The 55,366-nt window shown below is 60.4% G+C and carries 58 protein-coding genes, 4 tRNA genes and 1 pseudogene (1 of these 63 only partly in view); 21 read left to right on the forward strand and 42 right to left on the reverse strand.

Annotated features, from left to right (window positions below; all coding sequences use genetic code 11):
* From ACMUVN_RS07430 to ACMUVN_RS07470, 9 genes are all read right to left on the reverse strand, one after another.
* A protein-coding gene (locus tag ACMUVN_RS07430; RefSeq protein ID WP_063475514.1) for a GNAT family N-acetyltransferase crosses the window boundary here: on the reverse strand, nt 1–128 show its beginning. It extends 454 nt beyond the left edge of the window; 128 of the gene's 582 nt are visible here — the first part of the coding sequence; its start codon is at nt 126–128; its stop codon lies beyond the left edge, outside the window.
* Nucleotides 129–130: 2 nt separating this feature from the next.
* A complete protein-coding gene (locus ACMUVN_RS07435) occupies nt 131–772 on the reverse strand; it encodes an SGNH/GDSL hydrolase family protein (RefSeq protein WP_047614987.1) in 642 nt (213 codons plus the stop codon).
* Between the two features lie 19 nt (nt 773–791).
* Entirely contained in the window at nt 792–2,153 is a 1,362-nt protein-coding gene (locus tag ACMUVN_RS07440; protein WP_127431750.1) for a pyruvate dehydrogenase complex dihydrolipoamide acetyltransferase, read from the reverse strand.
* A gap of 15 nt (nt 2,154–2,168) precedes the next feature.
* The gene (locus ACMUVN_RS07445) at nt 2,169–3,554 is read right to left on the reverse strand and encodes a pyruvate dehydrogenase complex E1 component subunit beta (RefSeq protein ID WP_063475513.1); all 1,386 of its coding nucleotides are present in this window, start codon (nt 3,552–3,554) and stop codon (nt 2,169–2,171) included.
* 16 nt (nt 3,555–3,570) lie between these two features.
* A complete protein-coding gene (gene pdhA / locus ACMUVN_RS07450) occupies nt 3,571–4,617 on the reverse strand; it encodes a pyruvate dehydrogenase (acetyl-transferring) E1 component subunit alpha (RefSeq protein WP_047614983.1) in 1,047 nt (348 codons plus the stop codon).
* A gap of 145 nt (nt 4,618–4,762) precedes the next feature.
* Nucleotides 4,763–5,083: an FtsB family cell division protein gene (locus ACMUVN_RS07455; protein ID WP_047614982.1), complete on the reverse strand. Its 321-nt coding sequence runs from the start codon at nt 5,081–5,083 to the stop codon at nt 4,763–4,765.
* Between the two features lie 136 nt (nt 5,084–5,219).
* Complete coding sequence (eno, locus tag ACMUVN_RS07460; RefSeq protein ID WP_047615742.1) at nt 5,220–6,494, reverse strand: phosphopyruvate hydratase; 1,275 nt, start codon at nt 6,492–6,494, stop codon at nt 5,220–5,222.
* A gap of 222 nt (nt 6,495–6,716) precedes the next feature.
* Nucleotides 6,717–7,562, reverse strand: a complete 846-nt coding sequence (kdsA, locus tag ACMUVN_RS07465) for a 3-deoxy-8-phosphooctulonate synthase (RefSeq protein ID WP_063475512.1) — start codon at nt 7,560–7,562, stop codon at nt 6,717–6,719.
* Nucleotides 7,559–8,455, reverse strand: coding sequence for a VOC family protein (locus ACMUVN_RS07470; protein WP_414814973.1), 897 nt, complete (start codon nt 8,453–8,455; stop codon nt 7,559–7,561). Before ACMUVN_RS07470 ends, kdsA begins: the two co-directional genes overlap by 4 nt.
* Before the next feature lie 197 nt (nt 8,456–8,652).
* Here ACMUVN_RS07470 and lexA point away from each other — a divergent pair, with 197 nt between their 5' ends.
* Nucleotides 8,653–9,372, forward strand: coding sequence for a transcriptional repressor LexA (gene lexA, locus ACMUVN_RS07475; protein ID WP_003539306.1), 720 nt, complete (start codon nt 8,653–8,655; stop codon nt 9,370–9,372).
* On the opposite strand, the gene ACMUVN_RS07480 is transcribed toward lexA, so the two are convergent.
* Nucleotides 9,353–11,785, reverse strand: a complete 2,433-nt coding sequence (locus tag ACMUVN_RS07480; RefSeq protein WP_414814974.1) for a ComEC/Rec2 family competence protein — start codon at nt 11,783–11,785, stop codon at nt 9,353–9,355. The two genes, lexA and ACMUVN_RS07480, sit on opposite strands and share 20 nt — an antisense overlap.
* Before the next feature lie 290 nt (nt 11,786–12,075).
* Between ACMUVN_RS07480 and gltA the strand changes: the two genes are divergently transcribed.
* On the forward strand, nt 12,076–13,365 hold the full coding sequence (gene gltA / locus ACMUVN_RS07485) for a citrate synthase (RefSeq protein WP_047614976.1): 1,290 nt from the start codon (nt 12,076–12,078) through the stop codon (nt 13,363–13,365).
* A 28-nt stretch (nt 13,366–13,393) separates the two neighbouring features.
* Here the strand turns inward: gltA and lpxB are convergent, their stop codons facing one another.
* From lpxB to ACMUVN_RS07555, 14 genes are all read right to left on the reverse strand, one after another.
* Nucleotides 13,394–14,563: a lipid-A-disaccharide synthase gene (lpxB, locus tag ACMUVN_RS07490; protein WP_414814975.1), complete on the reverse strand. Its 1,170-nt coding sequence runs from the start codon at nt 14,561–14,563 to the stop codon at nt 13,394–13,396.
* Entirely contained in the window at nt 14,560–15,441 is an 882-nt protein-coding gene (locus ACMUVN_RS07495) for an LpxI family protein (protein ID WP_063475508.1), read from the reverse strand. The genes lpxB and ACMUVN_RS07495 overlap by 4 nt, the downstream gene beginning before the upstream one ends.
* A gap of 3 nt (nt 15,442–15,444) precedes the next feature.
* Nucleotides 15,445–16,263, reverse strand: a complete 819-nt coding sequence (gene lpxA / locus ACMUVN_RS07500) for an acyl-ACP--UDP-N-acetylglucosamine O-acyltransferase (protein ID WP_047614971.1) — start codon at nt 16,261–16,263, stop codon at nt 15,445–15,447.
* Complete coding sequence (fabZ, locus tag ACMUVN_RS07505; protein ID WP_047614969.1) at nt 16,260–16,727, reverse strand: 3-hydroxyacyl-ACP dehydratase FabZ; 468 nt, start codon at nt 16,725–16,727, stop codon at nt 16,260–16,262. Before fabZ ends, lpxA begins: the two co-directional genes overlap by 4 nt.
* On the reverse strand, nt 16,720–17,784 hold the full coding sequence (gene lpxD, locus ACMUVN_RS07510; RefSeq protein ID WP_414814976.1) for a UDP-3-O-(3-hydroxymyristoyl)glucosamine N-acyltransferase: 1,065 nt from the start codon (nt 17,782–17,784) through the stop codon (nt 16,720–16,722). Before lpxD ends, fabZ begins: the two co-directional genes overlap by 8 nt.
* Before the next feature lie 50 nt (nt 17,785–17,834).
* Nucleotides 17,835–20,168, reverse strand: coding sequence for an outer membrane protein assembly factor BamA (gene bamA, locus ACMUVN_RS07515; protein WP_047614966.1), 2,334 nt, complete (start codon nt 20,166–20,168; stop codon nt 17,835–17,837).
* 197 nt (nt 20,169–20,365) lie between these two features.
* Nucleotides 20,366–21,499 carry an RIP metalloprotease RseP gene (rseP, locus tag ACMUVN_RS07520; RefSeq protein ID WP_047614964.1) on the reverse strand — a complete coding sequence of 378 codons (1,134 nt, stop codon included), beginning with the start codon at nt 21,497–21,499 and terminating at the stop codon, nt 20,366–20,368.
* 28 nt (nt 21,500–21,527) lie between these two features.
* Nucleotides 21,528–22,358 (reverse strand): phosphatidate cytidylyltransferase, encoded by an 831-nt coding sequence (locus tag ACMUVN_RS07525; RefSeq protein WP_097623115.1) that lies wholly within the window; start codon nt 22,356–22,358, stop codon nt 21,528–21,530.
* Nucleotides 22,358–23,101 carry an isoprenyl transferase gene (locus ACMUVN_RS07530; RefSeq protein ID WP_028757646.1) on the reverse strand — a complete coding sequence of 248 codons (744 nt, stop codon included), beginning with the start codon at nt 23,099–23,101 and terminating at the stop codon, nt 22,358–22,360. The genes ACMUVN_RS07525 and ACMUVN_RS07530 overlap by 1 nt, the downstream gene beginning before the upstream one ends.
* A gap of 37 nt (nt 23,102–23,138) precedes the next feature.
* Nucleotides 23,139–23,699, reverse strand: a complete 561-nt coding sequence (gene frr, locus ACMUVN_RS07535) for a ribosome recycling factor (RefSeq protein ID WP_028757647.1) — start codon at nt 23,697–23,699, stop codon at nt 23,139–23,141.
* A 268-nt stretch (nt 23,700–23,967) separates the two neighbouring features.
* Nucleotides 23,968–24,690, reverse strand: coding sequence for a UMP kinase (pyrH, locus tag ACMUVN_RS07540; RefSeq protein ID WP_047614960.1), 723 nt, complete (start codon nt 24,688–24,690; stop codon nt 23,968–23,970).
* A gap of 95 nt (nt 24,691–24,785) precedes the next feature.
* Nucleotides 24,786–25,712: a translation elongation factor Ts gene (gene tsf / locus ACMUVN_RS07545; protein ID WP_047614958.1), complete on the reverse strand. Its 927-nt coding sequence runs from the start codon at nt 25,710–25,712 to the stop codon at nt 24,786–24,788.
* 241 nt (nt 25,713–25,953) lie between these two features.
* A complete protein-coding gene (gene rpsB / locus ACMUVN_RS07550; protein WP_003573382.1) occupies nt 25,954–26,721 on the reverse strand; it encodes a 30S ribosomal protein S2 in 768 nt (255 codons plus the stop codon).
* Between the two features lie 410 nt (nt 26,722–27,131).
* Nucleotides 27,132–27,968 carry a cell envelope integrity EipB family protein gene (locus tag ACMUVN_RS07555; protein WP_047614955.1) on the reverse strand — a complete coding sequence of 279 codons (837 nt, stop codon included), beginning with the start codon at nt 27,966–27,968 and terminating at the stop codon, nt 27,132–27,134.
* 136 nt (nt 27,969–28,104) lie between these two features.
* Here ACMUVN_RS07555 and ACMUVN_RS07560 point away from each other — a divergent pair, with 136 nt between their 5' ends.
* The 4 genes from ACMUVN_RS07560 (at nt 28,105) to ACMUVN_RS07575 (ending at nt 31,250) form a co-directional block, all read left to right on the forward strand.
* On the forward strand, nt 28,105–28,575 hold the full coding sequence (locus tag ACMUVN_RS07560) for a RidA family protein (protein ID WP_047614954.1): 471 nt from the start codon (nt 28,105–28,107) through the stop codon (nt 28,573–28,575).
* Nucleotides 28,572–29,294, forward strand: a complete 723-nt coding sequence (locus tag ACMUVN_RS07565) for a glycerophosphodiester phosphodiesterase (protein WP_047614952.1) — start codon at nt 28,572–28,574, stop codon at nt 29,292–29,294. The genes ACMUVN_RS07560 and ACMUVN_RS07565 overlap by 4 nt, the downstream gene beginning before the upstream one ends.
* Before the next feature lie 180 nt (nt 29,295–29,474).
* Entirely contained in the window at nt 29,475–30,665 is a 1,191-nt protein-coding gene (locus ACMUVN_RS07570) for a GNAT family N-acetyltransferase (RefSeq protein ID WP_047614950.1), read from the forward strand.
* Between the two features lie 153 nt (nt 30,666–30,818).
* A complete protein-coding gene (locus ACMUVN_RS07575) occupies nt 30,819–31,250 on the forward strand; it encodes an HIT family protein (protein ID WP_168332841.1) in 432 nt (143 codons plus the stop codon).
* A 79-nt stretch (nt 31,251–31,329) separates the two neighbouring features.
* Here ACMUVN_RS07575 and clpA read toward each other — a convergent pair whose 3' ends face one another.
* The 6 genes from clpA to ACMUVN_RS07605 all read right to left on the reverse strand — a co-directional run bounded on the left by clpA (nt 31,330) and on the right by ACMUVN_RS07605 (nt 37,297).
* Nucleotides 31,330–33,822: an ATP-dependent Clp protease ATP-binding subunit ClpA gene (clpA, locus tag ACMUVN_RS07580; protein WP_097594576.1), complete on the reverse strand. Its 2,493-nt coding sequence runs from the start codon at nt 33,820–33,822 to the stop codon at nt 31,330–31,332.
* 10 nt (nt 33,823–33,832) lie between these two features.
* A complete protein-coding gene (gene clpS, locus ACMUVN_RS07585) occupies nt 33,833–34,183 on the reverse strand; it encodes an ATP-dependent Clp protease adapter ClpS (RefSeq protein ID WP_063475503.1) in 351 nt (116 codons plus the stop codon).
* A 379-nt stretch (nt 34,184–34,562) separates the two neighbouring features.
* Nucleotides 34,563–34,934, reverse strand: coding sequence for a phasin family protein (locus ACMUVN_RS07590; protein WP_047614944.1), 372 nt, complete (start codon nt 34,932–34,934; stop codon nt 34,563–34,565).
* 272 nt (nt 34,935–35,206) lie between these two features.
* Nucleotides 35,207–35,410, reverse strand: a complete 204-nt coding sequence (locus tag ACMUVN_RS07595; protein ID WP_010021897.1) for a DUF3126 family protein — start codon at nt 35,408–35,410, stop codon at nt 35,207–35,209.
* A gap of 139 nt (nt 35,411–35,549) precedes the next feature.
* A complete protein-coding gene (cysE, locus tag ACMUVN_RS07600; protein WP_047614921.1) occupies nt 35,550–36,383 on the reverse strand; it encodes a serine O-acetyltransferase in 834 nt (277 codons plus the stop codon).
* 128 nt (nt 36,384–36,511) lie between these two features.
* Nucleotides 36,512–37,297 carry an alpha/beta fold hydrolase gene (locus ACMUVN_RS07605; RefSeq protein ID WP_414814977.1) on the reverse strand — a complete coding sequence of 262 codons (786 nt, stop codon included), beginning with the start codon at nt 37,295–37,297 and terminating at the stop codon, nt 36,512–36,514.
* Between the two features lie 170 nt (nt 37,298–37,467).
* Between ACMUVN_RS07605 and ACMUVN_RS07610 the strand changes: the two genes are divergently transcribed.
* Together ACMUVN_RS07610 and ACMUVN_RS07615 are read left to right on the forward strand one after the other, a co-directional pair.
* Nucleotides 37,468–37,713 carry a zinc-finger domain-containing protein gene (locus ACMUVN_RS07610; RefSeq protein WP_003539274.1) on the forward strand — a complete coding sequence of 82 codons (246 nt, stop codon included), beginning with the start codon at nt 37,468–37,470 and terminating at the stop codon, nt 37,711–37,713.
* Between the two features lie 27 nt (nt 37,714–37,740).
* Nucleotides 37,741–38,895: an FAD-dependent monooxygenase gene (locus ACMUVN_RS07615; protein ID WP_063475502.1), complete on the forward strand. Its 1,155-nt coding sequence runs from the start codon at nt 37,741–37,743 to the stop codon at nt 38,893–38,895.
* A 36-nt stretch (nt 38,896–38,931) separates the two neighbouring features.
* Here the strand turns inward: ACMUVN_RS07615 and ACMUVN_RS07620 are convergent, their stop codons facing one another.
* Nucleotides 38,932–40,122, reverse strand: a complete 1,191-nt coding sequence (locus ACMUVN_RS07620) for a cystathionine beta-lyase (protein ID WP_063475501.1) — start codon at nt 40,120–40,122, stop codon at nt 38,932–38,934.
* A gap of 360 nt (nt 40,123–40,482) precedes the next feature.
* Here ACMUVN_RS07620 and ACMUVN_RS07625 point away from each other — a divergent pair, with 360 nt between their 5' ends.
* The 4 genes from ACMUVN_RS07625 to ACMUVN_RS07640 all read left to right on the forward strand — a co-directional run bounded on the left by ACMUVN_RS07625 (nt 40,483) and on the right by ACMUVN_RS07640 (nt 44,778).
* Complete coding sequence (locus ACMUVN_RS07625; protein ID WP_047614893.1) at nt 40,483–41,508, forward strand: amino acid ABC transporter substrate-binding protein; 1,026 nt, start codon at nt 40,483–40,485, stop codon at nt 41,506–41,508.
* A 102-nt stretch (nt 41,509–41,610) separates the two neighbouring features.
* On the forward strand, nt 41,611–42,813 hold the full coding sequence (locus ACMUVN_RS07630) for an amino acid ABC transporter permease (protein ID WP_047614891.1): 1,203 nt from the start codon (nt 41,611–41,613) through the stop codon (nt 42,811–42,813).
* 1 nt (nt 42,814) lies between these two features.
* The gene (locus ACMUVN_RS07635; protein ID WP_047614889.1) at nt 42,815–43,969 is read left to right on the forward strand and encodes an amino acid ABC transporter permease; all 1,155 of its coding nucleotides are present in this window, start codon (nt 42,815–42,817) and stop codon (nt 43,967–43,969) included.
* A 35-nt stretch (nt 43,970–44,004) separates the two neighbouring features.
* Entirely contained in the window at nt 44,005–44,778 is a 774-nt protein-coding gene (locus tag ACMUVN_RS07640; RefSeq protein WP_063475500.1) for an amino acid ABC transporter ATP-binding protein, read from the forward strand.
* A 64-nt stretch (nt 44,779–44,842) separates the two neighbouring features.
* On the opposite strand, the gene ACMUVN_RS07645 is transcribed toward ACMUVN_RS07640, so the two are convergent.
* Entirely contained in the window at nt 44,843–45,514 is a 672-nt protein-coding gene (locus ACMUVN_RS07645; RefSeq protein ID WP_063475660.1) for a hypothetical protein, read from the reverse strand.
* A 293-nt stretch (nt 45,515–45,807) separates the two neighbouring features.
* Complete coding sequence (locus ACMUVN_RS07650) at nt 45,808–46,047, reverse strand: hypothetical protein (protein WP_125853751.1); 240 nt, start codon at nt 46,045–46,047, stop codon at nt 45,808–45,810.
* On the opposite strand from ACMUVN_RS07650, the gene ACMUVN_RS07655 reads away from it, so the two are divergent.
* Both ACMUVN_RS07655 and ACMUVN_RS07660 read left to right on the forward strand, forming a co-directional pair.
* Nucleotides 46,021–46,449 carry a DUF3597 domain-containing protein gene (locus tag ACMUVN_RS07655; RefSeq protein WP_063475498.1) on the forward strand — a complete coding sequence of 143 codons (429 nt, stop codon included), beginning with the start codon at nt 46,021–46,023 and terminating at the stop codon, nt 46,447–46,449. The genes ACMUVN_RS07650 and ACMUVN_RS07655 overlap by 27 nt on opposite strands.
* Nucleotides 46,450–46,613: 164 nt before the next feature.
* Nucleotides 46,614–46,925: a hypothetical protein gene (locus tag ACMUVN_RS07660; RefSeq protein WP_082849734.1), complete on the forward strand. Its 312-nt coding sequence runs from the start codon at nt 46,614–46,616 to the stop codon at nt 46,923–46,925.
* Nucleotides 46,926–47,020: 95 nt separating this feature from the next.
* Here ACMUVN_RS07660 and ACMUVN_RS07665 read toward each other — a convergent pair whose 3' ends face one another.
* From ACMUVN_RS07665 to ACMUVN_RS07675, 3 genes are all read right to left on the reverse strand, one after another.
* Nucleotides 47,021–47,200 (reverse strand): hypothetical protein, encoded by a 180-nt coding sequence (locus ACMUVN_RS07665; protein ID WP_063475497.1) that lies wholly within the window; start codon nt 47,198–47,200, stop codon nt 47,021–47,023.
* A gap of 75 nt (nt 47,201–47,275) precedes the next feature.
* Nucleotides 47,276–47,485: a cold-shock protein gene (locus ACMUVN_RS07670; RefSeq protein WP_047614884.1), complete on the reverse strand. Its 210-nt coding sequence runs from the start codon at nt 47,483–47,485 to the stop codon at nt 47,276–47,278.
* Nucleotides 47,486–47,730: 245 nt separating this feature from the next.
* Nucleotides 47,731–48,339 (reverse strand): DUF2026 family protein, encoded by a 609-nt coding sequence (locus tag ACMUVN_RS07675; RefSeq protein ID WP_047614883.1) that lies wholly within the window; start codon nt 48,337–48,339, stop codon nt 47,731–47,733.
* A gap of 397 nt (nt 48,340–48,736) precedes the next feature.
* On the opposite strand from ACMUVN_RS07675, the gene ACMUVN_RS07680 reads away from it, so the two are divergent.
* Entirely contained in the window at nt 48,737–49,078 is a 342-nt protein-coding gene (locus ACMUVN_RS07680) for an NIPSNAP family protein (protein WP_047614882.1), read from the forward strand.
* 68 nt (nt 49,079–49,146) lie between these two features.
* On the opposite strand, the gene ACMUVN_RS07685 is transcribed toward ACMUVN_RS07680, so the two are convergent.
* Nucleotides 49,147–49,704 (reverse strand): dihydrofolate reductase family protein, encoded by a 558-nt coding sequence (locus tag ACMUVN_RS07685; RefSeq protein WP_174824522.1) that lies wholly within the window; start codon nt 49,702–49,704, stop codon nt 49,147–49,149.
* Nucleotides 49,705–49,896: 192 nt separating this feature from the next.
* Nucleotides 49,897–50,003 (reverse strand): annotated as a pseudogene (locus tag ACMUVN_RS07690) (CopG family transcriptional regulator); the annotation flags it as partial.
* Between the two features lie 157 nt (nt 50,004–50,160).
* On the opposite strand from ACMUVN_RS07690, the gene ACMUVN_RS07695 reads away from it, so the two are divergent.
* Nucleotides 50,161–50,676 carry a tyrosine-type recombinase/integrase gene (locus ACMUVN_RS07695; RefSeq protein WP_414815013.1) on the forward strand — a complete coding sequence of 172 codons (516 nt, stop codon included), beginning with the start codon at nt 50,161–50,163 and terminating at the stop codon, nt 50,674–50,676.
* Here ACMUVN_RS07695 and ACMUVN_RS07700 read toward each other — a convergent pair.
* Nucleotides 50,677–50,753: transfer RNA gene (locus ACMUVN_RS07700), tRNA-Arg, on the reverse strand.
* A 57-nt stretch (nt 50,754–50,810) separates the two neighbouring features.
* The gene (locus tag ACMUVN_RS07705) at nt 50,811–51,116 is read right to left on the reverse strand and encodes an ETC complex I subunit (RefSeq protein ID WP_063475492.1); all 306 of its coding nucleotides are present in this window, start codon (nt 51,114–51,116) and stop codon (nt 50,811–50,813) included.
* 672 nt (nt 51,117–51,788) lie between these two features.
* On the opposite strand from ACMUVN_RS07705, the gene ACMUVN_RS07710 reads away from it, so the two are divergent.
* Nucleotides 51,789–51,865 (forward strand) — tRNA-Pro (locus ACMUVN_RS07710).
* A 59-nt stretch (nt 51,866–51,924) separates the two neighbouring features.
* Here the strand turns inward: ACMUVN_RS07710 and ACMUVN_RS07715 are convergent.
* Nucleotides 51,925–52,413: a DUF192 domain-containing protein gene (locus ACMUVN_RS07715; RefSeq protein ID WP_063475491.1), complete on the reverse strand. Its 489-nt coding sequence runs from the start codon at nt 52,411–52,413 to the stop codon at nt 51,925–51,927.
* A gap of 1 nt (nt 52,414) precedes the next feature.
* Complete coding sequence (locus ACMUVN_RS07720; RefSeq protein WP_012757289.1) at nt 52,415–52,993, reverse strand: cold-shock protein; 579 nt, start codon at nt 52,991–52,993, stop codon at nt 52,415–52,417.
* A gap of 195 nt (nt 52,994–53,188) precedes the next feature.
* Here ACMUVN_RS07720 and gloA point away from each other — a divergent pair, with 195 nt between their 5' ends.
* From gloA to ACMUVN_RS07740, 4 genes are all read left to right on the forward strand, one after another.
* Nucleotides 53,189–53,629: a lactoylglutathione lyase gene (gloA, locus tag ACMUVN_RS07725; RefSeq protein WP_063475490.1), complete on the forward strand. Its 441-nt coding sequence runs from the start codon at nt 53,189–53,191 to the stop codon at nt 53,627–53,629.
* A gap of 166 nt (nt 53,630–53,795) precedes the next feature.
* The gene (locus ACMUVN_RS07730) at nt 53,796–54,863 is read left to right on the forward strand and encodes a YcbK family protein (RefSeq protein WP_047615721.1); all 1,068 of its coding nucleotides are present in this window, start codon (nt 53,796–53,798) and stop codon (nt 54,861–54,863) included.
* 198 nt (nt 54,864–55,061) lie between these two features.
* Nucleotides 55,062–55,136: transfer RNA gene (locus ACMUVN_RS07735), tRNA-Glu, on the forward strand.
* Nucleotides 55,137–55,210: 74 nt separating this feature from the next.
* A tRNA-Glu gene (locus ACMUVN_RS07740) sits at nt 55,211–55,285 on the forward strand.
* The last annotated feature ends 81 nt before the right edge of the window (nt 55,286–55,366 follow it).

Here is a 55,366-nt window from a genome sequence, read left to right on the forward strand (position 1 = left end):
CTCATGCCGGTCGCCACATCGGCGAACCAGAGCCAGGAGGCAAAACCGCGCGAGGCGATATCCGCCAGAATCGCCAGCTCCGAAGCATCCCGCCGTGAGGCCTGCCGGAGGGCGATGAAGGAGGTCATGGTCAGATCCCCAGCATCATCCGCACGATCGATTCCAGCCCGCGTCCGAGCGCACGCGTATTGTCCGCATCAAGGTGAATGCCATCGATCGGCGTGGTCTTGGCGACGGAGTTGCCGTCGAAGAAGCCGCAGCCGAGTTCGTCGGCAAGATCACGATAAAGCGTTGCGAGCTTGGCCGATTCCTCGATGCCGCCGGGAAAGGATGCGGCGAAGGGCACATTGCCCGTCGCGCAGATCGCCGGCGGCGCCACGATCAAGATCTCCGGCCCATCGAATTCGAAGGGCCAGGCATGATTGCGGATGAGCCGCACGAGACGGCTGATGCCCTGGCAGGCGGCAAAGGCGGACCCCGCCACGACCGGCTTCATGTCGTTGGTGCCGAGCAGAAGGATGACGAGGTCGAGCGGTGCATGCGTCTGCAGGATCGTCGGCAGGATGCGCGCACCGTTGCGGTCACAATCGGCGAGGTGGTCGTCGAAAGCGGTCGTGCGCCCATTCAGGCCTTCGGCGATGACGCGCGCCTCGCTGCCGAGCGCTGCCTGAAGCACGCTCGGCCAGCGATTCTTGTACTCATGACGGCCGATCGTCTCGGCGTCATAACCCCAGGTCAGCGAGTCACCATAGCAAAGAACGGTCTTGGTCATTTCCGCCTCCGCGCTGCTATCAGACAAGCATGCCCATCGGGTTTTCGATGTAGCCCTTGAAGGCCTGGAGCAGCTCGGCGCCGAGTGCACCATCGACGCAGCGATGGTCGGTCGACAGCGTGACCGACATCACGGTGGCGATCGCCATTTCGCCCTTCCTGACGACGACCCGCTGTTCGCCTGCGCCGACCGCGAGGATCGTCGCATGCGGCGGGTTGACGACGGCTGCGAAGTTCTTCACGCCCATCATGCCCATGTTCGAGACCGAGCTGGTGCCGCCCTGATATTCCTCAGGCTTCAGCTTGCGGTCCTTGGCCCGCTTGCCGAGATCGCGCATCTCGTTGGAGATCGTCGACAGGGTCTTTTCCTCGGCCTTGCGGATGATCGGCGTGATCAGGCCGCCGGGGATCGAGACGGCGACGCCGACATCGGCATGCTTGTGCTTGACCATGTTGCTGTCGGTCCAGGAGACATTGGCATCCGGAACGTCGCGCAGCGCCAGCGCCATGGCCTTGATGACCATGTCGTTGACCGAGAGCTTGTAGGCCGGAGCATTGTCCTTGCGCGGCGCCGCATCGTTCAGCTGGGCGCGCAGCGCCAGCAGCGCATCGAGCTCGCAATCGACGCTGACGTAGAAATGCGGGATCGTCTGCTTGGATTCGACCAGGCGCCTGGCAATCGTCTTGCGCATGCCGTCATGCGGCACGAGCTCGTAGGAGCCAGGTTCGAAGAGCTTGAGCACGGCTTCCTCAGAGGCGCCCTTCGGTGCGGCAGCGGCCGGAGCCGGCGCAGCAGCCTGCGGGGCGGCAGCGGGTGCAGGCGCAGCAGCAGCCTTGGCGCCACCGCCGGCAACAGCCGCCTCAATGTCGCTCTTGACGACGCGGCCATGCGGGCCGGAGCCTGCGACTGCCGAAAGATCGATGCCGGCTTCCTTGGCCAGACGGCGGGCGAGCGGCGAAGAGAAGGTGCGGTTGCCATCAGCCGAAACCGAAGCGGGTGCAGCGGCAGGTGCCGGTGCTGCAGCCGGAGCGGTTTGGGCCGGAGCCGGTGCAGCCTCGGCCTTCGGCGCAGGCGCGGCTTCAGCCTTGGGCGCCGGAGCGGCAGAACCCGCACCGTTTGCGGCAGCGGCGACATCCTCGCCATCGGCGGCGAGAACCGCAATCAGCGCGTTGACCTTGACGCCTTCGGTGCCGGCGGCAACGACGAGCTTGGCGACCGTGCCTTCATCGACGGCTTCGACTTCCATCGTCGCCTTGTCGGTCTCGATCTCGGCGATCACATCGCCTGATTTGACCTTGTCGCCTTCCTTGACCAGCCATTTGGAAAGATTGCCTTCCTCCATGGTCGGAGAGAGGGCGGGCATCGTGATATTGATCGGCATCGAGCTGCCCTCCCCTTATTTGTAGCAAACAGCCTTCACCGCATCGACGACTTCGCCGACGTTCGGAAGTGCGAGCTTTTCGAGATTGGCGGCGTAGGGCATCGGAACGTCCTTGCCCGCAATCGTCAGGATCGGCGCATCGAGATAATCGAAGGCCTGCTGCATGACGCGGGTGGCGATTTCGGTGCCGACCGACGATTGCGGATAACCTTCCTCGACGGTGACCAGACGGCCGGTCTTCTTCACCGATTCGATAACGGTCGGCAGGTCCATCGGGCGAATGGTGCGAAGGTCGATCAGTTCGACGTCGATGCCGATCTTTTCGAGTTCGGCCGCCGCCTTGGTCGCATAAGTCATGCCGATGCCGAAGGAGACCACCGTGACGTCCTTGCCCGGGCGATGGATGCGGGCCTTGCCGATCGGCAGGACGAAATTGTCGAGCTTCGGCACATCGAAGTGCTGACCGTAGAGAATTTCGTTCTCGAGGAAGATCACCGGATTGGGATCGCGGATCGCAGCCTTCAGCAGGCCCTTGGCGTCGGATGCCGTGTAAGGCATGACGACCTTCAGGCCGGGGATTGCGGAGTACCAGGCAGCATAGTCCTGGCTGTGCTGGGCGCCGACGCGAGCTGCGGCACCGTTCGGGCCGCGGAAGACGATCGGAGCGCCCATCTGGCCGCCGGACATATAGAGCGTCTTGGCGGCGGAGTTGATGATGTGGTCGATCGCCTGCATGGCGAAGTTGAAGGTCATGAATTCGACGATCGGGCGAAGCCCAGCCATGGCAGCGCCGACGCCGACGCCGGCAAAGCCGTGCTCGGTGATCGGCGTATCGATGACGCGGCGGGGGCCGAATTCCTGCAGCAGGCCCTGCGTGACCTTGTAGGCGCCCTGATATTCGGCAACTTCTTCGCCCATGACGAAGACGTCTTCATTGGCGCGCATTTCCTCGGCCATGGCGTCGCGGAGCGCTTCGCGCACGGTCGTCGACACCATTTCGGTGCCGGCAGGAATTTCGGGGTCATTCGGAACGACGGCCTTCGGCTCGGCCGGAAGCGGCGCGGAGGCCGAACCGGTTTCGGTCGGCTTCTCTTCCTGGGCAACGGCAGGCGCGGCTGCTGCGGCCGGCTTGGCGGCGGAGAGATCGGCGGCGGATTCGCCATCCTGCAGCAGCACGGCGATCTTGGTGTTGACCTTGACACCTTCGGTGCCGGCATCGACGAGCAGCTTACCGATGACACCTTCATCGACGGCTTCGACTTCCATCGTCGCCTTGTCGGTTTCGATTTCGGCGATCACGTCGCCCGAGGTGACCTTGTCACCTTCCTGCTTCAGCCATTTGGACAGCGTGCCTTCTTCCATCGTCGGAGAGAGGGCGGGCATGAGGATATCGATAGGCATGGGTTCCCTCCCCCGATTAGAGCAGAATGTCGGTGTAGAGCTCGGATGCATCCGGCTCCGGATCGGCCTGGGCGAAGTCGGCGCTGTCGGCGACGATGTCGCGGACATCCTTGTCGATCGCCTTCAGATCGTCTTCGGAGGCCCAGCCCTTTTCGATGAGGCGCGCCTTGACCTGTTCGATCGGGTCATGCTCGGAGCGCATCTTCTGCACTTCGTCCTTGGAGCGATACTTCGCCGGATCGGACATGGAGTGACCGCGATAACGATAGGTCAGCATTTCGAGAATGATCGGGCCCTTGCCGGAGCGGCAATGTTCGAGCGCCTCGTCGGCCGCCGCCTTGACGGCGCGAACGTCCATGCCATCGACCTGAATGCCGGGGATGCCGAAGCCGGAGCCGCGCAGCGAATAGTTCGACTGCGCCGTGGCGCGGGCGGTCGAGGTGCCCATGGCGTAACGGTTGTTCTCGACGATATAGACGATCGGCAGTTTCCAGAGAGCCGCCATGTTGAAGCTCTCGTAAACCTGGCCCTGGTTGGCAGCGCCGTCGCCGAAATAGGCGATCGAGACATTGCCGTTGCCGCGGTAGCTGTTTGCGAAAGCCAGACCGGTTCCGAGCGAGACCTGGGCGCCGACGATGCCGTGACCGCCGTAGAAATGCTTCTCTTTCGAGAACATGTGCATCGAGCCGCCCTTCCCGTGGGAATAGCCGCTGCGGCGCCCGGTCAGTTCCGCCATGACGCCACGCGCTTCCATGCCGGTCGCCAGCATATGGCCGTGGTCGCGATAGGCGGTGATGACCTGGTCGCCTTCCTTCTGCGCCATCTGCATGCCGACGACGACAGCTTCCTGACCGATGTAGAGGTGGCAAAAGCCGCCGATGAAGCCCATGCCGTAAAGCTGACCGGCCTTCTCCTCGAAGCGGCGGATGAGCAGCATTTCGCGATAGGCCTTGAGCTCCTCATCGCGATCGAAGTCGGCTACCGGGCCTCCATTCGATGCTTTGGCTGCGGGTTTTGCTGCAGTTTTGCGGCTGGAAACGGTCGCGGTCTTTCGCGGCGCCATTCAACCCTCCCTATGGGTTTGTCGGTTCTTGGTGGCGCGTACCATAGGGAAGAAATATGACCACAGCAATGCCATAATTGCATGGCTCGTATTCGGCGCTAAATCGTTGATAAAACGCCTGAAATTCCAATTAACCTGTTTCCGGTTAATTGGAATAATGGTTGAATATGACGATCTCGTCCGCGCGCGACACATTGAGCTGATAGCGCGCTTTTTCGTCCAGCATGTCCTTGTCGAGCGAGCCGTCACTGAGCAGCGCGACCTGATTTTCCAGATGTTCGCGCTTCGTCTTCAAGACTGCAAGCTCTTTTTCACGCGCGACACGCTGGTGCTCGAACGCTTCCGTCGCGCGCAGGCCGTAATCGCCGTGAATGCAGTGATAACCGAAATAGGAAAGGAAGGCGACCGTCATGGCCGGAATGACGAAGCGGCCGAGCTTTCTCTTCTTATGATGCTTTGTCCACATACACGCATGCTCTTGAACGCATTACCAATTCGCTCAATCTACAGCGCAGAGATTAACCGTTCGTTGACTCTAAAAAAGAGCAACAAAAAACCCGCGCCGGAGAGGCGCGGGTCGAACCGTTGAAAATCAGATGCGATCAGCCGCGAATGATCGAGCGGCCGGCATACTGGGCCTGAGGACCGAGGCCTTCTTCGATACGGATCAGCTGGTTGTACTTGGCAAGACGGTCGGAACGCGACAGCGAGCCGGTCTTGATCTGACCGCAGTTGGTGGCGACCGCGAGATCGGCGATGGTCGAATCTTCCGTTTCGCCGGAGCGGTGAGACATGACGGCGGTATAGGCTGCCTTGTGCGCCGTGTTGACGGCGTCGAGGGTTTCGGTCAGCGAGCCGATCTGGTTGACCTTGACGAGGATCGAGTTGGCGACACCCATGCGGATGCCATCGCGAAGGCGGGCAGAGTTGGTGACGAAGAGATCGTCGCCGACGAGCTGGGTTTTCTTGCCGGTCAGGTCGGTCAGCGTCTTCCAGCCATCCCAGTCGTCCTCAGCCATGCCGTCCTCGATCGAGATGATCGGGTACTTGGCGGCGAGTTCGGCCAGATATTCGGCCATGGCGCCCGATTCGAGCGTGCGGCCTTCCCCTTCGAGAACATATTTGCCGTCCTTGAAGAATTCCGTCGAGGCGCAATCGAGGCCGAGGTAGATGTCCTCGCCCGGCTTGTAGCCGGCTTTTTCGACCGACTTGACGATGAAGTCGAGGGCTTCGGAAGCGCTCTTCAGGCCCGGTGCGAAACCGCCTTCGTCGCCGACATTGGTGTTGTGGCCCTGTGCGGCAAGTTCCTTGCGGAGCGTATGGAAGACTTCCGAACCCATGCGCACGGCTTCGGCGATCGTATCGGCGCCGACCGGCAGGATCATGAATTCCTGGAAATCGATCGGGTTGTCGGCATGGGCGCCGCCGTTGATGATGTTCATCATCGGCACCGGCAGCAGGCTGGCGGAAGCGCCGCCGACATAACGGTAGAGCGGCAGGCCGGAGGCCTGGGCGGCAGCCTTGGCGACGGCGAGCGACACGCCGAGGATGGCGTTGGCGCCGAGGCGCGACTTGTTCGGCGTGCCGTCCAGCTCGATCATGATGTTGTCGATCTGGATCTGGTTTTCGGCGTCGATGCCGCCGATCGCATCGAAGATCTCGGTGTTGGCGGCGTCGACCGCCTTCTGGACGCCCTTGCCGAGGTAGCGCTTGCCGCCGTCGCGCAGTTCGACCGCCTCATGCGCGCCCGTCGAGGCGCCCGAGGGAACAGCCGCACGGCCCATGCTGCCGTCTTCGAGATAGACATCGACTTCGACGGTGGGATTGCCACGGCTATCGAGAATCTCGCGGGCGATGATATCGGTGATTGCAGTCATGGGTTCTTCCTGCTCAGTGGGTGATAAGTCGTTCGAAACCTGTCTTAATCGAAGGCGAGCAAATTACAATGCCGCAATTGCCAGCCTTCGAACCAGCGTTCCGATGTGGGCGAAAGCGCGTCGCGATCTCTAACATTCGCTTGGTCCGCGCCTTGCTCTTTGGTTTTGCGCGACATGCTTATAGCGCGATCGTGTCAGACTGTTGAACGTCAAGCTGGGTAATCAGGCCTTGGCGACCGCATCGAAGGCAAGCAGCTTTTCGAGGAGCCGCGGCATGTCCTTGAGATAGACCATGTTCGGTCCGTCGGAAGGCGCATTGTCGGGGTCCTGATGGGTTTCGAGGAAGACGCCGGCAATGCCGGTCGCCACCGCTGCGCGCGCCAGCGTTTCCACGAATTCCCGCTGGCCGCCCGAGGAATCGCCCTGCCCGCCCGGCTGCGCCACGGAATGGGTCGCGTCGAAAACAACGGGAGCACCCATCGACGCCATGATCGGCAGCGAACGCATGTCGGAAACCAGCGTGTTGTAGCCAAAGGAGGCGCCGCGCTCGCACAGCAGCACGTTCGGATTGCCGCTGGCGTTGAGCTTCTTCAGGACGTTTTTCATATCCCAGGGAGCGAGGAACTGGCCCTTCTTGACATTGACGACGCGGCCGGTCTTGGCGGCGGCGATGAGAAGATCGGTCTGGCGGCAAAGGAAGGCCGGGATCTGCAGGACATCGACGGTCTTTGCCACCTCGGCGCATTGTTCGGCGGTATGAACGTCGGTCAGGACGGGAAAGCCGAATTCCTTCTTGAGGTCGGCAAAGATCTCCATGCCCTTTTCAATGCCGATGCCGCGTTCGGCCGAAAGCGAAGTGCGGTTCGCCTTGTCGAAGGAGCTCTTGTATACGAGGCCGATGCCGAGCTTTCCGCAAAGCTCCTTCAGCGTGCCGGCCACCATGAAGGCGTGGTCGCGGCTCTCCATCTGGCAAGGGCCGGCAATCAGCGACAGGCGGCCGGTGTTGGAAAAGGTGACCTGGCCCTGGCCCTCGCCGATCTTGACTTGGGAATTCGTATCTGTGCTCATCGTGTTTCCTCGAAGGCGAAAAGCGTGCCCTGCCCGGGCGCGGGCTTCACCAGAATGCGATTGTTCTTGCGCGTATATGTCACCCCGTTAGCAGCCAAATGCGCTTCTGTCACGGCAAGATCGGCGACAGCGAAGAGAATCGCCCGGCCGCGCAGGCCGCGGTCGGCGGATGGGACGGCGACCTCGAAATAGGCCTCCAAACCCTCCGGCGTCATCAGGCTGATTTTCACATTCGACGCCGCGATCTTGACGCCGAAACCGGTGTTCTCGACTGCCGATTGCGCGCTGGCAAGACTGACGAAGGCGGCGAAGGCAGCCGCATCGGGCGCGCAAAACACCACCTCGGCAATGCCGGTGACGCCATTGGCATGCGCCTCCAGCGCGCCGCGGTCGGCCGGCAGCGGATTGACGCGCTCGACGGTGAAGAGAAAGAGATCGGGCGCGCGCAGGTCGCCGGCAAAGGCCAGCCTGAAGCCGGCAATGCTCTCAGAACCATCCGGCATCGTCATCGGCCGGCTGAACGCCAGCATCTCGCCGGCGCTCGCTCCGTCGCCGACGAAATTCCGATGATCGATATCGGCATCCTCGCTGCCGAAGGCCACCGCCGAAAGCCCTTCCTCGCCGCAGCGGAATCGGAAGGCGCGGTTGCGGGCGGTGAAGACATTGCCTTGCCGCGCCGATGCTTCACTTTCCCTAACGCTCGCAATCCCGAGCGGCTCCAGATAGGTCTTATCGGCAAAAAAGACGCAGGCATTCTCCGTTCCGAAGGGATGACGCGCATCGGCGGCAACGGTAAAGCCCAGCTTGCCGAGCCTCTCGCGCGCCAGATCGATATTGACGACCGGCAGCACGACATGATCCAGCGGGCGTGGTTTGGCGGAATGCTCGTTCATGGTATCCCCTCTCCTCACACGGCAGAGATGTGCGACAGTGCCGCGCAAGGCAAGACTTGTCGGCCAATCCGGCGAATGAAAATAAAAATCTCAACGAGTTGGCGCCAAGTTTTACGGAAATTTAGCTACTTGCGGAACACATATGGAACATATAGTGTCTGTTCTGGATTTGTTTCAATCACGAGGTCACAACGTCGATGCTCACGCGCAAACAACAGGAGCTTCTCCTCTTCATTCATGAGCGCATGAAGGAATCCGGCGTTCCGCCGTCTTTCGACGAAATGAAGGACGCCCTGGATCTCGCTTCGAAGTCCGGGATTCACCGGCTGATTACTGCGCTCGAGGAGCGTGGCTTCATTCGCCGCCTACCGAACCGGGCCCGCGCACTCGAGGTCATCAAGCTTCCGGAGGCCTATAGCCCCAGCATCCAGCCCCGGCGCGGCTTTTCGCCGAGCGTCATTGAGGGCAGCCTGGGCAAGCCCCAGCCGGTCGCCACTCCCGCTCCTGCAAAACCCGTCGCCGACAATGGCAACTCAGTCTCCGTGCCGGTCATGGGCCGGATCGCCGCCGGCGTTCCGATCTCGGCAATCCAGAACAACACCCACGACATCGTCGTTCCGGCCGATATGCTCGGCTCCGGTGAACACTACGCGCTGGAGGTCAAGGGTGATTCGATGATCGACGCCGGCATTTTCGACGGCGACACCGTGATCATCCGCAATGGCAGCACCGCAAGCCCTGGCGACATCGTCGTTGCTCTCGTCGACGACGAAGAAGCGACGCTCAAACGCTTCCGCCGCAAGGGCGCCTCGATCGCGCTGGAAGCGGCCAACCCGGCTTACGAGACCCGGATCTTCGGGCCAGACCGCGTCAAGGTGCAGGGCAAACTCGTCGGCCTTATTCGCCGCTATCACTGACACCCTGCAGGCCGGTTTCGACAAAGCTGTTGCTGCGCCAGTCATAGGCGCGATGGCGGATCCATGGCCGCCACAGATCATCGAATGCGGTTGTGACCTCCATGCCGGCCTCGGCGAAGCGCAGCTCGACGGAACCGGTCCGGCGCAACGTCTCGCCGGTGAAGAGCGTCGCGCCTGAGCGGCAGCTGTTGAAACGCAGGCGGACCGACGTTACCACGATATCGGCCGCATCGCAGGCCGGAGCGAGATAGGCGGCATTGTCGATGACGGCGACCACATGACCGTTGCCAAGCCTTGATATGCACCAGGCCTTCTTGACACAGGAAAAGCGGTTTGCGTCACCGCCGGCTGCGGCCGCCCGCATCGCCGCCCTCGCTTCGTTCTGCTGATCGCGGGAAAGCTTGACGCGGCGGTCCTCTCCCGCTGGCGGGACAGCAGGACCATCCAGCATCTTCGGCGGGTCATGCGCCGGCAGGACGAGCGCGCGCTGCCATTGGTCGAAGATGAAATCCGGCGGGTTTTCACGGTTGGAGGCCATTGCCGCCGCCTCGACGACCGCGACGAGACTGCCATCTTCCGAAATCACCAGATCCGGCGGCCGGGGAACCGGCAGAACCAGCAGGATGAGCGTTGCGACTGATATGATCGACGTGCCCATATGGCGCAGCCGAGTGCGGAGTAGCGTCAGCAGCAGGAAGCCTGCCACGGCGACCGCGAAATACCAGGCGGGCAAGCGGCCGATGCCGATGTCGCCACCCCAGCCGGACACGGTCTTGGCGACGGCGATCACCAGATCGAGGCCGAATCCGACAATCTTCCAAGGCAAAACGTCCAGACCGAAAGGCATGAGCAGCATCGCCAGCAACCCGGCCGGCATGATGATGAAGGAGATGATCGGCATCGTCGCGAGGTTTGCCGGCAGGCCGTAGGCGGTCAGGCGATGAAAATGCTCGATCGAAAACAGTGCGGTGGAGAAACCGCCGATCAGCGAGGTCAGGAAGACACCGCCGAAGAACCCCGCAACCGCGACGAAAGGCCTGACGATCGGCAGCTTCAGGAAGGCATTCTCGCGGACGCGCCGATCCTTCCACAGCTGATAGCCCGACACGAGCGCCAAGGTTGCGGCAAAGGACATCTGGAAGCTCGGACCCAGGACCTCGGACGGCGAAATGGCGAGGATGACGAGCGCGGAGAGAGCGACATTGCGCAGGCTGATCGACGGCCGGTCGAAGAAGACGGCAATCAGCATGATCGCCATCATGATGAAGGCGCGCTCGGCCGAGACCGCGAAGCCGGAGATCAGGAAATAGGCCGTGACGGCGATGAGCGCGCCGGCGGCGGCGATCTTCTTCGTCGGATAGGCCTGGGCGACGCCGGGAAAGAGGCTGAGCAGCATCCGGAAGCCGACGAAGAAGATGCCGGCCGACAGCGCCATGTTGAGTCCTGAGATGGCGATGATATGCGCCAGACCGGACTGGCGCAGCGCCTCCGTGGTCGCATTCGAGATGGCGCGCCGTTCGTCCGTCACCAGAGCAGCGGCAAAAGCGCCGGTGTCGCCGGGCAGAATCGATCGGATGCGGTCGCCGATGCCGCTGCGCAGCCGGTAAAGCCATTCGAGCAGGGTTTCCGCCGTCGATCTGGCAGCCTGCGGGCCTGCCTGCAAATCGACTTTCGTCGGCGCGCCGTAGAAGAAACCATTGGCGCCGATGCCATCGAAATAGGCCCCGAAGGAGAAGTCGTTGAGCTGTGGAAGTGCTGGGCCTGACGGCGGTGTCAGCCGAGCCCTGCCGGTGATGATGTCACCGATCTCGAAAGGCGCGTCGGCGCCGCGGGCGATCGCGGTTATCCGTTCCGGCGGCCGCTTCACCTGCGGCACCTCGGTGCCGGTGACGGCCAGAATGTAGCGCCACCGGCCGCGACCATCGCCTTCGCGCCGTTCGACACGGCCGGTCACCGTCGTCGTCACGGCGGAGTCGAGGATCACGGTCGAAGCCCGCCAGCTTTCGAACTCCGCCGAGACCATGCCACCGGCCACAAGTGCAAGCGCCAGCAGGACGGTCCGCAATGCCGCCCGCATACGGCTGGCGATCAGAACCGCGGTCGTCAGCACCAACAGGCAGAGCAGCGGTGCAATGACCGGAAAATCCGATGCTCCAAGAAACCAGAAGGCTGATCCGGCGCCGAGGAAGACCGGCGAGAATAGCAGCAGGCGGCCATGATCCGCCTCCTCGCCCAGCATGCGCCTGCCGGCACGCAGCGATTGCGAGGCCAAAGCCGGCAGGCGATGGCGCAACGGTGTCGCCGACTGCGTCCTTGCCGGCCGCGACACCACGGCAGGGGGAGAAAAACCGGAGGTATCGGCAAGGCCGGCGCCTGCTTCCGGCCGCAATTCGACTGTCGTCAATTCCTGCATGCGCCGCCCAAGCTCAACCGCCAAGGCGGCCAGAATGCAACCTCCCATCAAATCCGGCAAGAATAATCGATTGAAATATGAGGGAAAATCGCGAGTGCCAAAAGGCCAGTCGAATCATCAGCTTCCGATATGCACGCGGCTCATCGCTGCAGTGCCTAAAAGGTGATACCGCAATGCACAAAATGCCGTCACGGTAACTTGGCATTAGCTTCGCGATCATATAGCTATCGGTGAGGACGCTTAACCCCTATGGCGCTTTTAAGGCGCCACCGCCATTTCGGAGGATCAGCATGACGGATCAAAGCGCTACAATAAAAATCGGTGACAAATCTGTCGACCTTGCCGTCAAGAGCGGCACGATCGGCCCGAGCGTCATCGATATCGGTGCCCTCTACAAGAACACGGCTTCCTTCACGTACGATCCGGGTTTTACCTCGACCGCATCCTGTGAATCGAAAATCACCTACATCGACGGCGACGAAGGTGTTCTGCTGCATCGCGGCTATCCGATCGAGCAGCTCGCCGAGCATGGCGACTTCCTGGAAGTCTGCTACCTGCTTCTCTACGGCGAACTGCCGACCACCGCGCAGAAGAAGGATTTCGATTATCGCGTCACGCACCACACCATGGTGCATGAGCAGATGAGCCGCTTCTTCACCGGCTTCCGCCGCGATGCGCATCCGATGGCCGTCATGTGCGGCTGCGTCGGCGCGCTGTCGGCCTTCTATCACGACTCCACAGACATCACCGATCCGCACCAGCGCATGGTCGCCAGCCTGCGTATGATCGCCAAGATGCCGACGCTCGCCGCCATGGCCTACAAATACCATATCGGCCAGCCCTTCGTTTATCCGAAGAACGACCTCGACTATGCGTCGAACTTCCTGCGCATGTGCTTTGCCGTGCCTTGCGAGGAATATGTGGTCAATCCGGTGCTTGCTCGCGCCATGGACCGCATCTTCATCCTGCATGCCGATCACGAGCAGAACGCTTCGACCTCGACCGTCCGTCTCGCCGGTTCGTCGGGCGCCAACCCGTTCGCCTGCATCGCGGCCGGCATCGCCTGCCTCTGGGGGCCCGCACATGGCGGCGCCAACGAAGCAGCGCTCAACATGCTGAACGAAATCGGCACAGTCGACCACATCCCGGAATATATCGCCCGCGCCAAGGACAAGAACGACCCGTTCCGCCTGATGGGCTTCGGCCACCGCGTCTACAAGAACTATGATCCGCGCGCCAAGATCATGCAGAAGACGACGCATGAAGTGCTGGGCGAACTCGGCATCAAGGACGACCCGTTGCTCGAAGTGGCGATGGAGCTGGAGCGCATCGCGCTCACCGACGAATATTTCATCGAGAAGAAGCTCTATCCGAATATCGACTTCTATTCCGGCATCACTCTGAAGGCGCTGGGCTTCCCCACGACCATGTTCACCGTGCTCTTCGCGCTCGCCCGCACGGTCGGCTGGATCGCACAGTGGAACGAGATGATCGAGGATCCGGAACAGCGCATCGGCCGTCCGCGCCAGCTCTATGTCGGCGAACCCAAGCGCGACTATATCCCGGTTTCGAAGCGCTGATCGCTTCAAAGCCTAAAAGAAAACCCGGTCAGAAACGGCCGGGTTTTTTCTTTTTCAGGACATCGAGAAGGATCTTGGCGGCATGCTCGCCGGGCGGCTTTTCGGTCTGCATGCGCTGCCAGATAAGGTCATAGCCTTCCTTCATCGCCTTCAGCTGGTAGGTGTCGGCCGACAGCCTTTCCATCCAGCGGGCGAGACTGGCGCCGCGAACGATATCGTTGAGATATTCCGGCACGACCGCGTAATCGGCGATCAGGTTTGGCAGCGCGCCTGTCCAGGTCTTGATGCTTGATGTCAGCAACCGCATGATCCAGTCGACCTTGTAGGCGGAGACGACGGGCACATCGGCAAGCGCCAGCTCAAGAATGACAGTTCCGGACGCCGCCATGGCTGCATCGGCTTCGGAGAAGGCTTTCCATTTCGCTTCCGCGCCGACGACGATCTCCGGTTTTACCGCCCACCCCGCCGTCATTTCGCGGACAAGCGCCTCCTTGTGCGTCACCGTCGGCAGAATGAAGCGCATCGGCCCATTGCGGGCAACAAGCTCCTTCGCTGCGGCCTCGAAATAGGGCACGAGATTCTTGATCTCGGATGAACGCGAACCGGGAAGAAGAAGGATCGGGCCGTTGCCGGGCTGCCTGCCGGCGCGCAGCCGCCGCGCCTCGAGCAATGCCGGATCGGCAATCAGGCGATGGCCGACATAAGTCGTCTCCGGGCCGCCGAGCGTGCGCATCACTTCCGGCTCGAAGGGCAGGACGGCGAGCACATGATCGACATAGCCGAGCATGCGCGTGGCGCGATATTCCTTCCAGGCCCAAACGCTCGGACAGACATAATTGACAACAGGCAGATCGGGCAGCGCGGTGCGGACGCGCTTTGCAACGCGATGGGTGAAATCCGGGCTGTCGATGATGAGAAGAATGTCCGGCCTTGCGGCGATGATTTCAGCCGTCGTCCGGCGGATCAGGGTATAGAGTTTTGGCAGCCGGCTCAGCACCTGGGTGATGCCCATGATCGACAACTCGGAGAAATCGAACAGCGATCTCAGGCCTTCTGCTTGCAGCGCCTCGCCGCCGACGCCGACCAGTTCCACCGGTCCGCTATGAATCCGTTTCAGGGCGGCGATGAGATCGGCGCCGAGCAGATCCCCCGACACCTCACCGGCAATGACGGCGATCTTCAGCGGCGCCCCGTTCATACAAGCCCCCATGCCGGCAGGCCGCGATCGATGCCGCAGACGAAAAGCCCGGCCTCGTCGGCGGCCTTGATGACGGCGGCGCGATCGAGCACCAGTGAACGGCCGGCCTCAACGGCGACACCGGCAAGGCCGGCTTTCCTCGCGTTCAGCACCGTGGATACGCCGATCGCCGGCAGATCGGCGCGGATATCCTGCTGCGGCTTGCAGAGCTTGACGAGTGCGCCGCGGCGGCGTGGCGAGATGCGTCCGGCGGCTCTGAGACCCGTCACGCGGTCCAGCATCTCATCCGTGCCTTCAAGACCCTCCAGCGCGACGACACGCCCGCCGATGCTGACGGCGCCCTGCCCGACATCGAGCCGGCCGAGCATTTCGGCGGCTTCGCCAGCACGGCTGATATCACGCCGGTCGTCCTCGCCGGGCGCCACAGCACCAAGCGGGCCGACGGAGGCAAGCAGGTCGGGGGCGATTTCATGGGCGCCAACGACGCGGCGGCCGTTTCCCTCGATCAGGCGGATCACCATCTGCAGAACCGTATCGTCGCCGCCGGACAGCAAGGTGCGGATGGCGGCCGGCACTTTCATCAGGATGCGCAGCGTCGGGCGCACCTCGCGCCATTCCGGGCGGCGGCGCACACTGCCCGACATCACGACACGGCCAATGCCATACCGGTTGAGCAACCCATCGAGGGCGGCGAAATCGCCGATACCGATGACAGCGTGGTCATAGCCTTCCCAACGCCGGTCGCTTTCGTCCTTCAGCGCGACGATGACCGGATTTTCGCCGGCGGCGCGCGCGGCTTCGGCGACATAGGAAGGCAGAAGACCGCCGCCGGCGATAATCGCCAGCCGGCCCGCAGCGGTTTCGCCGGAAAATGTCACGGGCTAGCCCTTCTGCCCCCGGGTCGGCGAGGACAAGGCGCGGTCGCTATCGGCGGCGATGAAGTCGAGAATGTGGACCACCTGCTCGCAATCGGCATATTCGTCGCGGATGGCGGCGGCGTTTTCGCGGACGGAGCCCGTTCCTTCAAAGATCGCCTTGTAGGCGCGACGCACCCGGTGAATGACGGCGCGGTCGATGCCGGCGCGCGTCATGCCGACGACGTTGAGGCCGCTCAGCAGCCCGGGATTGCCGTTCAGCATGCCGTAGGGAATGACGTCGTAACTGACCGCCGAGAGCCCGCCGACGAAGGCCTGACGGCCGACACGGGTGAACTGGTGAACGGCAGAACCGCCGCCCAGAATGACACGATCCTCGATGACGACGTGGCCGGCGAGCATTACGTTGTTCGACATGATCACGTGATTGCCGACGCGGCAGTCATGCGCAACGTGGGAATTGGCGAGGAAGAGGTTGTTGTCGCCGACGATCGTCTGGCCACCGAAGTCGGAGGTGCCGGTATTCATCGTCACGCCTTCGCGGATCGTGCAGTTGGCGCCGACCGTCAGCGTCGTCTCCTCACCGCCGTGATGCACGCTCTGCGGATCGCCGCCGATGACGGCCATCGGGAAGATGCGCGTGCCCTTGCCGATCACGGTGCGGCCGGTAACGACCGCATGCGACAAAAGCTCGACATTCGCATGCAGGACGACGTGCGACCCGACATGGCAGAAGGGACCGATCTTGACGCCCTCACCGATAACGGCACCGTCTTCGACGGCGGCCATCGGATGAATAAGGGCGCTTTCGGCGATATTGCTCATGCCTGATCCTTACGAACGATCATCGCGCCGATATCGGCCTCGGCGACAAGCGCGCCGTCAACCTTGGCGTCGCAATGGAATTTCCAGATATTGCCGCGCTGCTTGTGTTTCTTGACATGGAATTCAACGCGATCGCCGGGCACGACGGGCTTGCGGAAGCGCGCATTCTCGATGGTCATGAAATAGACGAGGTTGCCCGGCTGGCCTTCCTTCTTGGCACAGATCGCGCCCGCAGTCTGAGCCATGCCTTCGATCAGGAGAACGCCCGGCATGATCGGAGCTTCCGGAAAATGGCCGGTGAAATGCGGTTCGTTCGCCGTGACGTTCTTGATGCCGATCGCGCTGTTGTCGCCGTCGATCTCGATGATCTTGTCGACCAAGAGGAAGGGGTAACGATGCGGCAGCAGCTTCATGATCTCGATGATGTCAGCCGAAGAAAGCGTTGTCGTGGCTTCCTCAGTCATTTTGCTTGCCTCCAGGTTTACTCTCGCGCTGCTTGGTCTTGGACATCAGCTGCGCAGCCTCTCTCAGATAGTCTTTTAGCGGGCGCGCGGGTACGCCGCCATATTGCCCGCCGGCGGCAAGGTCGGTCATGATACCGCTTTTGGCGGCGATCTGCACGCCGTCACCGATCGTCACATGCCCCTTGATGCCGACCTGGCCGCCGATCTGCACGCCATTGCCGATCTTTGTGCTGCCGGCGATGCCGACCTGGGCGACGACGGCACAGTGGCGGCCGATCTGAACGTTGTGGCCGATCTGGACCTGGTTGTCGATTTTGGTGCCTTCGCCGATCACCGTATCGTCCATGGCGCCGCGATCGATCGTGGTGTTGGCGCCAATCTCGACATTGTCCTGGATGATCACCCGGCCGATCTGGACGATCTTGATCATACCGCGCGGGCCCGGGGCATAGCCGAAACCATCCTGGCCGATGCGGGCGCCGTTGTGGATGATGACGCCATTGCCGATCAGCGCGCAGAGAATGCTCGCGCCGGCCGCAATCGAACAATCCCGGCCGATCTTGACGCCCGGGCCGATGATGCTGTGCGCACCGATGCGCGTCCCCTCGCCGATCTCGGCATGCGCACCGATGACGGCCATCGGCTCGACGATCACACCTTTTTCGAGCTTGGCGCTCGGATCGATCACAGCACTTGGCGCGATCTCGCTTTCACTGGAAAAGACGACCGGGCGCAAGGCAGCGGGATAAAACAGACCGCCCGCCATCGCAAAGGCTGCGTGCGGATTGGACGACAGAATGACCGGAATGTGCTCGGGGATAAGATCGACGAGCGCCTTGTCGCAGATCACCGCCGAGGCTTCGCATGTTGCCAGCTCATCGCGGCTGCGGCGCGACAGGATATAGCAAACATCGCCTGCCCGGGCCCGGTTGAGGGGAGCCACAGATCTGACGATGACATCGGCATGATCGGGATTGGCGAGTCCTGCCCCAAGAAACTCTGCCAACTCAGCGAGCTTCAGACCTTCATGGGGCAGAAAAAAAACGTTTTGCTCCATCGGCAATGCTCCAGAACGGAATTGAGTCTTACAGTTCCGGACTGCCGATATCAGAATTGGTTGTTGATGCCAAACTTGAAGTTCTGCGTCTTGTCGAAGTCTTCCTTGAGGACCGGGATTGCGTAATCCAGACGCAATGCACCGAAGGGAGACTGCCAGACAACACCGACACCGACGGAAGCGCGCAGCGAAGCACTGGTGCCCTCCGCTTGATCGGAGCCGAGAAGCTCGACATCATTGCCAAACAGCGTGCCGGCATCGGCAAAGACGGCGCCGCGCAGGTTGAAGTCACGCGGGAAGCCAGGCATCGGGAAGGTCGCTTCCGCCGACGCCGTGAAATAGGTCGTGCCACCGAGCGGGTCATCATTATCCCCGCTGATGCGTGGGCCGATCCCCTTGTTCTCGAAGCCACGAATATCGCCGTTGGTCAGGGTGAACTGATCGAAGACATTCAGGTGGTCGCCGAGGGGGACGACATAACCCGCCGAAGCCGAGACCGAGCCGATGATGTCGGCATCGTCGGCGAGCAGATGGTAGTAACGGGCCTTGCCGTAGATCTTGTAGAACTGCGAGTCGCCGCCGAGGCCGGCAAGTTCCTGCGTCGCCGTCGCATAGATGCCTTCACGCGGCAGGACGGTGTCATCAAGCGTGTTGTAGGTCAGCGTCTGCGAGACGGAAGAGCGCGTCCACGGGCTCTCATCGACCAGATTGGCATAGGTCGCCGAAAGATCGGAGGTATCGCCGTCATACTTCATCTGCTTGTAGTTATAGCGGAAGGTCGTCGCCAGATCTTCGGTGATCGGTGCGGTCACACGCAGAACGACGCTGGTTTCCTCGTAGTCATAGTCGTCGTTGCTCGACGTTTCGCTGCGGTTGACGTCGAAGCCTGCCGCCAGGCGATAGCCGAGGAAATAGGGTTCGGTGAAGCTGACGCCGTAGGCGCGCGAGCCTTCCTGACCGCCGCCGGCCGAAATGCGGATATACTGGCCGCGGCCGAGGAAGTTCTTTTCCTCGATCGATGCTTCGAGCAGCAGACCGTCGCCGCCCGCGGCATAACCCGCGCCGACACCGAACGAACCAGTCGACTGATCCTGCACGTCGACGACCACCACGACACGGTCGGGCGAGCTGCCCGGCTGGGTGGAGATATTGACGGAAGAGAAGTAACCCAGCGCTTCGAGGCGACGCTTGGCCTTGGTGATCATCTGCTGATTGAAGGCGTCGCCTTCGCTCATGTCGAATTCGCGGCGGATCACGTAGTCGCGCGTGCGGCTGTTGCCGCGGATCTCGATACGCTCGACATAGGCGCGTTCGCCCTGGTCGACCAGATATTCGACGCCGATCGTATTGTTGTTGAGGTCGCGGTTGCCGCGCGGCGTGACGCGCGCAAAGGGATAACCGGCAGACGCCACCTGATCGGAGATCGCCTCGATCGACTTCTGCACGTCCTTGGCGCTGTAGACACGACCTTCATGGGTGCGCACGAGCGGCAGCAACTGATCGGAACCGACGCCTTCGACGGTCGACTGGACGGTCACCGGTCCGAAATCGTAGCGCTGGCCTTCCTCGATGTTGAAGGTGAGCGTGTATTTGTTGGTCGCGTCGTCGAAGGTGGCATCGGAAGAGACGATGCGCATGTCGGCGTAGCCGCGATTGTAATAGAACTGGCGCAGCGCTTCTTCGTCGGCGTGGAGCTTGTCTTCGTTATAGACGTCCTTGCGGGTCAGGAACGAAAGGAAGTTCGAACGCTTGGTATTGATGACGGCAGCCAGGCGGCCGGCACTGTAGGCATTGTTGCCGACGAAGTTGATCGAATCGATCTTGGTGCGATCACCTTCGTTGATGACGAAGGCAAGGTTGACGCGGCCTTCGCCGAGCGGCACCACCTGCGTCGTCACTTCGACCTCGCTGCGGCCGGTGGCAGCGTAGGCATCCTTGATCGACTGAATGTCGGACTGGATCTGGGTGTCGCTGTAGGGACCGGCGGCATGGGTCTGGACGATGGTCGCGAGCTTGTCGTCCTTGATCTTGCGGTTGCCGTTGAAGACGACCTGATTGACGAGCTGAGCTTCCTGAACGTTGACGACGAGCGTGCTTCCCGAGACCGAGATCTTCACGTCGGAGAAGTACCCCGTACCGTAAAGCTGCTTGACCGAAGCATCGATATCGCTGTTGGAAAAACTCTTCCCGGGAGAGATGGTGAGGTTCGACCGGACGGCTTCCGCGCCGACGCGGCTTGCGCCGCGCACATCGATACGCTGGATGACGGCGGCCTCAGCAGCCGTAGCGGAAACGAACGTCAAAGCACCTGCGCCCGAAGCAACAACACTAGCAGACAGCGCAACCGCCGATACTGCGTTCAAAAACTTTGAACCAGCCTTCATTTCACCTATTACCTTTGTTTCCCTCGTCCCCGGCTCCGGGAGAACCCGATTCCGGTCACGTGTGTCGTTTTACCCGCTTTTGACATACAAGCAAGCGAGGTCGTTAATTTCTGTTTACTTCATTTGCAAGCGTGACCCATTCGCCACTACAGCCTTGAAACATCGTAAATAAACAGTAATTCCCTCGCCTTGCTCGTTTACCCTCTGATCGAGCCGATGTCGTTCCAGGTCGTGAAAACCATTAATGTCAATATCATTGCCAAGCCGATGCGAAATGCAATTTCCTGAGCCGTGGAGCCCAGCGGCTTCCCCCTCACCGCTTCCACCGCATAGAACATCAGGTGGCCGCCATCAAGTACCGGAACCGGCATCAGGTTAAGCAATCCTATCGAAACCGAAAGCATTGCCGCAAGCTGCAGCACCGCGCCTATGCCAAGCGTAGCCATCTGGCCCGAAGCTTGCGCCACGCGGATCGGCCCACCCAGTTGGTCGGCCCGCATCGTTCCGGCGAAGATGTTGCCGATATATTTGAAAGTGCCGGTGACGATGTCGCGAGTCTGGATCACGCCCTCCTGCAGCGCCTCGAGAGGCGTATAGGTCTTCAGGCGGAAGTTGCCAGCCTGCTGATTGGTGACGATGCCGATCTGGCCCAGCTCGATCTTGTTGCCGAACTGGTCGGTCTGGTCGGTGCGTTGCGGCACCATCGGCAGATCGAGCTTCTCGCCGCCACGCTCGATCGTCACGACGATCTTCTGGCTCGGGCGGATGCTGACATAGCGGCGCACGTCGTCGAAGGTCTCGACCTTGTTGCCGTCGATGGCGACCAGCAGGTCGCCGGGAAGGATGCCGGCGGCAGCAGCGGCGCCATCCGGCTTGACCTCGGCAACGACAGGATCGGCGATCATGCGGCCATAGACAGAAAAAAGAACGGTGAAGATGGCGATCGCCAGCAGAAAATTGGCGATCGGGCCGGCTGCGACGGTGGCAGCGCGCTTCCAGAGCTTGGCGCCGGCAAAGGAGCGCGCCCTGTCTTCCTCGGACATGGCGGCGAGTTTGTCGGCGTCTGGCTTGCTCGAGGCGTCTTCGTCGCCGAAGAACCGGACATAACCGCCCAGCGGGATCACCGAAATCTTCCAGCGTGTTCCGTGGCGGTCGGTGAAGCCGAAGATCTCCGGACCGAAGCCGACGGAAAAGGCAAGGATGCGAATGCCGCTCCAGCGCCCGACGAGATAGTGGCCCATCTCATGCACGAAGACGAGCAGCGAGAGCACGAGGATGAAGGTGACGATATTCCCCATCAAGAATCCGTATATGCCGGTCACCGTTTCCATGAGTCCCTTCCGTCAAGCTGCCGCGTCATCAGAGGCCGAACAATGCCGCGCCGAGCGAGGTCATCTCAGCCCCCTTTATCAGGGAAAAAAGCCCAGCTAGCAAGAACGCCGAAAAACAGGCAAAAATCAGTCCGTCGACACGGTCCATGACGCCGCCATGGCCCGGAATGAGATGGCTTGAATCCTTGACGCCGAATTTCCGTTTGATGAAAGATTCGAAAAGATCGCCCGACTGGCTGCAAACCGACAGAACCAGCGCTACGCCGGCGGCGATGATTTCAGCGCCCGGAAGGAGAAAATGGACGAGAACGACGCCGGCAGCGACGGCTGAAACGGCGCCGCCGATTGCGCCCGACCACGTCTTTCCAGGCGAGATCGAAGGGGCAAGCTTCGGTCCGCCGAGCGCCCTGCCGACGAAATAGGCGAGGATATCGGTTGCCCAGACGACGGCAAAGACGAAGAGCATGGCATAAAGGCCAGGCCGGTCATCGCTTCTGATCGCGGCGAGCGCCAGGCCGGTGGCGCCGGCATAAAACAGGCCAGCCGGAAACCAGCGGCTCGTGCCGTGCAGGATGATCAGGGCGATGCCGACGGCGGTGACGCCGGCCAGCATCCCGGCGGCGAATTCGAAATTGCCGACAAGCACGAGAAAGGCGACTGCCGCCTCGCCGATCCAGCCGACGGCATTGGCGACCCAATCACGCGCGATGCCTGTTATTTTCGACCATTCATAATAGATCAGCAGGCCGATCGCGGCCGCCAGGATACGGAAGGCAAGACCGCCATACCAGGTGGCGGCAAGAACGATGACCGCAAGAATCAGTCCTGAAACGATGCGGAGCTTCAATTCCCTCTGCATCAGGTGCCGACCGCGGCTGCCTGCGACGACAGGCCGCCGAAGCGCCGGTCACGAGAGGCGAATTTCTCGAGCGCCTGGCGGAAGATCTCGGGGCTGAAATCCGGCCAGTATTCCGGAAGGAAGATGAATTCAGAATAGGCGGCCTGCCAGAGCAGGAAGTTGGAAAGCCGCTCCTCGCCGCTGGTGCGGATGATAAGATCCGGATCGGGGATGCCTGCCGTGTCGAGACGGGCGTTGATGAGCGCGGGGGTGATGTCCTGCGCCCTCAGGCAGCCGGCCTCGACATCCCGGGCCAAACTCACCACGGCGCGGGCGATCTCGTCGCGCGAGCCATAGTTGAAAGCGATGACCAGCGTCAGCGCCGTGTTGTCCTTGGTCGTTTCCTCCGCCTCGAGCAGCAGACCGAGAATGTCGCTGCGCAGGCTGTGGCGGTCGCCGATCACCTTGATGCGCACATTCTGGCGATGAAGCTCGGCGAGGTCGCGCCGAATGAAAGCCTTGAGCAGGCCGAGCAGATCGGAAACCTCGGCCTCGGGCCGGCGCCAGTTCTCCGAGGAGAAGGCAAAGAGGGTCAGATATTTTATACCGACGGCACCGGCGGCGCGCACTGTCTCGCGGACCGCCTCGACGCCCTTGCGATGGCCCATCGTGCGCGGCAGGCCACGCTGCTTGGCCCAACGGCCATTGCCGTCCATGATGATGGCAACATGCTCAGGCACGGTCACAAATACAGATTCCGACATTTCCCGTCCGGTCTTTCCAGGCAAAGGCACAGATCCACTAGACCTGCATGATTTCCTTTTCCTTCTCGCCAAGCAAGCGGTCGATTTCGGAAATCGTCTCGTCCGTCATCTTCTGTACACGTTCCGACTGCGCCCTGCTCTCGTCCTGGCCGATTACACCATCCTTTTCGGCCTTCTTGAGGCCGTCCATGCCGTCGCGGCGGACGTGGCGAATCGCGACCTTGCTCTTTTCAGCATAGTCGTGAGCCACCTTGACGAGCGACTTGCGGCGCTCCTCGTTCAGCTCCGGCAGCGGAATGCGCAGGTTCTGGCCGTCGACGATCGGGTTGAGACCGAGATTGGATTCGCGAATACCGCGCTCGACGGCGCTGACCATCGACTTGTCCCAGACAGAAACCGACAGCATGCGCGGCTCGGGCACGGTGATGTTGGCGACCTGGTTCAGCGGCATGCGCGAACCGTAGGCCTCGATCGTTACCGGATCGAGGATGTTGGCCGAAGCCCGGCCGGTGCGCAGCGATGCGATGTCGCTCTTGAATGCGGAAACCGCGCCATCCATGCGGCGCTTCAGTTCCTTGATGTCGATACCTTCACTCATGTCGATGCTCCCGTATAAAGCGCGTCGCGATCTTTCAGATTCGCTTGCCGCGCTTTAGGTCTTTGGTTTGCGCATGCCGTCATCGCAAAACCGCTGCACACTTTTGCGCGACATGCTCTAGAGCATGATGCCGAAAAGCGTCAGCGGCTTTCGGACGACATCATGCTCTAACTATTTAATGTAGAACATGATTCAGATTTCAGGCCAACCGGCCTAAAATCATCATGTTCTAGCCAGGGCTGCGCCTGATAAAGCGGCGCAGCTTATATCAGTTGTCGGAGACGATGGTCTTGAGGCCACCGCCCGTCAAGATTTCAGCAAAACCGCCCTTCTCGTGGATCGAGAAGACGATAATCGGAATGGAATTCTCCCTGGCGAGCGCCACGGCGGCAACGTCCATCACCGCTAGTCCCCTGTCCAGCACTTCCTGGTGCGTCAGGCGGTCGAGGCGGGTCGCATCGGGATATTTCTTCGGGTCGGCGGTGTAGATCCCGTCCACCTGCGTGCCCTTGAAGATCGCTTGTGCGCCCATTTCGGCGGCGCGGAGAGCTGCGGCAGAATCGGTGGTGAAGAAGGGATTGCCGGTGCCGCCGGCAAAGATCACCACGCGTCCCATCGACAGATGATAAAGGGTTGCACGCTGCGAAAAGCTCTCGCAGATCTCCGGCATGGAGATGGCGGAAAGCACCACCGTATCGATGTTCAGCTTGCGCAGCGAGGTCGCCAGCGCCAGAGCATTGATGATGGTGCCGAGCATGCCCATATGGTCGCCGGTGACCCGGTCGCCGCCCTTGGACGCTACCGCGACACCGCGGAAAATGTTGCCGCCACCGACGACGACGCCGACTTCCACGCCCATATGCCTTGCCTCGGCGATGTCAGATGCAATGCGGTCCGCCACCGCGACATCGATCCCGAAACCCTGGCCACCCATGAGCGCTTCGCCGGAGGCCTTGAGTAGAACGCGTTTATAGACAGGCTCTAAAGACATCTTGGCTCCTCGTAAATTGCCGTGAATGCCCGATACACGAAGGGCATCGCGTTGTCACGCGATGCCCTGGTGTTTTCCCAATTATGGCTGGAAGATCAACCCTTGACGGCAGCCGCAACTTCGGCTGCGAAATCGGTCTCTTCCTTTTCGACGCCTTCGCCGAGCAGAAGACGGGCCATGCCGGCGACTTCGATCGGCGCGCCAACGGCCTTTTCAGCTTCCTTGATGGCGGCTGCGACGGTCAGATCCGGATTGATGACGAAAGCCTGCGAGAGAAGGGCGACTTCCTCGAAGAACTTGCGCATACGGCCTTCGACCATCTTCTCGATGATGTTGTCAGGCTTGCCGGAAGCGCGCGACTGCTCGATGAAGACGTTGCGCTCGCGCTCGGCGACGGCGGCATCGACTTCTTCCGGGCGGATCGCCAGCGGCGCGGTCGCAGCGATGTGCATGGCGACCTGGCGGCCGATTGCGTTCAGGGCTTCCTTGTCGCCGGTCGACTTCAGCGCCACGAGAACGCCGAGCTTGCCGAGGCCGTCGGAAACAGCATTGTGGATATAGGTGGCGACGACGCCGTCCTCGACGGAGAGAGCGGTCGAACGGCGCAGGTTCATGTTCTCGCCGATCGTTGCGATCGCATCCTTGATCGTGTCGGAAACGGACTTGCCCGATGCCGGGTAGGTCGCAGCCGCAACGGCTTCGACGGTACCGTCTGTGGAGACGGCGACCTTGGCGATGCCGCGGACGAGATCCTGGAAGGCGTCGTTACGGGCGACGAAGTCGGTTTCGGAATTGACTTCGACGACGACGGCCTTGGTGCCCTGGCTCGAAACGCCGATGAGGCCTTCAGCGGCGGTGCGGCCGGACTTCTTGTCGGCCTTGGCGATGCCCTTGGCGCGCAGCCAGTCGATCGCCGCTTCCATGTCGCCACCGGTTTCAGCAAGAGCCTTCTTGCAGTCCATCATGCCTGCGCCGGTCTTTTCGCGCAGTTCCTTCACCATTGCAGCCGTAATCTCGCTCATTAGCTTCCTCTTGTCGGTTCATACGGTGGGCCGCAGAGCGCGGCTCGGCACCGGATTGAGGCACGAAATGTACCTGTATGTATGACAGCGTGATGAAGACGCGCCATACCGAAACTTAGTCTGGCGAAGAGCCTGACGCCCTCGCCCTGAAACAGGCAAGGCCGCCGAACTTCGATGAGTCGCGAGCGGCCTTTCCCAGTCTCTGTAAGCTTTGGCGGAGCTTTCGATCCGCCCGCCTTCATCAGCCTTCGGCTGCTTCCTCGAGAGCCGGCTCGACCGGAACCTCGGAGGATGCGCCGAGATCGCGGCCGGAAGAGCTCTGCTGACGCGCAATACCGTCGATGGCGGCGCGGGAGATCAGCTCGCAGTAAAGAGCGATGGCGCGCGATGCGTCGTCGTTACCCGGGATCGGATAGTCGATCAGGTCCGGATCGCAGTTCGAGTCGATGATGGCGACAACCGGGATGCCGAGGCGCTTGGCTTCGTCGATCGCGATCTTTTCCTTGTTGGTGTCGATGATGAACATCAGGTCGGGGGTGCCGCCCATATCGCGGATACCGCCGAGAGCCTTGTCGAGCTTTTCACGCTCGCGCTCGAGGTTCAGGCGTTCCTTCTTGGTGAAGCCCTGGGCTTCGCCGTTCAGGATCTCGTCGAGCTTGCGCAGGCGCTGGATCGAGTTGGAGATCGTCTTCCAGTTCGTCATCATGCCGCCGAGCCAGCGCGAGTTGACGTAATACTGGGCCGAACGCTTGGCGCTGTCGGCGATGATCTCAGACGCCTGGCGCTTGGTGCCGACGAAGAGAACGCGGCCGCCGCGGGCAACGGTGTCGCTGACGACCTGAAGGGCGCGCGACAGCATCGGAACGGTCTGGGCCAGATCGATGATGTGAATGTTGTTGCGATCGCCGAAGATGTACGGCTTCATCTTCGGGTTCCAGCGATGCGTCTGGTGGCCGAAGTGGACGCCTGCCTCGAGAAGCTGGCGCATAGAAAAATCAGGCAATGCCATGCCTTGTTACTCCTTTTCCGGTTGAACCTCCGCAAGGCGAACAGCACCCTCTTCGAGAATGCCACCGGCGGAACAGCCCGGATTTCTCCCGGACGATCCCATGCCTTACGTGTGGAATGCCGGTGCCCATACATTCGATTTGGCGCAAAAGCAAGGCTTATGCCGAAAAAACCGACCCATTAACCCGGCACCGCGTATCGATGCGGGAAAAAATGAAAAGGATAACCGTCGGCTTCTGCGAACGCCGCGGTTCAACTCGCCAGCGCGAGACCTGCGACAGACATCAATTTGGATGCAGGTGCCCTGCCAACAGCCTGCTGCAAGGATCGCATCACCTTGCAGATCAGGGCGGTGCGTGGACGATTTAATCGTCCCGGATCGCCCGACCGTGGTTTTTCAAAAGCCTGCGTCTACTTGCAGACCTCGGCCTTGCGTTCGAGCAACTCCAGCTTGGCAAGCTTGCCGGTCAGGACGAAATCGCCGTAATCCATCGTCAGGTCGCGGGTGATGCCGTTCTCATAGAGCTTGAACGACATGCGGTAGACCGGCAAAGCATCCGATTTCGCATTCTCGTTGAAATAGGCGATCGTCACCGGCCAGAAGGCGGTCTTGGAGAAGGCGCCGGCATTGCCGGCATCGGCCTCCTCGGCAATCGGCGTCTCCTGCTTGCCGACGATCGTCGTCGTCACCAGCGATTTGTCGCCGTCATCGGAACCGTCGAAGACGCGCGCCTCGAAGAAGCGCTTGCCGTCCTTGGCGTTCTGGATGACGTCGAGCATGTGTTCCGTGGGAAAACGGCTTTCGGCAAGCTGCAGTTCGCGGCTCGACGGCTGCTTGAGATCGACCTTGACACCGTCGGGCTGATCCTGCGCGGCACCGTTGACCTCCTTATCGAGCTGGTCGTCGGTGAAGGATTTGGTGTCGAAGGTGAACTTGCCATCCTTCAGGTTCTCGAAGGTCTTCGTCTGCTGGTCGCTGACGCGCACGCTGTCGCCGGTATCGATCTGCGTGACGAAGCGGAAGTTGGTCGTGAAGCCCTGGCAATAGCTGCCGTCGAACTCATAGACCATGCGACCATACATGCCGGCGATGCCGGAGCGGTCCGAAGCGTCCTTCAATTCCAGATCGTAGACCGCGCGATGTGCGACGAGGCCGGTCGCGATCGCAGCGCTTACCGCGGGCGCAGCCGCCCATGCATTGGCGGAAACGCTGGCGAGAAGCAGAGCGACAAGACTCGATCGGAACATTCATTAACTCCTGTTGGACTCGGTCGCGATGTTATAAGAACGCTTTCGGCCAAATCGAGGCTCGAACCTGTCATATTAAAGATTCTAGTCTTGATGCATAATTTTTGAAGAATTGACAACAAAAGCGGAGACGAAAATGTCCGATGAAATTGCTGCACGCCTGACTGAGATGGGGATAACCCTGCCCGAAGCCGCAGCACCTGCTGCAAATTACGTTCCCTATGTCATCAGCGGCAATCTTCTCTACATCTCCGGCCAGCTGCCGCTCGAAGGCGGCAAGGTCGCCGTCACGGGCCATCTCGGCAAGACCGTCGACGTTGCGGGCGGCCAGCGCGGCGCCGAACTCTGCGCCATCAACATCCTCGCCCAGGCGAAGGCGGCACTTGGCGGCGATCTCGGCCGTATCCGGCGCGTCATCAAACTGAATGGCTTCGTCGCCTCGGCGCCCGACTTCGTCGAGCAGCATCTCGTCATCAACGGCGCTTCGAACCTGATTGCCGGCGTACTCGGCGAGGCCGGCAAACATGCGCGCGCCGCCGTCGGCATGGCTGCCCTGCCGCTGAACGCCGCCGTCGAGATAGATGCTATCATGGAAATCGCCGAATGACCACCAATGCTGCCTGGATCAAGGACGTGCCGGTCGCCCATCGCGGCTATCACGACCTCAACAAGCATGTCTGGGAAAACACGCTTTCGGCCTTTTCGCGTGCCGTCGAAGCGGGCTTTGCGATCGAATGCGACCTGCATTACGCCTCCGACGGCGTGCCGGTCATCTTTCACGACGAGGACCTGCAGCGCCTGTGCAATCTCAACGGCGACATCCGTGAGCGCACGTCGCGGGAGCTTGGCCTGATCGCCGTCGGCGGGACCAGCGACAAGGTGCCGACGTTGCGCCAGCTCCTTGACCTCGTCGAGGGCAAGGTGCCGCTGGTGCTGGAGCTCAAGGGTCGCGAGGCCGATGACGAGGGTTTTGCCGAAGCCGTTCTCGAAGTGCTCGAAAACTATGAGGGCAAGGTGGCGCTGATGAGCTTCGACCACTGGCTGCTGCGCGATCTGAAGGCGCTTGGCTCACCCTACCCGCTCGGGCTGACGGCCAACGGCAACACGCCGGAGGAGTTCAAGACGCATGCGAAGGCGATGGAGATCGGTCTCGATTTCATCTCCTATTATTATGACGAGCTGCCGAATGCCTTCATCACAAGTCAACGCGAAAAGGGCATTCCCGTCATTACCTGGACGGTGCGTGACGAAGAGGCGCGCCGGCGTACATTCGCAAACGCAGACCAGATGACTTTCGAAGGCTTCGATCCGCGCGTGGCGGTTTGACGCTCGCTTTTTGGCCAAGATCATGCGCAAACTGCCACATAATTCCTTAGATCGGAATCGATTTAAGGATAAAATTGTGCAGCAACTCAAAGCGTTACAGCGTCCTTTGCGCGTCTGAAAGACGCGTGGCGCTGTAAGGCAGAGCCGAAACCATCCTCCCACAGGCTTCGCATTTGCTCCATGACTGATGAACTGTCCATTCGCGTAGAACGCTCCTTCACCGCGATTTCCCCGGAGAGCTGGTCCAGGCTTTCCGGGGCCTCGAAGACTTGCGCCACGCTTGCCTACAACCCATTCGTTTCGCACGCCTTTTTGTCGTCGCTGGAGGAATCCGGTTCAGCCAGCGCCGAGACCGGCTGGCTCGGCCACCACCTGCTGCTCGAAACCGATCGCGGCGAGCTGATCGGCGCCCTGCCCGGCTATCTCAAGAACCACAGCCAGGGCGAATATGTCTTCGATCATGGCTGGGCCGACGCCTTCGAACGGGCCGGCGGGCGTTATTACCCCAAACTTCAGTGCTCCATTCCGTTCACGCCGGCGACGGGTCCGCGTCTTCTTGTCGCCGAGGGGCTGCAGCGGCTGCCGATCCAGAGCGCCATCGCCGAAAGTCTGAAGGAGGTCGTGCGCCGGCTCGGCATCTCCTCGGCCCATATCACCTTCGTGCCGGACGAGGAGATCGGCGTTTTCGAGATGGACGGCTATCTGCACCGCACCGACCAGCAATTCCATTTCATCAATGACGGCTATGCCAATCACGAGGCGTTTCTCGAAACGCTCGCCTCGCGCAAACGCAAGGCGTTGCGCAAGGAGCGCCGCGCCGCGCTCGAAAACGGCATCAGCATCGACTGGCTGACCGGCCGCGACCTGACGGAGCGCATCTGGGACCAGTTCTTCAAATTCTACATGGATACCGGCGGCCGCAAATGGGGCCGGCCCTACCTCACCCGCAAATTCTACTCGCTGATCGGCGAGCGCATGGCCGATGACATCCTGCTCGTCATGGCCAAGCGCGACGGGCGTTATGTCGCCGGCGCAATCAACTTCATCGGCGGCGATACACTCTATGGTCGTCACTGGGGCTGCATCGAGGATCATCCCTTCCTGCATTTCGAGGTGTGCTATCACCAGGCGATCGACTTCGCCCTTTCGAAAGGGCTGAAGCGCGTCGAAGCCGGAGCGCAAGGCGAACACAAGCTTGCCCGCGGTTACCTCCCTGTGACGACGCATTCGGCCCACTACGTCGCCCATGCCGGCCTTCGCCGGGCAATCGGCGACTATCTCGCGCGCGAGCGCGCCGATGTCGAGCATATGAGCGAGGTGCTGAGTGAGCACAGTCCTTTCCGCAAGGGCGAGCGCCTGCAGGAGGATTGACGCTGCCCTCCCGGGCGCGTTACCCGATCAACCCCTGCATAACTCCTTAAATCGGAATCGATTTAAGGAGTTATGCAGTAATTTAAAATGCTACAGCGTCCTTAGGGCGTCAGAAAAGACGCGCGGCGCGGTAGGAACCGAGGAGATTTCGCGATGACCGACCCGGCCGACTATGACGACAACAATATCTTCGCCAAAATCCTGCGCGGCGAAATCCCCTCACACCGGATCTACGAGGACGGGCACACGATCGCCTTCATGGATGTGATGCCGCAGGCGCCGGGCCACGTGCTCGTCGTTCCCAAACCGGCGTCGCGCAATATCCTCGATGCCGATCCAGCCACCCTCGCCCATGCGATATCAGTCGTCCAGAAGGTCGCCATTGCGGTTAAGGACGTCTTCGACGCTGACGGCGTCTTCATCGCCCAGTTCAACGAACCGGCCGCCGGGCAAACGGTGTTTCATCTGCATTTCCACGTCATCCCGCGCCATGAGGGTGCTGCGCTCAAGCCGCATTCCGGCAAGATGGAGGATGGCGCCGTACTTGCCGCACATGCCGAAAAGATCAGGGCGGCACTGGCGTAACATCGATCCCTGGCGATGCCCAGAAACGAAAAAGGCCGCGTGTAAGACGCGGCCTTTTCCAATTTGGTGGGACGAAAGCTCACTTCTTGCGCGGAACCTTCGGAACCGTGCTTCCCTTCTTCGGAGCGTCGCGGACTTCAGGCTCGGCCTGCGGCACGGTCTTGGCGCGGGCCTTGGGAGCCGGCTTCGTCTTCAGCTCGCCATCACCCTCATCGCCGGCTTCGGGATGCACGACCTCAGCTTCCGGCTTCGGCTTGATCGGCGCCGTATCCGGAATGGCTTCCAGCACGATGCCGGGCTTGCCGTCTTCCTTCGGGCCGACGGTGACGTTGACGACGCCGCCCTTCTTCAGCTTGCCGAAGAGGATCTCGTTGGCAAGCGGCTTCTTGATCGTGTCCTGGATGACACGGGCAAGCGGGCGGGCGCCCATCTTCTCGTCGTAACCCTTTTCCGAAAGCCAGGCGATCGCGTCCTCATGCAGGTCGAAGGTGACGTTCCTTTCGGAAAGCTGGGCCTCCAGCTGCATGATGAACTTCTGCACGACCTTGTGGATGACGGCCGTCGGCAGCGCCGCGAAGGGAATGATCGCGTCGAGACGGTTGCGGAACTCCGGCGTGAAGAGCCGCGTCAGCGCCTCCTCGTCCTCGCCGGTGCGCTTGGACGAGCCGAAGCCGATCGCCGCCTTGGCCATTTCGGAAGCGCCCGCATTGGTCGTCATGATCAGGATGACGTTGCGGAAGTCGATCTTCTTGCCGTTATGGTCGGTCAGCGTGCCGTGGTCCATGACCTGCAGCAGGATATTGTAGATATCCGGATGCGCCTTCTCGATTTCGTCGAGCAGGACCACGCAATGCGGGTGCTGGTCGACGCCATCGGTGAGAAGACCGCCCTGGTCGAAGCCGACATAGCCGGGAGGTGCGCCGAGCAGACGCGAAACCGTGTGCCGCTCCATATATTCCGACATGTCGAAGCGCAGGAGTTCGACGCCGAGCGACGAGGCCAGCTGCTTTGCCACCTCGGTCTTGCCGACGCCGGTCGGACCGGAGAAGACATAGGCGCCGATCGGCTTGTTCGGTTCGCGAAGACCGGCGCGCGCCAGCTTGATCGACGTCGAAAGAGCTTCGATCGCGATATCCTGGCCATAGACGACCGACCGCAGTTCCTGCTCGAGATTGGCGAGCACGGCTTCGTCGTCCTTGGAGACGGTCTTCGGCGGAATACGCGCCATCGTCGCGACCGTCGCCTCGATCTCCTTTTCAGTGATCAGCTTGCGGCGCTTCGACGGCGGCAGCAGCATCTGGGCCGCACCCGTTTCGTCGATCACGTCGATCGCCTTGTCGGGCAGCTTGCGGTCGGAGATGTAGCGGGCCGACAATTCGACGGCCGACTTGATGGCGTCGTTCGAATAACGCAGATGGTGATACTCTTCGAAATAGGGCTTCAGGCCCTTCATGATTTCGATTGCATCATCGATCGACGGTTCGCTGACGTCGATCTTCTGGAAACGACGCACCAGCGCCCGGTCCTTCTCGAAGAACTGGCGATATTCCTTGTAGGTGGTCGAACCGATGCAGCGGATCGCGCCCGATGACAGGGCCGGCTTCAGGAGGTTCGAGGCATCCATCGCGCCGCCCGAGGTGGCGCCGGCGCCGATCACCGTGTGGATCTCATCGATGAAGAGCACGGCGCCCGGATATTCTTCCAGTTCCTTGACGACCTGCTTCAGGCGTTCTTCGAAATCGCCGCGGTAGCGCGTGCCGGCGAGCAGCGTGCCCATGTCGAGCGAGAAGATCGTCGCATCGGCGAGCGCTTCCGGAACCTTGCCTTCGACGATGCGCTTGGCAAGGCCTTCGGCGATCGCCGTCTTGCCGACGCCGGGATCACCGACGTAGAGCGGATTGTTCTTCGAACGACGGCACAGGATCTGGATGGTGCGGCTCACCTCGGCGTGACGGCCGATCAGCGGATCGATCTTGCCGCCCTTGGCCTTCTCGTTGAGATTGACGCAATAGGCTTTCAGCGCATCCTGCTGCTTCTTGGGGCCGCCCTCTTCTTCGCCGCCGCGCGCCGTCGGCTTGCTGCTTTCGGCTTCGTCCTCGGCGCCGCGCGGCGGGCGAGCCTCCGAAGCGCCAGGCCGCTTGCCGATGCCATGGGAGATGTAGTTGACAGCGTCGTAGCGGGTCATCTCCTGCTCCTGCAGGAAATAGGCAGCATGGCTCTCGCGCTCGGCGAAGATCGCGACGAGCACGTTGGCGCCGGTCACCTCTTCGCGGCCGGAGGATTGCACATGGATGACGGCACGTTGGATGACGCGCTGGAAGCCGGAGGTCGGCTTCGAATCCTCGTCATAACCGGTGATCAGATTGGACAGTTCATTATCGACATATTCGACGAGCGTCTTGCGCAGCGCGTCGAGATCGACATTGCAGGCGCCCATGACCGCGGCCGCATCGGCATCGTCGATCAGGGCGAGCAGCAGATGCTCGAGCGTCGCATATTCGTGGTGCCGCTCGTTGGCAAAGGTCAGTGCCTGATGGAGCGCCTTCTCTAAACTAGGCGAAAATGTTGGCACGTTCAGATCCTCACTTCTTTTCCATGACGCATTGCAGCGGATGCTGGTGCTGCCGGGCGAAGTCCATCACCTGGCTGACCTTCGTTTCCGCTACCTCGTATGTGAATATTCCGCATTCGCCGACGCCGTGGTTATGGACATGGAGCATGATGCGGGTGGCACTTTCACGATCCTTCTGAAAAAAACGCTCCAGAATATGGATGACGAATTCCATGGGAGTGTAGTCGTCATTCAAAAGCAGCACACGATAAAGATTGGGCTTCTTGGTCTTCGGCTTAGTGCGTGTGATGACCGAGGTTCGATTTGCGTTGTCCCCGTTCCTTTCGCTGTCGTTCTGCATCCGGATCGGCGTTGCGATCATTGTCATTCATTCCTCAAGCAATCCGGCGGAGCATGGGAGGGTGCTTTTCCCGCCGAATATCTGAAACACTAACTTAGTTCATAATAGGCTGATTTTAAGCCCCCTGTCAGTCACTGCAATCAAGAAATGGCCGGCATGCACGGGACAGACCAAAAAAGTCCCCAAAGCATGTCGCGCAAACCGTGCAGCGGTTTTGCGGCAACGACATGCCTAAAAACAAAGACCTGAAGCGCGAAGAGCGAATCTAAAAGATTGCCCCGCGCCTTAGCCCATCCCATAGAAGCGCTGCAGCGAAAGTGGAAACAAAAAGACCGGCCACAGATGCGTAGCCGGTCCTCATATTTCAATATGTAGCGCAGGTTGCGCCGGGAGAATCAATTCACGCGGCGGCTGATGTCGCCGCCGGCGCCGACTTGGTGGCCTTGGCGACGGCAGCTGCGATCGGAGCCTCGTAGGGCTTGTAAGCGGACTTGGCGAGATCGGCATACATCTCGCCGAGCTTCGTCGTCTCGGAGACAAGGTTCTCATAGTACGACTTGACATAGCTCGTCTGCAGCTCGAAAGCTGCCTCGAAGCTCTTGGCGCCGGCCAGCGTTTCGAAGTGCGTCACCGCATCCTGGAAGGATTTCTTCGAATATTCAGCGGCTTCGGCGGCGATCGCCTGAAAGCCCTTGGCCGTCTCGGAATAGGTTTTCAGCGCCGTGTCGACGGCTTCCTTGCTCTTTTTGTTGGCATCGTCAAAGTTGAACATGAGGCATCCTCCGTTGGGCTGTGGCTGGCGGCAGGGTAGCTGCAATGCACAAATAGTCAAGTAGTCTTGTGCGCTGCAAAACATCCAAAGGTTGCATTACAAAAAGATAACAAAGCATGCGCGCCGGGGCACGTACGTCTTTAGTTGATTTTGCTAATATATATCACAAAGACACAACCGGAGGCTTTAAAAAAATTTTGACTCGGCAACAAAAAAACAAAAAAAGACCGGGCGGATCGCGCCGCCCGGTCCCTTGAAGTTTTCGAGAACGATCAGAGATCGACGTCGAGGATCGCCATCGAAAAGTTGTAGGAGCGGTCGCCGTCCTCGTCATCGATATAGACGACGCCCAGAAATTCTTCGCCGAGATAGACTTCCGCAGAATCATTCTTGCGCGGACGCGCCTTGACGATGATCTGCGGGTTGAACATGCGTTTGAAATAGGCGTCGAGCTTCTTGATTTCTTCTGGCTTCACTCTGTCATCTCCGTAAGCAGTCTTGATTGGCCGCTTCTTGCACAGGAAAAGCAGCGGTGTAAAGGCAAGGCTTGCCGCTTGGCGATTCTGTCCCCGCTCACACTCCGCCGACTGTTCCTATCCTTTATCCAACAGGCGCTCAGATATCAGCGCCGATTACCTGATCCATGTTGCGCGACGGCTCCGAACAACCGGCTTCGCCGACAACCTTGGCCGGCACGCCCGCGACCGTCTTCTTGGGCGGCACCGCCTTCAATACGACGGAACCGGCCGCGACGCGTGAGCAGTAGCCGATCTCGATATTGCCGAGGATCTTCGCGCCGGCGCCGATCATCACGCCGCTGCCGATCTTCGGATGGCGGTCAGCGCCCTCTTTGCCGGTGCCGCCGAGTGTCACGCCGTGCAGGATCGAGACGTTGTCGCCGATAACGGCCGTCTCGCCGACGACGAGGCCGGTGGCGTGATCGAGGAAAATGCCCTTGCCGATACGGGCGGCGGGATTGATGTCGGTCTGGAAGACGCTGGAGGAGCGGCTCTGCAGATAGAGCGCGAAATCACGCCGGCCGCGGTTCAGCAGCCAATGGGCCAGACGATGCGTCTGCAGCGCGTGGAAGCCCTTGAAATAGAGCACCGCCTCCATGAAGCGCAGGCAGGCGGGATCGCGGTCGTAGATCGCCTGGATATCGACGCGCAGAATGGAGCTCCATTCCGGCCAGTCGAGGAGCATCTCCTCGAAGGTCTGGCGAAGCAGGTTCGCCTGCATGTCGGGGTGATCGAGACGTTCGCAGATGCGGTGGATAACGCATTCCTCGAGCGAATGGTAGTTGATCACCGTCGAATAGAGGAAGGCGGCGAGAACGGGGTCCCGTTCGGCGGCGAGCCGGGCTTCCTCGCGCAGGCTGTCCCAGATGGGATCCATCACCTTCACGGGATGGCCTGTGTCAAAAGCACGGATGTCAGTCTTTGCGACCATCGCCGCTCTCCTCGTTGCCAGCCGGAATGCCGTTTTCGGAATGCCAATATATAGAGGAAAACGCCAATAACATAAATGGGTGCCGTCGCCATGGTTTTTTAGCATGGTTTTTCGCCATCACGATGATGTCAGCGATGGGCGACCCTTGCATAGAAGGCCAGCACCGCATGCTTGAAAACCCTGTCGCCGACGGCGAGCATATGATCGCGGCCCGGAATATCGAGTGCTTCGGCATTGGGCATCAGCGCCGCCAATTCCTGCGGTGAGCCGGCGATATCGTCCTTGGTGCCGACGCCGATCAGCGTTGGCATGGCGAGCTTGGCCATGTCAGAACGGGCGACGAGATCGCGTGAGCCGCGGATGCAGACGGCAAGGGCAGTGCGGTCACTCTTCGTCTGCTCGGCGAAGGCGCGGAACATGCGACCGCGGCTATGCGTCACCGCCTCCAGCGAGGGCGCCAGCAGCGCATCGGCGATCGGGTCCCAGTCGCCGACACCGTCGGTCATGCCGATGCCGAGGCCGCCGAGCACCAGCGAACGGACGCGATGCGGATTGGCAAGTGCGGCAAAGACGGAAATGCGCGCCCCCATCGAATAGCCCATGACATTGGCTTCGGGGATGCCGAGATGATCGAGCAACGCGATCGCATCGCCGGCCATGACCCAGGGACGGTAGGCTTCGGCATCGTGCGGCTTGTCGCTTGCGCCATGGCCGCGATTGTCGATGGCGATCACCCGGTAGCCGGCATCACCCAGCGTCTTCAGCCAGCCCGGATGCACCCAGTTGACGTTTGCCGTCGAGGCAAAGCCGTGGATCAACAAGACGGGGACACCGGCCGGATCGCCCTCATCGAAGAAGGCGAGCTGCAATCCATCATGAGTGAAGCTTGAAAATGCGGGCGTATTCAGATTCATCAGGTCTTCCTTTTGGCGCGACCATAATCGAGCGGCCTTTCATCGTGAAGCCAAAAACTGTGGCTGAAAACTGCGCCTGAAAACTGTGATTGGCGCGGCGCTTTGGCTCTACACATTTGCGGCGAAGGCTTATAAGGTTCGCGCACATTTCAAAGCATTCGGAGAGCGACATGGCCGGCCACAACATTCCCCACTTCCAGAACGACGGCGGTCACCGCGTTATCGAAGTCGGCGTCAAGGAATTCATGTGCACCGGCGCTTCGGCTCCCTTCGATCATCCGCACATCTTCATCGATATGGGCGACGACAACGAAAAAGTCTGTTCCTACTGCTCGACGCTCTATCGCTTCAATTCGGCGCTCAAGCCCAGCCAGACCAATCCGGCCGGTTGCGTTTTCCACGTGAAGGCGGCGTAGTCGGTCCAGATCCGGATCGGGCGAACCATGCCGGTCGAACATGCCGCCATCATCGGCGCGGGGATCTCAGGGCTGACAGCCGCCCTTGCGCTTTCGCGCCGGGGTATCAGCTCGGAGATTTTCGAGCAGGCGGGCGAACTCGCCGACATCGGCGCCGGATTGCAGATCTCGCCGAACGCCTCGCGCATCCTTGCCGAACTCGGTATTCTTGAAGGCCTGTCGAAGCTCTGGCTCGAGCCGGACGCGATCCGGCTGATATCGGGCAGTTCACTGCGCCAACTCGCGGCGGTGCCGGCGGGCAAATTCGCGCGGCAACGCTGGGGTGCGCCCTATGGCGTCCTGCACCGCACCACATTGCAGAAAGCCCTTCTGGCTGCAGTCGCGGCCGACCCGCTCTGCCGGCTTCATCTGGGTGTGCGGATGGAATCGACGCTGCCGCCTTTCGAGCGGACCGCCGATGTCGTGATCGGTGCGGATGGTGTCTGGTCGAAGCTGCGGCAATCCGTTCCGGGCAGCCCCTCGCCGCACTTTTCCGGCAATATCGCCTACCGCTTCACCATTGCAGAGGATGAAGCGCCGGCTTTCCTCGACCGGGCAAGCGTTTCGGCTTTCCTCGGCGGTTCGGCGCATCTCGTCTGCTATCCGCTGAAGGAGACCGGCAGCTTCAACATGGTGGCGATCACCGCCGGCAACATCGCACCGCAGGCCTGGCAAAGCGAGCCGACGGCCGAACAGCGCACGCAACTGCGGACGCGGCTTGCCGGCTGGAACGCCGCAATCGTCTCGCTGCTCGAAAAACACCCGAAGCTGACGTTCTGGCCGCTGTTCGAAACCACATCAGGCGCTTGGCAGGACGGCCGAAAGACGATTCTGATCGGCGACGCCGCGCATGCGATGATGCCTTTTGCCGCCCAGGGAGCGGCGATGGCGATCGAAGACGCCTATGAACTCGCCGCCTTTCTCTCGAACCATCCCGTGTCGGAAGCACTGGCGCTGTTCGAAAGACATCGGGCGCCGCGTATCGCGAAACTTCGCCAGCGTGGCGCCTTCAACCGGTTTGCCTATCATGCGAAAGGGCCGATCCGGATCGGCCGCGATCTCGTGCTCGGCCTCAAGCCGCCGCAAAGCCTGGCGGCGGATCTCGACTGGATCTACGGCTATCGGTCCGTGCAGTTGCCATAGAGCGCTGCAAGCGGCAGCATCGCCCGGCGATGCCGCTCAGACGGCACTTGCAGCAGCAAAACCCCGCTCGATATCGGCCTTGAGGTCGGCCACATCCTCGATGCCAATCTGCAGGCGGATGACAGGGCCATCCGGCGGGGCCTTGGCGACCTTGCGATCGTTGAGATGGGCGTGCAAGGCGAGGCTTTCAAAGCCGCCCCAGGAATAGCCGAGCCCAAAAATCCTCAGCGCATCAAGGAAGGCATGCGCCTTTGCCGTGAATTTCTCGGGGCTGTCGGCCGCAAGCACGAAGGAAAAGATGCCGCTGGCGCCCTTGAAATCGCGCTTCCAAAGATGGTGAGAGGGGAAACTCGGCAGGGCCGGATGCAACACGCGGGCGACGTCCTCCCTGCCCTCCAGCCATTCGGCGATATCAAGCGCGCTTTCATAATGCCGCTCGAGGCGCAGGCCCATGGTGCGCAATCCGCGCAGGATCTGGTAGGCATCATCGGGTGCGCCGCAGATGCCGAGCACGCCGTTCGATTCCTTCAGCCGCTCCCAGTGCTCGGCATTGGCCGAAACCGTTCCGAGCAGAATATCGGAATGGCCGGACGGATATTTCGTCGCCGCATGGATGGAGATGTCGACGCCGTGATCGAGCGGCCTGAAATAGAGCGGCGTCGCCCAGGTATTGTCCATCATGACGATGGCGCCAAGGCGGTGCGCAACGGCCGATATCGCCGGAATGTCCTGCATTTCGAAAGTGTTGGAGCCGGGAGCCTCGGTGTGGACGATCTTGGTATTCGGCCGAAACAACGCCTCGATGCCGGCGCCGATCGTCGGATCGTAATATTCCACCTCGACGCCGAGACGCTTCAGCATCGTATCGCAGAAATGCCGGGTCGGACCGTAGACCGAATCGACGACAAGCGCATGATCGCCGGCGGCGGAAAAGCCCAGGAAGGGAATGGTGACGGCCGCGAGACCCGAGGGCACGAGGATCGTGCCGGCTGACCCTTCGAGCGCGTCAATCGCCTCGCAGAGCGCATCGGTCGTCGGCGTGCCGCGCGTCCCGTAAGTGTATTTCTGCGCGTGTGTCTTCATCACCTGCGCATTCGGAAACAACACCGTCGAGGCGTGCACGACCGGGGGATTGACGAAGCCGTGATAGTCGAAGGGGTCGTTGCCGATATGGGTCAGGCGGGTGTTGATGCCGGCATTCTGCAGCAAGCTGTCTTTGTCTTTCATGTCGGAAATAGCCTTTGGCGAAGGGTCGCGAAACCAGACTTTTGGACGCCCCGTAATATCCGGTCAACCCCTTGGAGATGGATCGCCAGCGACGGACCAAAGCGGCGGAACTCACGATTTCGCGTTAATTTTCCGCAACTAGCCGCCTATTTCATAACCAAGTGCCCATCAACGCGGCGCAATCTGCCAAAATGCTGAAATTTGCCGCAATTATTGACCGCGACACTTGACCATGGTGACATTTGCGACTGTGATAGAACAACTCGCGCCGGGAGGGTGTCGAGCAAATGGGGAGGCGGCAGATTTCGCCGGAACTTCCCACAAGAAAATACAAGACAACGGAAAAGGTTGGGAAAAAAAATGAAGAACAAGCTTCTGTCGGCCTCAATCGGCGCAGCAGTTTTCGCTCTTGGCGCTTCGGCTGCTTCGGCCACGACACTCGAAGATGTAAAGGCAAAGGGTTTCGTTCAGTGCGGCGTCAATACCGGCCTTACCGGCTTTGCCGCACCTGACGCTTCCGGCAATTGGGCCGGCTTCGACGTCGACTTCTGCAAGGCGGTCGCCTCGGCTGTCTTCGGCGACCCCACCAAGGTCAAGTACACGCCGACAAACGCGAAGGAGCGCTTTACTGCCCTTCAGTCCGGCGAAATCGATGTTCTCTCGCGCAACACCACGTGGACGATCAACCGCGACACCGCACTCGGCTTCAACTTCCGTCCTGTCACCTATTATGATGGTCAGGGCTTCATGGTTCGCAAAAGCCTGAACGTGAAGTCGGCTCTCGAACTCTCCGGCGCCGCGGTCTGCGTACAGTCGGGCACGACCACGGAACTGAACCTCGCCGATTACTTCAAGACGAACAATCTGCAGTACAATCCGGTCGTCTTCGAGAATCTTCCTGAGGTCAACGCGGCCTATGACGCCGGTCGTTGCGACGTTTACACGACCGACCAATCCGGTCTCTATTCGTTGCGTCTGACGCTCAAGAATCCCGACGAACACGTCATCCTTCCTGAGATCATCTCCAAGGAGCCGCTTGGCCCGGCCGTCCGTCAGGGTGACGATCAGTGGTTCGACATCGTTTCCTGGACGGCTTATGCGCTGATCAATGCCGAAGAGTTCGGCATCACCCAGGCAAATGTCGACGAGATGAAGAACTCGCCGAACCCGGACATCAAGCGCTTCCTCGGCAGCGAGGCCGACACCAAGATTGGTACCGATCTCGGCCTGACCAATGATTGGGCCGCCAATATCATCAAGGGCGTCGGCAACTATGGCGAAATCTTCGAGCGCAATATCGGCCAGGGTAGCCCGCTCAAGATCGCACGCGGCTTGAATGCTCTGTGGAACAAGGGCGGCATCCAGTACGCACCGCCGGTTCGTTAATCGAGCACCAGCATGAAATGCCGGGAAGGCGGCCAGCTGCCTTCCCACTTCCAAAAAGTTAAAAAGAAAGCCCGAAAACGGGCACAAGGGGATTGGCGCGGCATGACGCATGAGGCTGTGGATAGGACACCTTTGCATAACACCGGCTGGAGTTTCCGGTCGGCAATGTACGACCCGAAATACCGGAGCATATTTTTCCAGGTTTTGACAATTGTTGCCCTCGTGGCGTTTGTGTGGTGGGTTGCCCATAACACGGCCGTAAACCTTGCCCGCAGCAATACGGCATCTGGTTTCGGCTTTCTCAGCGGTCGCGCCGGTTTCGAAATCGGCCAGTCGCTGATCGGCTATTCAAGCGACTCGACTTATGCACGCGCACTTCTCGTCGGCATTCTGAATACTTTGCTGGTGGCGGTGACGGGCATCATCACGGCGACCATCATCGGTTTCATTATCGGGATCGGCCGGCTGTCGCGGAACTGGCTGATTTCCAAGCTCTGCACGGTCTATGTCGAAATCTTCCGCAACATTCCGCCGCTGCTCGTCATCTTCTTCTGGTATCTCGGCGTTCTCTCCGTCCTGCCACAGCCGCGCGAATCGGTGGGGCTGCCGTTCAATATGTTCCTCAACAACAGAGGACTAGCCTTCCCGAAGCCGATCTTCGAGACAGGCATGATCGCGGTCGGCATCGCCCTGGTGATTGCGATTGTCGCCACCATCATCATGGCGCGCTGGGCCCATAAACGCCAGGCCGCAACTGGCCAGCCGTTCCATACGGTATGGGCGTCGATCGCGCTGATCGTCGGTTTGCCATTGCTGGTTTTCATTGCTTCCGGCTTTCCGCTCACCTTCGATGTTCCGATCGCCGGTAAATTCAATCTGACGGGCGGCTCGGTCGTCGGCCCGGAATTCATGTCGCTGTTTCTCGCTCTGTCCTTCTATACCGCATCCTTTATCGCCGAGATCGTTCGCGGCGGCATTCGCGGCGTTGCGAAGGGACAATCCGAGGCAGCCGGCGCGCTGGGGCTGCATCCGTCGAGCGTGACGAGACTTGTCGTGGTGCCGCAGGCGCTGCGCATCATCATCCCGCCGCTGACGAGCCAGTACCTGAACCTGACCAAGAACTCCTCCCTCGCCATCGCGATCGGTTTTTCGGATCTCGTTGCCGTCGGCGGCACAATCCTCAATCAGAGCGGTCAAGCGATCGAGATCGTTTGCATCTGGGGTATCGTCTATCTCGGCTTGAGCATTCTCACGTCGCTGTTCATGAATTGGTTCAACGCCAAGATGGCACTGGTGGAGAGATAAGATGTCGGTCGCCGATAAACCCTTCGTCAGAACGTCCATCCTTGCGGCCGAACCGCCGCCCCCCGGGGAGCGCGGAGCCGTCGCCTGGATACGCCGTAATCTTCTTGCAACCCCGAAAGACATAATCCTGACGATCCTGGCTGTTGCGCTGATCGCATGGGCCGTGCCGCAACTGGTCAACTGGCTGTTCATCCAGGCCGTATGGTCCGGCCCGGACCGCACATTCTGCGCGACGACGATCCAGGGCGGTATCCAGCCTGATGGCTGGAGTGGAGCATGCTGGGCCTTCGTCAGTGCCAAATACGATCAGTTTATATTCGGCCGCTATCCGCTCGACGAGCGTTGGAGGCCGGCGATCGTCGGGATCCTGTTCATTGTGCTTCTGGTTCCGATGCTGATCCCGTCGGCGCCGCGCAAGGGACTGAACGCCATTCTTCTGTTCGCCGTCCTGCCGGTCATCGCCTTCTGGCTTCTTCACGGGGGCTTCGGCCTCGAAGTGGTGGATACTCCGCTCTGGGGCGGGTTGATGGTGACCCTTGTCCTGTCCTTCGTCGGCATTGCCGTTTCCCTGCCCTGCGGTATTCTGCTTGCGCTGGGGCGCCGCTCGAAGATGCCCGTCATCCGGATGCTTTGCGTTACCTTCATCGAGGTCATTCGAGGCGTTCCGCTGATCACCGTCCTGTTCATGGCCAGTGTCATGCTGCCGCTCTTCCTTCCCACCGGCTGGAACGTGGACAAGCTTCTGCGGGCGCTGATCGGTGTTTCGATCTTCACCTCGGCCTATATGGCTGAAGTGATCCGCGGCGGCCTTCAGGCGATCCCGAAGGGACAGTTCGAGGGCGCCGATTCGCTTGGCCTCGGTTATTGGCAGAAGACACGGCTGATCATCATGCCGCAGGCCATCAAGCTCGTCATCCCGAGCATCGTGAACACCTTCATCGGAACGTTCAAGGACACGTCGCTGGTCACCATTATCGGCATGTTCGACCTGCTCGGTATCGTCAAGCTGAACTTCTCCGATGCCAATTGGGCAAGCGCCGTCACGCCGATCACCGGCCTGATCTTTGCCGGCTTCATCTTCTGGCTGTTCTGCTTCGGCATGTCGCGCTATTCAGGCTTCATGGAACGCCATCTCGATACCGGCCACAAACGATAAGAACGCTAAAACGATAAGAATGAGGGAAAATAGTCATGGCTGAAGCTCCAGCGAAAAAACTCACCGTTTCCGCAACGGAAGTGGCGGTCGAGATCGTCAACATGAACAAGTGGTACGGTGATTTCCACGTGCTGCGCGACATCAACCTGAAGGTCATGCGCGGCGAGCGCATCGTCATCGCCGGGCCGTCGGGCTCGGGCAAGTCGACGATGATCCGCTGCATCAACCGTCTGGAAGAGCATCAGAAGGGCAAGATCATCGTCGACGGCACCGAGCTGACCAACGATCTGAAGAAGATCGACGAGGTCAGGCGCGAAGTCGGCATGGTGTTCCAGCATTTCAACCTCTTCCCGCACCTGACGATCCTCGAAAACTGCACGCTGGCGCCGATCTGGGTGCGCAAGATGCCGAAGAAGCAGGCGGAAGAGATCGCCATGCACTTCCTGAAGCGGGTCAAGATCCCGGAACAGGCCAACAAATATCCGGGCCAGCTCTCCGGCGGCCAGCAGCAGCGCGTGGCGATCGCCCGCTCGCTCTGCATGAATCCGAAGATCATGCTGTTCGATGAGCCGACCTCGGCGCTCGATCCGGAAATGATCAAGGAAGTGCTCGACACCATGGTGGGCCTTGCCGAGGAAGGCATGACCATGCTCTGCGTCACCCATGAAATGGGCTTTGCCCGTCAGGTTGCCAACCGCGTCATCTTCATGGACCAGGGTCAGATCGTCGAGCAGAATTCGCCGGCCGAGTTCTTCGACAATCCGCAGCACGAACGCACCAAGTTGTTCCTCAGCCAGATCCTGCACTAAGCTTGGGAGCCGAAGCTTTTTAAAGGACCCGCCGCGCCTTCCGGTTCGGCGGGTCTTTTTACGTTCAGCGAGAGGCTGTCGCCTGCAACAGACTGCAGAGACCGACAAGACCGGAATCGGAACCGCCGGAAGCAGAGCCGCTTGAGGCGGAGATATCGGCGCAACGGACAAGCATCTTGCGCTGCTCGTTGACGGGCCTCGCCCGGAAGGCCTCCAGAGTGCGGACCTGCGACGGGCTGAGACCGCCGCCAGGCACGGATCCGTCACCGCCACTTGCCGCGCCAGCCCCGTCCACCCCGCCTACCCTACCGACGGCGAGATTGGCATCGACGCCACTACCGCCTCCGATCGAGGCCGTGGCGTTGGCATCGGCCCCATCTGAACCGCCGGCACGTGCGTTGAGATCGGCATTGACGCCGCGTCCGCCGCCGATCCTGGCATTGGCGCTTGCGTCGAGACCGTTGCCGACGCCGGCGTTGACATCGGCATCGATGCCCTGGCCGCCGCCGGCATTGGCAGTCGCATCGGCATTGACGCCGTTCGAGCCGCCGACGGAAGCATCGGCGCTGACGCCGCGCCCGCCGCCAAGCGAAGTCCCGACATCAGCGCTGACGGCATTGCCTGCATTCACCGACACGCCGACATCGATCGCATGCGCATCGCTTGCCGGCATGGCAAGCAATGCGCAGGTGGATGCGAGCACTGCAAGGGACAGTCTATGATGGTTCTCACTCATGGTTTTCCTCCGTTTCCATTCGCCGAACGATCTGTCCGGCAGTCGAAAATCGAGGAACGCGCGTACCTTCGATCGTTGGATGCCTGCAACCTGCAGGGCGTCCATGGCAAAGCAACGTGAAGGGTTGGCGAATGTTTCGCCACACGGCACGGCAAGTCGGTCCGGCGGCCGGCAATGATGTTACATGCTTATCGAAATACGAATTGTCCGACCGACTGTGCCGAAAACGGCCATGTCTGGCGGCGATTGGAGAGCCGACGAAGTCATTTCCCTCGCAATCGCGCCAGCAATCTTCAGGCAGTTGCAGAACCTGCAAGCAAAGCGCCGTTCTCGATGCGATTGACGGCGAGATCCATTTGCAGTCGCCGATCGGCTGCCCCTGCCCCGGATTTGGCTTTTCCATCGTCGATTGAGACCGGTAAAAATAACTCCCGTTCCGCCTGGATATATCGGGCGAGAATTCCATGTTTCAGCATGTTCTCATTTAATGGAACTGGAGGTTTAGAATGGGCATTTTCGACAAGATCAAACATGCAATCTTCGGAGAGGCGAAAGCAGCCGAACCCGTCGCTGTCAGCCCGCAACAGACAGAGCCGGCGCAAGCGCCTGCCTCACCGTCGGCGGCGCCCAGTCCGACGCCTGCAGCCGCTCCCGCTCAGAGCAAGCCCGCCACGGTCACAGTCGATATCGTGCCCCTCCTTGACGCAGCGGTGAAGAAAAGCGGCCAGAAACTCGATTGGCGTCGCTCGATCGTGGACCTGATGAAAGCCGTCGGGATGGATGCAAGCCTGACTGAGCGCAAGGAACTCGCCGCTGAACTCGGCTATACCGGCGACACCAACGATTCCGCAAAAATGAATATGTGGCTGCACAAGGCCCTAATGAAGCGGCTTTCGGAAAATGGCGGCAAGGTCCCGGCCGATCTCCTGGATTGAACGCAGCGAATGGCTGCCGCCATGATATGGCGGCGGCTATCCAGCCGCCAGAGAGATCACAGCCGGAGCAGACCGCGAAACAAGGCGTCCCCTTGCCCGCAGGCACTGGAACCAATAACGTTCCGCTCGATACTTCGATAAATCGATCAGGGAGAATAAATCCGATGAGATTGATGGCAGTCGTTGGTCTTGCACTTAGCTTGGGCTGTATTTCGGCCGCAGAATCTCCTTCAAACTATCAATCCTACAGCGGCATTCGGGTCGATACCGACCCGGTTCTTCTGGCTCGATACGAAAAAGCTCTCCAGCGGTGCGTGCCGGAGGCAGGGTCATGGCGACGCGGCTCGCCGGATCCACGAAGCCTAGATTACAACGCGGTGCTCAGAAATTGCCTCTACAGGCGCAGCTTTGTCGACAGAGGCGTCTACGCCTACCCCATCCCTCAGGTCTACTTCGATCATTTCCTGGATCGCTAAGAAGAGCTAATCAGTTCCAATCTGCCGCAGCGTCTCACGCATGAAACACAAACCCCGCCAATTTGGCGGGGCTGTATTAACACGGCTGGCAGATGTCAGCGTTTGGCGCCGCCTGGCGGCCGGCCCTTGCCCGTCTGGCGATTGCCGCTCCCGGACGCGGTCTTGGCATCGTTGCCCTGACCGAAGTTGGTGCCGCCGAGATGACCGCCGCCACTGGTGTTGGCGACCTGGCGCTGCGCTCTGCGCAACAGCGCCTCTGCATTGGTCTTGCTCATGACATTCTCCTCAATGGCCGGAAAACCCAGCCGAAATGCTGTCGCCTGCATCCGCGGTCAAAGACCAGCGGCATGTCAGGCAGCGACGATGTTGCCGGCGGAGCTTTTGCCGGAACGGCTATCCTGGATGACGTCGAAGCCAACCTTCTGCCCCTTATCAAGGGACGCCATGCCAGCCTGCTCGACGGCTGAAATATGGACGAAGATATCGGTCGAGCCGTTGTCCGGCTGAATGAAGCCGAAGCCCCGCGTCGGATCAAAGAATTTAACCGTGCCTGTGTTCATGACGGTCTCCTCTCAAGCGCATAAACAATCGCCCTCCGGCGACTGCCGGACGGCGTAGAAATCGATTTTGAAAGGAAAGATCAGCTGGGCCGCCTGAGGCGCGAACCAAAGCTCGACAAGCAATTTCGATGGAAGAATCGATAGGCCGGCAATGTGTTTAAAACAAGTTTCTGGTGACGGTGTTGGGCGTTACAACCCGGATAACACATATAGCGGCGTTCTCTTGGCCAAGACGTCAGGAGCGATCACCACGCGCCAACGAGCGCGTTGCCCGAAAGCGGAACCTTTTTCAGCTTTCCGTTTTGATCGGCAACCGATATCGACGTCAGCAATTGCTTCGGCGACTTTCGAAACCAGTTCGCGGCGATCGTCGCCATATCACCGATCATCGCGTGTTTGTGCCAGGCTGCGAAACGCCGGGCAGTCGCCTCGGGTTCGGCTTGATAAAAGAAATCACCGGATTGGCCAAGATTGTTGATCGACGAAGCCATTGATGAGAGCGGACGTTGAAACATTTTCGGAGGCACCGAAAGCTCTCGGGCAGTCTCGGAAAATGCCGGAGCCATGAAATCGATAACCCAACCATCCGCCTCCACCCAGCAGTGGAAATTTTCCCCAGCGCCAGTCACATAGCCGTCTTCGCGATAGTCTGCGAACAGTATGAGCGTGCCCCCGAGATTGTAAGCAGCAAGCCCGCCCTTAGGCGTGGCCTTGATTTTGTAGTGTTGTTCGAGGATGAAAGCCCCGAAGGTGCTGAAGTACATACAGGCCGTGGCAGGGTCGGCATTTTCGTTGATGAGCAGGCTATTGATAATGCGGTAAATCCGATGGTAGTCGCTCTGCTTGATCAACATGGCCGTTCACCCACAAACTCTAAGGTTTCGCGCAATCACTAGGCGACGACGCCCGCGATGTAAACGACGCGCACCGATGTCCATGCCGATTGGCCGGGTGGCAAGCGTGATCCGAAATCCGACCGGGCCGGGTTCGAAGCACATGTAAAACCATCAAGTCTCCCGGCAACCCCTGCTTGCCGTGGGCCATTCTGCGAACCGCAAAAACGTTGGGAGATAATGGCGCCCCCTGCAGGAATGCCAAAACTCTGAAATTATGCTGTAATTTCAATGAAATTGTTTGATCTGAGGGGCGCCGCGCAAGTATTGATTACCTTATGGAATTTTATAAGCTGCCCCTCATTTCCGAGAGCGGATTGAGGACGCTCCAAAGGACATCCAGCATGAGGAGCATCCGATGATCCACGAATTGCGCATCTATACATGTGTGCCGGAGAGGCTGCCGGCACTGCAACAGCGTTTCGAGACCGCAACGCTGGCGATCTGGGAACGTCTCGGCATCCGCTCACTCGGCTTCTGGACGACGATGATCGGTTCTTCCAGCAACGATCTGACCTACCTGCTCGAATGGCGGTCGCTGGCGGAGCGCGAGCAGAAATGGGCCGAGTTCATCGCCGATCGGGAGTGGCGGGAAGCGAAGGCGAAGAGCGAGGCGGATGGGCCGATCGTGGCCAACATCGTCAGTTCGCTGCTGCAGCCGACACGCTTTTACCGCGGCTTCTCCAAACCGTCGGAATAACGGCCACGTGGTCCCTCCGTGTCCTTGATGCTGACGACCACAAACGAGTGATGGCTGGACCGGCGGGCTCAGCGGCGGACGCGGTAGCGGATGTGCGTGGCCTCGGGTGTATCGATCACCCGAACGATCTCCAACTCGACGCGCGATGTTAAGACTTCGAACATTCGGCGGCCACCTCCGAACAAGACTGGAACCTGGTGTATTTGCAGTTCGTCGAGCACGCCAGCTTCCAGCGCCCGCTGCGCCGTGTACGCGCCAAGCATCAACACGTCCCGGTCCCCGGCGGCGGCCTTCGCCTGCGCCATTGCGCTCGCGATCCCGTCGCTCACGTATTTGACCAAGGGATAATTCGCGACGGATGGCCCGGGCGGCCTGTGACTGGGTACGAAAATCGCGACACCGTGATTGTCACCACCCCAGTGATCGACCTGCTCCACGGTTCGCCGACCCGCCAGAATCGCACCTGGCGCGTTCCATTCGTCCCACAATTGTCCGACCGGTCCGGTCGGTCGGGAAAAATCCCCGTACCACTCGTGCAACCGCATAAAGTCGTCGCCGCCGGGATTGCCCACTTCATCGTTAGGCCCCGCGATATACCCGTCCAGTGACATGGACATGAAGAGCACTGATTTGGACACTGTTATCTCCTGTGGTCTCTTTACAAACTGGGGCCGTGGGAATTCGCTCTGCGGGGTGGGCTATTGATGCAAAAGCTCGTTCAGGCAAGCCGAGTGCGCGCGGACTGTCTTGATGTTCCCAAGGACGCTCGAGCGACACTGACGCCGACATCCCGAATACGGATTTTGGGTTATCGAAATTCATGCCGACCCATCCACGTCGCCGTCTTCATCGAGGTTGTGCACCGGGAGATAGGGGTGTTCTTCTCCATCCACTGGACTATGAATCTGATCGTGTCATTGCGCGTCTACGCTGTGGACGCGGGTATCGTGAAAAACAATCCCGTCCGAGATGTGAAAATGCCAAAGGCGAAGACTGAAGGCTTCAAGCCTTGGGAAGCGGCCGACGTCGAAAAGTTCTATGCCACGCACCCGGAAGGCTCGCAGGAGCGACTCGCCATGGACATGCTGCCTTTCACTGGCCTGCGCCGCTCGGACATCTTCCAGATCGGCCCGCAGCACGTCAAAGATAACATCATCGAGTACCGCGCAGGCAAGAATGACGAGTGGGTTTATATTCCTATTCACCCAGATCTTAGAGCCATTCTCGATGCGGTGAAGAAAGAGCATCTGGCTTATCTGGTGACGCCGGTTCATGGCCGGCCATTTAAGAGCGCGGCCGCGTTCGGGAATTGGTTCGGTCAAATGTGCGCTGAGACGGGCGTGGATGGCCGGGCGCACGACCTAAGGAAAACGCTCGCCCAGCTCCTGGTCGAAAGCGGCAACAGCAACAGCAAACTCAAGGCCCGTTTTGGCTGGAGAAGCGTTTCTATGGTCAACCATTACACGCGGAAGGCCGACAAGCGGAAGCTCGCTATTTCGAGCGCTGCGAAACTGAACGAGAACAGCCTAACCCCTCAAACCAAATCCAATGGGGGTTTACGCCTGAAAACAAAGCAAAAACAAATACTTGAAAATTGATGGCGACCCCTGCAGGAATCGAACCTGCGACAACCTGCTTAGAAGGCAGGTGCTCTATCCAGCTGAGCTAAGGGGCCGTCCGGCGGTCGCGTTCAAGGCGCGCGACCGAATGCGGCATATTTGGACGAGAAATCTCAATGCGTCCAGGGCTGCGTGCGGGTATAGCGGAAATTGTCGGGATAGGCGACCACCTGGCGGGCCGCATCCTTCGGCGCAATGACGCGGTATTCGACGCCGTTGCGCTGGGCATAGGCCTCGGCGAGTTCCTGCGTTTCGAAGGTCAGCTTCACCTGCTGGCGCATGTCGCCCGAGGAGGTGTAGCCCATGATCGGATCGATCTTGCGCGGCGACTCCTGATCGAACTCAAGCACCCAGAGATGGGTCTTGGCCTTGCCGGACTGCATGGCGGTCTTGGCTGGACGATAGATCTTGGCAGACATGACTGCGGCGTCTCCGACTATGCGGGCAGTGCCCGGCTTTCATGGTCTCAATCCCGGTTGCCGGGTCTTTTGCTTCATCGCTTGAGATAGCGCGAAGAGATGAATTTTGCTTATCCGCGAATCCGCGGCTTTTCAAGAAAAAAGGCGGTGCGCGACGCACGCTGCCTGCTCCATCTCATGACAAGCCGATGCATTGGGGAAACAAGGCTATCGGCGGGCGAAGCGGCTTTGGGTCGTCTTCCCACCTGTCGATCCAGCCCTCTCTTCATGGCCGAGGGACCTCAGGCCGAATTGCGCAATGTTACCGATCGTCGCATGTTGTGATTACAAGCTGATTGCCGCAGCCGGTCCCTGGCACTATCTACGGCTCCATCGGTTTCAGTGGATTTGCACTCATGATGAAACGTTCGCCAGAGTTCAATGCCATTGCGTTAGGAGCTGGTATCACGGCTTTCTTCTACGTCGTCATCAGCTACGCCCAATATCTCGGCCTGATCGCCCACGGCTGAGGCAGCCTTGTCCTGACGTTCAATGCGCCCGGCACGGCAGACGTGCGACCCATCAAGATTTTTCTATAGCATCCACAGGGCAGGCGAGGAATCTTCGACCAGCGCTGGATTTATGGGTTGCGACGGCGAAGTGAACCGTGTATCTCCCCTGCCATTCACGGCACGGAGTGTAGCGCAGTCTGGTAGCGCATCTGGTTTGGGACCAGAGGGTCGGGAGTTCGAATCTCTCCACTCCGACCATTCAATATCCTGATATTCCTGAATTCCCTCGCAGCCGCCTGCGCGCGACCCTGCCGCCGTCACTTCGCCTTGCTTGTCGTCGTGGCGCTGACGATCCTGTCGCCGGACTTGATTCCAAGCTTGGCGACGACGCCTGCATTGAGTTCGACGACGTATTTCACCTCGCCCATCGAATCGATGATATCGCGCGAATAGGGCTTTGCGTTTTCCTTGATGTGGCGGATCGTGCCGGTGTCGTCGGCAAAGAGCATGTCGAGCGGCAGAATGGTGTTTTCCATCCACATGGTGACGCGCCGCGGCTCGTCGAAATCGAAGATCATGCCGGCATCATCGGCCATCGTCTTGCGAAACATCAGCCCGCGGGCGCGCTGATCGGGGGTCGAGGCGATCTCTACGGTGAAATGCAGCACCTTGCCCGCGGCGGTCTGGATGAGCAGCGGCTCCTTGTCGAACCGCATCTGCTCCTCGGCCAAGGCCGGCAGCGCAGCCATGAAAAAAAGCGCCAGGATGGCGCTTCGGATGGCATGAAACAGGGACAGGCCACGCATGTCAGTGCGACCGGCTTGCCGGGCTCGGAACATCAGGATGGATCTCTGCGGCCATCAGGCCCTTTTCGCCGTCGCCGAAGCGGACAAGCACCACCTGGCCGGGACGCAGTTCCGTCAGGCCGAAGCGACGGAGCGTCTCCATATGCACGAAGATATCTTCCGTGCCCTCGCCGCGCGTCAGGAAGCCGAAGCCCTTGGTGCGGTTGAACCATTTGACCAGCGCACGCTCGAGCCCGCTCGTCGCGGTGACCTGCACATGGGTGCGCACCGGCGGCAGCTGCGACGGATGAACCGCGGTCGACTGGTCCATCGAGAGGATCTTGAAAGCCTGGTAGCCGCGCTCGCGGCGCTGGATGAGGGCGACGATGCGCGTTCCCTCGAGGATGGTCTGGTAACCGTCGCGGCGCAAACAGGTCACGTGCAGGAGAACATCCTGCATGCCGTTGTCGGGTACGATAAAGCCGAAACCCTTGGCGACGTCGAACCACTTGACGACGCCGGTGATTTCAACAAGATCGACCGCCTCTCCTGATAGCTCGTCGAGATCGGAGTATTCGTTCGATGAAATCCTGTCAGCCATTGTCGCCAGCCCCTCGAATACGCGTCACACTGTTACGGTTAACTGATTCTTGAAATCAAGATTAACATCTTGGTAACGGATAAGCGCAAGTCCTAGTTTTCGGTTATTCCCAGCTGCACATTTTATAAAGTTGACTTGCCCGAAGCTGACCTCGGCTTGCTGAAAAAAGCCAGCCCCAATAAAGGAGTAGATAGAATGCGTTATCTCCACACAATGGTACGGGTCAAAGACCTGGATGCCTCCCTCGCCTTTTACACCACGCTGTTCGGGCTGGAGGAGATTCGCCGCCACGAAAACGAAAAGGGCCGCTTCACCCTGGTTTTCCTGGCCGCTCGCGACGATCTCGACCGTGCACGCAACGAAAAAGCTCCCTGCCTCGAACTGACTTACAACTGGGATACAGAGGATTATAGCGGAGGACGCAATTTCGGCCACCTCGCTTATGAGGTCGACGATATTTATGCGATCTGCCAGAAGTTGATGGACAATGGCGTCACCATCAACCGGCCGCCGCGCGATGGGAACATGGCCTTCGTGCGCTCGCCCGACGGCATCTCGATCGAAATCCTGCAGAAAGGCAGCCCGCTTCCGCCCGCCGAACCCTGGGCCTCGATGGGCAATACCGGCGCCTGGTAAGGGTTTTTCGCCGCAAGGCTTTTGCGAAACTTGCGGCTTTTGCGATTTCGGGTCCGGCCGGCGCCTTGCCGCTTGCCGCGATCCGGCCCCGCAGGCAATCTCCCGATGACTCGAAGCGGAAGGCGGCGTTTATGCCCATTTTCCGCATCAACTGGAGACTGCTCGCTTGCGTAACATGCAGATGCGGATGCCCGTGACGGGCGCTTTGCTGATCGCCACCTCGGTGCTGGCGCTGTCCGGCTGCGCGTCGGACAAGAAGGCGCTCGATTCCGCCGCAGTTGCTCCGGCGGCGTCGGCCACAGTCCCTCAGCTTGCCACGGTAGCGCCCGCAGGCTCTGTCCCTCGTTCGGGCTACACGGACCCTCGACTCGTCAACGTCTCCGGCGCCCAGGCCGCGCCTCAGCTCGTCGCGCAGGATCCGAATGCCGCCGTCCCGCCGGCCGATCCGGCGAGCACAGCACCTGCCAATATCGGCGGGCTCGTCCTGCAGTCGACCCGGATCAACGCGCAGGCGATGAGCATTTTTTCCGATCATCAGCCGGCGCCGCAAAACAACAGCACGTCAACCGTCATCCAGCCGCAGGCCTATGCGCCGGTGCAAGGGGCGGCACCCGCGCGAAGCAGCGTCTACAGCCAGCCATACGTGCCGCAGCCGCCGGCGGAGCCGGTGCTGCCGCAGCAATCCTCACAGAACAACAGCACCCAGCTTGCGCCAGTTCAAACAGCGTCGCTCGCCACGGGCAGCATTCCGACCTCGACGATGAATGCGCTCTACAGCGCGCCGAAGCAGAACCTGCTCGGCAGTCTTTCCGGCCTGCTGCAAAAGGCCGCCCTGCCCGGCATGACGCGTATCGCGCCGAATGGCCTGCATGTGCAGAACGACAAGGTCGAGGTCGGCTGCTTCAAGCCCGACCTGCTGAAAGTGATCAAGACGGTCGAAAACCATTTCGGCCGGCCGGTTATTGTCACGTCAGGCTACCGCGACGAAGAGCACAACCGCCTGGTCGGTGGCGCCGACGAATCGATGCACAAGAGCTGCGAGGCGGCCGACATCCAGATCGACGGCGTAACGAAATGGGATATCGCCGCCTATATCCGTTCGCTCCCGAACCGCGGCGGCGTCGGCACCTATTGCCATACGGATTCGGTCCACCTCGATACCGGCAAAACCCGTGACTGGAACTGGGGCTGCGGCGGCAAACGCGCGCCGATAACGACCGCAAGAGCAATCTGACGACCGCGCGATTTTCGCATTACGTTACGGCAGCACCACCTCGCCTCGTTAAAGAAACAGCCGGCAGCCCGTTGATTCGGCTTCAATAATCGGCTTTTCGAACACGCCCGGATTTCTTGTCACTTTTTTGAAAGAAAAACCGCAATTCCGCTTGCGGGATTCAAAACGCCTGACTATAAGGGCGCCACCACGAAGGAAGCGCCCTTCGTCTATCGGTTAGGACACCAGATTTTCATTCTGGGAAGAGGGGTTCGACTCCCCTAGGGCGTGCCACTTTCTCTCCATATAGAAGCCATCACATCCGCTTGCAGAAGCCGGTGCGCATTCCTATTTCAGTAAAGTTGCCTGCGCCCTTCGTCTATCGGTTAGGACGACAGATTCTCATTCTGTAAAGAGGGGTTCGACTCCCCTAGGGCGTACCACTGGATTGCGCAATGGCGCCCAAACCAGCCCGCTGGCTTATCTTTCCCGGCCCCGTCGCCTGACGATACCAGGTTTTTCCA

Source organism: Rhizobium sp. IY2 (assembly GCF_047532935.1).
Taxonomy (GTDB): domain Bacteria; phylum Pseudomonadota; class Alphaproteobacteria; order Rhizobiales; family Rhizobiaceae; genus Rhizobium; species Rhizobium anhuiense.

Coding starts and splice junctions, on each gene's coding strand:
- ACMUVN_RS07650 (WP_125853751.1), bottom strand. CDS start 46,047: ATGTTTGATCTTGTCGAAAATGCCCATTCTAAACCTCCAGTTCCATTA.
- ACMUVN_RS07635 (WP_047614889.1), top strand. CDS start 42,815: ATGTCGGTCGCCGATAAACCCTTCGTCAGAACGTCCATCCTTGCGGCC.
- ACMUVN_RS07640 (WP_063475500.1), top strand. CDS start 44,005: ATGGCTGAAGCTCCAGCGAAAAAACTCACCGTTTCCGCAACGGAAGTG.
- lpxA (WP_047614971.1), bottom strand. CDS start 16,263: ATGAGCAATATCGCCGAAAGCGCCCTTATTCATCCGATGGCCGCCGTC.
- ACMUVN_RS07445 (WP_063475513.1), bottom strand. CDS start 3,554: ATGCCTATCGATATCCTCATGCCCGCCCTCTCTCCGACGATGGAAGAA.
- ACMUVN_RS07565 (WP_047614952.1), top strand. CDS start 28,572: ATGACCACCAATGCTGCCTGGATCAAGGACGTGCCGGTCGCCCATCGC.
- ACMUVN_RS07680 (WP_047614882.1), top strand. CDS start 48,737: ATGATCCACGAATTGCGCATCTATACATGTGTGCCGGAGAGGCTGCCG.
- gloA (WP_063475490.1), top strand. CDS start 53,189: ATGCGTTATCTCCACACAATGGTACGGGTCAAAGACCTGGATGCCTCC.
- ACMUVN_RS07470 (WP_414814973.1), bottom strand. CDS start 8,455: ATGAACGAGCATTCCGCCAAACCACGCCCGCTGGATCATGTCGTGCTG.
- bamA (WP_047614966.1), bottom strand. CDS start 20,168: ATGAAGGCTGGTTCAAAGTTTTTGAACGCAGTATCGGCGGTTGCGCTG.
- ACMUVN_RS07660 (WP_082849734.1), top strand. CDS start 46,614: ATGAGATTGATGGCAGTCGTTGGTCTTGCACTTAGCTTGGGCTGTATT.
- ACMUVN_RS07670 (WP_047614884.1), bottom strand. CDS start 47,485: ATGAACACAGGCACGGTTAAATTCTTTGATCCGACGCGGGGCTTCGGC.
- rseP (WP_047614964.1), bottom strand. CDS start 21,499: ATGGAAACGGTGACCGGCATATACGGATTCTTGATGGGGAATATCGTC.
- lpxB (WP_414814975.1), bottom strand. CDS start 14,563: ATGAACGGGGCGCCGCTGAAGATCGCCGTCATTGCCGGTGAGGTGTCG.
- gltA (WP_047614976.1), top strand. CDS start 12,076: ATGACGGATCAAAGCGCTACAATAAAAATCGGTGACAAATCTGTCGAC.
- ACMUVN_RS07530 (WP_028757646.1), bottom strand. CDS start 23,101: ATGTCGGAATCTGTATTTGTGACCGTGCCTGAGCATGTTGCCATCATC.
- ACMUVN_RS07610 (WP_003539274.1), top strand. CDS start 37,468: ATGGCCGGCCACAACATTCCCCACTTCCAGAACGACGGCGGTCACCGC.
- ACMUVN_RS07590 (WP_047614944.1), bottom strand. CDS start 34,934: ATGTTCAACTTTGACGATGCCAACAAAAAGAGCAAGGAAGCCGTCGAC.
- ACMUVN_RS07705 (WP_063475492.1), bottom strand. CDS start 51,116: ATGTCTGCCAAGATCTATCGTCCAGCCAAGACCGCCATGCAGTCCGGC.
- ACMUVN_RS07715 (WP_063475491.1), bottom strand. CDS start 52,413: ATGCGTGGCCTGTCCCTGTTTCATGCCATCCGAAGCGCCATCCTGGCG.
- ACMUVN_RS07480 (WP_414814974.1), bottom strand. CDS start 11,785: ATGCAGGAATTGACGACAGTCGAATTGCGGCCGGAAGCAGGCGCCGGC.
- ACMUVN_RS07675 (WP_047614883.1), bottom strand. CDS start 48,339: ATGTTGATCAAGCAGAGCGACTACCATCGGATTTACCGCATTATCAAT.
- ACMUVN_RS07525 (WP_097623115.1), bottom strand. CDS start 22,358: ATGCAGAGGGAATTGAAGCTCCGCATCGTTTCAGGACTGATTCTTGCG.
- lpxD (WP_414814976.1), bottom strand. CDS start 17,784: ATGGAGCAAAACGTTTTTTTTCTGCCCCATGAAGGTCTGAAGCTCGCT.
- ACMUVN_RS07645 (WP_063475660.1), bottom strand. CDS start 45,514: ATGAGTGAGAACCATCATAGACTGTCCCTTGCAGTGCTCGCATCCACC.
- ACMUVN_RS07560 (WP_047614954.1), top strand. CDS start 28,105: ATGTCCGATGAAATTGCTGCACGCCTGACTGAGATGGGGATAACCCTG.
- ACMUVN_RS07720 (WP_012757289.1), bottom strand. CDS start 52,993: ATGGCTGACAGGATTTCATCGAACGAATACTCCGATCTCGACGAGCTA.
- fabZ (WP_047614969.1), bottom strand. CDS start 16,727: ATGACTGAGGAAGCCACGACAACGCTTTCTTCGGCTGACATCATCGAG.
- ACMUVN_RS07555 (WP_047614955.1), bottom strand. CDS start 27,968: ATGTTCCGATCGAGTCTTGTCGCTCTGCTTCTCGCCAGCGTTTCCGCC.
- kdsA (WP_063475512.1), bottom strand. CDS start 7,562: ATGAGCACAGATACGAATTCCCAAGTCAAGATCGGCGAGGGCCAGGGC.
- eno (WP_047615742.1), bottom strand. CDS start 6,494: ATGACTGCAATCACCGATATCATCGCCCGCGAGATTCTCGATAGCCGT.
- ACMUVN_RS07440 (WP_127431750.1), bottom strand. CDS start 2,153: ATGCCGATCAATATCACGATGCCCGCCCTCTCTCCGACCATGGAGGAA.
- ACMUVN_RS07605 (WP_414814977.1), bottom strand. CDS start 37,297: ATGAATCTGAATACGCCCGCATTTTCAAGCTTCACTCATGATGGATTG.
- ACMUVN_RS07620 (WP_063475501.1), bottom strand. CDS start 40,122: ATGAAAGACAAAGACAGCTTGCTGCAGAATGCCGGCATCAACACCCGC.
- ACMUVN_RS07630 (WP_047614891.1), top strand. CDS start 41,611: ATGACGCATGAGGCTGTGGATAGGACACCTTTGCATAACACCGGCTGG.
- ACMUVN_RS07615 (WP_063475502.1), top strand. CDS start 37,741: ATGCCGGTCGAACATGCCGCCATCATCGGCGCGGGGATCTCAGGGCTG.
- rpsB (WP_003573382.1), bottom strand. CDS start 26,721: ATGGCATTGCCTGATTTTTCTATGCGCCAGCTTCTCGAGGCAGGCGTC.
- ACMUVN_RS07665 (WP_063475497.1), bottom strand. CDS start 47,200: ATGAGCAAGACCAATGCAGAGGCGCTGTTGCGCAGAGCGCAGCGCCAG.
- ACMUVN_RS07655 (WP_063475498.1), top strand. CDS start 46,021: ATGGGCATTTTCGACAAGATCAAACATGCAATCTTCGGAGAGGCGAAA.
- ACMUVN_RS07695 (WP_414815013.1), top strand. CDS start 50,161: ATGCTGCCTTTCACTGGCCTGCGCCGCTCGGACATCTTCCAGATCGGC.
- pdhA (WP_047614983.1), bottom strand. CDS start 4,617: ATGGCGCCGCGAAAGACCGCGACCGTTTCCAGCCGCAAAACTGCAGCA.
- pyrH (WP_047614960.1), bottom strand. CDS start 24,690: ATGTCTTTAGAGCCTGTCTATAAACGCGTTCTACTCAAGGCCTCCGGC.
- ACMUVN_RS07455 (WP_047614982.1), bottom strand. CDS start 5,083: ATGTGGACAAAGCATCATAAGAAGAGAAAGCTCGGCCGCTTCGTCATT.
- ACMUVN_RS07435 (WP_047614987.1), bottom strand. CDS start 772: ATGACCAAGACCGTTCTTTGCTATGGTGACTCGCTGACCTGGGGTTAT.
- ACMUVN_RS07625 (WP_047614893.1), top strand. CDS start 40,483: ATGAAGAACAAGCTTCTGTCGGCCTCAATCGGCGCAGCAGTTTTCGCT.
- cysE (WP_047614921.1), bottom strand. CDS start 36,383: ATGGTCGCAAAGACTGACATCCGTGCTTTTGACACAGGCCATCCCGTG.
- clpS (WP_063475503.1), bottom strand. CDS start 34,183: ATGATCGCAACGCCGATCCGGATGCAGAACGACAGCGAAAGGAACGGG.
- tsf (WP_047614958.1), bottom strand. CDS start 25,712: ATGAGCGAGATTACGGCTGCAATGGTGAAGGAACTGCGCGAAAAGACC.
- ACMUVN_RS07570 (WP_047614950.1), top strand. CDS start 29,475: ATGACTGATGAACTGTCCATTCGCGTAGAACGCTCCTTCACCGCGATT.
- lexA (WP_003539306.1), top strand. CDS start 8,653: ATGCTCACGCGCAAACAACAGGAGCTTCTCCTCTTCATTCATGAGCGC.
- frr (WP_028757647.1), bottom strand. CDS start 23,699: ATGAGTGAAGGTATCGACATCAAGGAACTGAAGCGCCGCATGGATGGC.
- ACMUVN_RS07575 (WP_168332841.1), top strand. CDS start 30,819: ATGACCGACCCGGCCGACTATGACGACAACAATATCTTCGCCAAAATC.